Source organism: Flavobacterium sp. (assembly GCF_039916025.1).
Taxonomy (GTDB): domain Bacteria; phylum Bacteroidota; class Bacteroidia; order Flavobacteriales; family Flavobacteriaceae; genus Flavobacterium.
In genome coordinates this window covers 1-51,955 of record NZ_JBDSMB010000158.1, presented here as the reverse complement: position 1 = coordinate 51,955, position 51,955 = coordinate 1, and the positions used below count along the sequence as shown (strand labels likewise).

The following is a 51,955-nucleotide window of genomic DNA, read 5'->3' as shown; positions in this document are numbered from 1 at the left end:
AAGCCACATTACTATCTTCAAATTCACTTCTGTCATTAAAAATATAACCTAAATCAGCATCAAGTTTTGAGTTCTTGAAATAGAAATTATTATGGAGACTCAAAATGTGATTGTCAACCGCTTGTTTAGGGTAAATAGTGGAATGGCTCGTGGATTGTTTACCTATTCCATCTTCCGGAATCCCTAAATCCAGCTTGTTAAAATTGTAACGAAGTACGCTTGAAAACTTCGAATTGTTATAACCAATTCCGGCTTTTAAATCACTTTCGTTATAACGTGTGTTGGTAACTCTGTCGCCGTCCGGAATTTGATAATCTGCATGCGTGTTAAAACTTCCGCGTGCTAAGAATTTCCAATTTTCTGTTGAAGTTTTTAAACCTAGCGAAGTACTGCTTCCCAAAGTGTTCGAAAAAAAACGCTGACTAAAATCGGCTTTAAATTCTTTAGGATTCGCAAATTTCTCCGGATTGAAATACAAAACACCACCCAAAGCATCTGAGCCGTACAGCAATGATGCCGGGCCTTTTATAACTTCAACACTTTCAACACCAGCATCATTCAAACCTAAACCGTGTTCTTCACCAAATTGTTGATTTTCCAATCGAACGCCTTGTGAATAAACCAAAACCCGATTACCGCTCAAGCCTCTAATGACAGGTTTTCCAATCGAAGTTCCGGTTGAAACTTGTGATACGCCGGGAATTGTTGCCAAACCTTCAACAAGCGTAGCGGCTCCTTTTTGTTGCAATGATTTTACGCTTTCGTGTTCGACTTTCATAACGTTTTGCGATTGCAATTTGTTGAAAGCCATAGAAACAATCACTTCATCCATGTGGATAATGTTATCTTCTAAAGTTATGTTTTGAGTAATCTCTTTTTCCGAAATAGAAATAGAATGTGTTTGAGTTGCATAACCAACACAAGAAAAAGAAATTTTAAAACTACCATTTGGCAAATTGCTTAAAGTGTATTTTCCATCAACATCAGAAATAGTTTCTTTATGGATTTCCGGAATGGAAACAATAGCATTGGGTAATGGTTTGTTGTTTTTGTCGGAAACAGTTCCAACGATTTTATTCTGCGCAGTCGCGACTAATGAAAACCCTATCAATAGAGCAATATATATTGATTTCATAAAATGATTTTATCGATAATAAATAATTGACCGAAGCTTTTTCGATCTGAAAATTCAGTTATGCAATAAAACTTGGTGGTGCCCGCAGAGCGAAAAGACTTCCTCTGAAAAACTGGGTTATTTCTTTGGAATAGTGAGGAGAATATTTGGTAACAACTTCAACTTTTTGAGAAGTAAAAGTCATTTTGGAAGGCGAAATAAAGTTGCTAAAAGTAAATTCACAAGTAAAACAATGATCAGATCCTTCGTGTGTGTGATTGATTTCGGTTTTGTGATGATGATAATTATGATAGCAGTGTTTTTCTGAAAATTGTTTTTCCAAATGCCCAATAGCATCAAACGACTGAAGCAGTATTGCCAGCAATACGACCAATCCCATTATTGAATTTACTATTAGAAACCTTTTTCTCATTAACTGCAAATGTAAGTATGCCCAAAGAAAAACCGTCTGGTTTTAACAAATTTTATGATTTGCAAAACCAGACGGATTCCTAATTTGTCATTCCCGTGAAAACGGGAATCCACCTATACCAATTTATTAGCTACTAAATATTCAGCAATCTGAACCGTATTTGTAGCCGCGCCTTTTCTCAAATTATCTGACACAATCCACATGTTCAATGAGTTTGGCTGGCTTTCGTCACGACGAATTCTGCCAACAAACACATCGTCTTTTCCTTGTGCATATAAAGGCATCGGATACGTGTAAGTGTCATTATTATCCTGAACGGTAACGCCATCAGTATGATGCAAAATGTTACGCACTTCATTCACATCAAAATCATTTGAAAACTCAACATTTACGGCTTCGCTATGACCACCAACAACAGGAATTCTTATAGCTGTTGCTGTAACTGCGATAGATTTGTCGCCAATAATTTTTTGAGTTTCACGTACCAATTTCATTTCTTCTTTGGTATAACCGTTATCTTCAAAACTATCACATTGCGGAATCGCATTGCGGTGAATTTGGTATTTATACGCCATATCACCTTTTATTCCAGCATATTCATTTTCCAATTGCTGTACTGCTTTTACACCAGTTCCAGTGATAGATTGATAAGTAGAAACAATTACACGTTTGATGTTGTATTTTTTATGCAATGGTGCTAAAACCATCACCATTTGAATGGTTGAACAGTTAGGATTAGCAATGATTTTATCTTCTTTTGTTAATTCAGATGCGTTAATTTCAGGAACGACCAATTTTTTAGTTGGATCCATTCTCCATGCGGAAGAATTATCAATAACTGTTGTGCCGGCTTCAGCAAATTTTGGAGCCCATTCTAAAGAAGTTTCTCCACCAGCAGAAAACAAAGCAATATCCGCTTTCATATCAACTGCTGTTTGTAAACCAACTACTTTATATTTCTTACCCTTAAATTCGATTTCCTTACCTACTGATCTCTCAGAAGCAACAGGAATTAATTCCGTTACCGGAAAATTTCTTTCAGCTAAAACTTTAAGCATTACTTCGCCAACCATACCGGTTGCGCCTACAACAGCAACTTTCATATTTTTATTTGTTATAAATTTTGAAGTACAAAAGTAATCAGAAAACAGCTTCTGCTTTCGTTTTTGATATAAAAATTACCGAATTCTGAAAGCCGTTATTACAAAAAAGAAAAACCGCCTCAATTAAGAAGCGGTTTAGTACTAAAACGAGTTCAGCATAAATTAGAATATATAATGTAACGGTATTATTTTTTCTTCAACAAATCTCTAATTTCTGTAAGCAATTCTTCCTGAGTTGGTCCTGCTGGAGCTGGAGCTTCTACTGGTTTTTTAGTTTTATTGTATGCTTTTATAATCATAAACATTACAAAACCAATTACGACTAAACTGATTAAAGAATTAATCCAGGCACCATATCTAACAGCATTTTCTGGAGTTATTACAACGCCAGCGGCATCTTTAACTTCTGGGGATAAAACATATTTAAGTGCTGAAAAATCCACTCCACCAGTTAACATTCCCACTAAAGGCATTGCGATATCGGCAACAAACCCGTTTACTACGGCACCAACGGCACCAGCCATAATTACGGCAACTGCGAATTCAATCACGTTACCCGTCATAATGAAACTCTTAAATTCTTTAAACATAATTACTTTGATTTATTGGTTAATAGAAAACTAAGTTAACTAAAATTTTATCCGCTTTAAATTATTCTCTGAAAAAAACTCTTTTAACACGTTGTGAAATGCTGGTCAAAATTTCATAAGGAATAGTGTTTAATTGCTTGGCCATAAAATTTACAGTTGGGTTTTCACCAAAAATGATTACCGTATTTCCTTCCTTGCAATCAATGTCTGTGACGTCAACCATAAGCATGTCCATACAAACGCTCCCGACAATTTTGGCTTGCTTATTATTAATGACAACATAGCCAACTCCATTTCCCCAACTTCGGCGAATGCCATCGGCGTAACCAATAGGAATGGTCGCAATTTTTGTTTCTTTTTCTGCGATAAATCTTCGGCCATAACCTACGCTTTCGTTTGCATCAATGGTTCTGATTTGAGAAATCACCGATTTTAAAGTGCCGACATTTTCGAGTTCTTTTTGCTCTTCAGAATCATTGGAAACGCCATACAAACCAATGCCTAAACGAACCATGTCGTATTGCGCTTCAGGATAATTCGTGATACCAGAAGTGTTTAAAATATGACGGATTGGTTTTATATTTAATTCAGTTTGCAGCTGTGAAGATAATTTTTCAAATAAGGCAATTTGTGATTTCGAAAAAACATGCTGTTTTAAATCGTCGCTCGTCGCCATATGCGATAAGACACTTTTGATTTGAACCGTTTCGTTACCACGAAGAATTTGGATTAAATCTTCAAGGTTTTTTTCTTCAAAGCCCAAGCGATGCATTCCCGTATCTATTTTGATATGAATTGGAAACTGTTTTAATTTGTTTTGTTCGGCAATTTTCAGAAAAGCCTTTAACCCTTTTATCGAATAAATTTCAGGTTCTAACTGATGTTGAATGATAGCGGCGAAACTGGTCGTTTCCGGATTTAAAACCATAATCGGAACTGTTATTCCCGCATTTTTCAATGAAATTCCTTCATCGGCGAAAGCCACACCAAGATAATCGACTTTGTGATGTTCTAGTAATTGCGCAATTTCAAAACCACCATTTCCATAGCCAAACGCTTTGACCATCACCATCATTTTGGTTTTTGGCTTTAACTTCGATTTGAAAAAACTCAGGTTATGACCGATAGCATTTAGGTTGATTTCCAAAACAGTTTCGTGTGTCTTTTCTTCGAGCATCGACACAATTTTCTCAAAATTAAAATCTCGTGCACCTTTGATTAATATGGTTTCGTTTTCAAAATTCAGATTGTCAAAAGCATACGTGAATTCGGATACATTTTTAAATGTAGTAGAGTTGATGAATTTATTTTTGAATTGTGAAATGGTTTCTCCAATGCCAATCACACGGGTAATTTTATTGGAAATAATCAACTGCGAAACCTGAGAATATAACTCTTCATTACTCAAACCGCTCTGAAAAATATCCGAAAGAATAAGGGTTTTCTTTTTGTGCTGTTTTTGATTTTCCAAAAAGTCTAAAGCAATTTTCAGCGATTGAAAATCAGAACTGTAACTGTCATCTATAAGCGTGCAATTGTTGATTCCGGTTTTGACTTTCAGGCGCATTTCCACAGGATACAAATGTGCTATTCTTGTTTGAATGACTTTTTGGTTGTAACCAAAATACAACATCACCATCATACAGTGAATCGCATTTTCTACGGAAGCCTGATCCTGAAACGGAATAATAATCGGGAAAGTGTCTTCTCTATAAGTAACTTGTAATTCGGTCAGTTCGCCAATATTTTTTTTGGTGATAAAAACATCAGCACTTTTATCGTCAGAACACCAGCTAAAGATTTTTATTTTTGGATTAACAAAAGCAATAATGGTTTTGTTTTTATTCAAAATCAACACATTAACTGAAACAAAAAGCTTTAGCTTTTCTTTGATTTTTTCGGCAACACTCGAAAACCCTTCGTCATGTGCCGAACCAATATTGGATAATATGCCAATCGTTGGCTGAATGATTTTTTGCAGTTTTTCCATTTCCAGCATCATGGAAATCCCGGCTTCAAATATTCCTAAATTGTGTTTTTCGTTGATACCCAAAATAGAAAGCGGAACACCAACTTGTGAATTGTAGCTTTTTGGACTTCGGATAATGTTATAATCCGGGCTTAAAAGAAAATTCAGCCATTCTTTTATGATGGTTTTTCCGTTGCTTCCCGTAATTCCAATAACTGGAAAGTCAAACAGGCTGCGATAAAATGCTGCAAATTTTTGTAAAGCATCAAGTGTATTATCGACAATTAAAAAGTCAGCTCTTCCGGCAACGTTTTCAGGAATTTTGGTTACCACAAAATGTTGAACACCTTTCTGAATAAGCTCTTCTATATATAAATGTCCGTCATGATTTGGGCCTGAAATGGCAAAGAACAAAGTGTTTTCGTCATTTTGCAGCGAACGGCTGTCAATGGAAATGTAATCAATAATATCGGTGTCATTTTGTCCAACCCAATGGGCTTTGATGATTGGAACAATATTTCGGATGGTTAGTATCAAGAGCAGGATTTATTTTTCGTCTGATAAATGTTCAGGATCTTTTACAATCATATTCTGGCGCATCGCATTATAATATGCCGCCCGGCTTAATGGTTCATATTCTTCTGTTTCGCCAAGCATAACCAATTTATCATTGTCATTTTTTCTGAAACTGTAATGTGCTAAATTTCCGGTACGTGTACAAACTGCATGGACTTTGGTTACATATTCTGCGGTTGCCATAAGTGCCGGCATTGGTCCGAAAGGATTTCCTTTAAAATCCATATCCAATCCAGCCACAATTACACGTATTCCAGAATTGGCTAAGTCATTGCAAACAGCCACAATTTCGTCATCAAAAAACTGAGCCTCATCAATACCGACTACATCGCAGCCTTGCGCCAAAATTCTAATATTGGCTGCAGCAGGAACTGGTGTTGAGCGAATTTCGTTTTTGTTGTGAGAAACAACCATTTCTTCATCATATCGCGTATCGATAGAAGGCTTGAAAATTTCCACTTTTTGTTTGGCAAATTGGGCTCTTTTCAACCGCCGGATGAGTTCTTCAGTTTTACCCGAAAACATCGAACCGCAGATGACTTCAATCCAACCAAATTGTTCTTTATGATTTACTGTATTTTCGAGAAACATTTTGTATTTTTCTTGCGCTAAAAATGAATAGTTTTTATTACTTTGTCACGATAATAAACCGACTCAAAATTTTATTATTTTTATGTCGTTTCAAATGTAGAAAATTTTAATCAAAGGTTACTTCTTCCCTAAGCAAAATAAAATCACCGGAAGAAATTTATTAAAAAAGACGAGCGTATTCCATATAATTTCAAAACTTATGAAAAAAAGATTAGAAGCCGAATTAATCAGCATTGCACACCGAATTTTAAAGCTAAAAAACAAATCGGATGTTGATCAATTGTATAAAGAAACTCAAAAATTATACGAAACATTGTCTGTTTTAAAGTTTTATCAGGACAATTTTGAATCGGTAAAGTCAGATGTGTCACAAGAAGTTTTAGAAGAAAAATTGGAGCAATCCAATGAAGTGGAAGCAGTTTCGGAAACTGTAGCTGAAGTTGTGAAACCAATTATTGAGGTTGAACCAGAAGTCGAAGCTGAACCAGAAGTTGAGGAAGAACCAGAAGAAGAAGTAGTTGTTGTTTCGCAAGAGCCGGAAGAAACTGTTGAAGCAGAATTAGAAGAAGAACCAACTCAGGAGGAAGAGGAAGTTGTTGCCGAAGAGAAACCTTCTTTTATGTTTGAATTAGAAGCAGAAGAAATTCCGGCTGAAGTTGCTTTTGAAGTACAACCTGAAGAGAAACTCGAAGATCATATTGGAATGTATGCTGATCCTGTTTTTGTTAAACCAGATGATGTATCTTTATTTCCATCAGAAGTTCCGGCTGAAACAAGAGAAGAAGTTAAAGCTGCAATTATTCCAACCGAAGTTCCAAAAACAACTGCTATAAACGAATCAACTTCAAAATCAATCGCGATTGGGTTGAACGACCGAATTGGCTTTGTGCAGCATCTTTTTAACGATAGTAATGAAGATTTTAATCGTGTGATTTCTCAATTGAACACTTTTGATACGTTTGAAGAAGCCAAAAATTTCATCAACGAAATGGTGATTCCTGATTATAACTATTGGGTTGGCGAAGAAGATTATATCGAACGATTCATGAATATCGTTGAGAAAAAATTCCAGTAAATGTCCAAACTTTACATAGTTCCAACGCCAATAGGCAATCTTGAAGACATGACTTTCAGGGCGATTCGCGTTTTGAAAGAAGTTGATTTGATTTTGGCAGAAGACACACGAACTAGCGGCAAACTCCTAAAACATTTTGAAATTTCTACACACATGCACAGCCATCATATGCACAACGAACACAAAACCGTTGAGAATTTGATTAAGCGTTTGCAGGCTGGCGAAAATATTGCACTGATTTCTGACGCTGGAACTCCGGCCATTTCTGACCCAGGTTTTTTATTGACACGGGCTTGTGTTGAAAATAATATTGAAGTCGATTGTTTACCGGGTGCGACAGCTTTTGTACCAGCTTTGGTGAATAGCGGTTTGCCCAATGATAGATTTGTTTTTGAAGGTTTTTTACCCGAAAAGAAAGGAAGACAAACCCGATATTTGGCTTTAGCCGAAGAAAACAGAACGATGATTTTCTATGTTTCACCACATAAATTGACAAAAACGTTGGCCGAATTTGTCCAGTATTTTGGTGCTGAGAGATCAGTTTCTGTATCACGGGAATTATCCAAACTACACGAAGAAACCATACGCGGAACTGCTGAAGAAGTTTTAAAACACTTCGAAATAAAACCGCCAAAAGGTGAAATTGTCGCTGTTGTTGGAGGGAAATCTTTAAAATAAAAGATTATGAAAAAAGCGTATCTGTTGAGCATCATTTTCATTTGCTGCATCTCTTGTGCAGATGACGCTAATTATGTGCCGGTACCACAAGCGGCCGCAGTGATAGATCTTCCCGATACGCCTTATAATTATGTTAATTTAAATCTTCCGCAGCATTTTTTTACAAATGATGGGAGTGATATTCCAAGTTCCATCAACGGAATTGACAACAATCCAACTGATAATCCCGTTACTGATGCCGGAGCTACATTGGGAAGAGTGCTTTTTTATGATATTAAACTAAGTCAAAATAACACAATTGCATGCGGTTCCTGCCACCGACAAAATTTAGCTTTTACCGATTCGCCTGTTCACAGTTTAGGGTTTTTGCAGGTTCCAACACGAAGACATTCTATTTCCTTGGTTAACCAACGCTATTATTTCAGAGGGCACTTTTTTTGGGATGAAAGAGCAAATACTCTGGAAGACCAAGTGCTTATGCCAATGCTTGATGTCAATGAAATGGGTTTGACAGCTAATGAAATTACGCAAAGAGTTTCGGCTAGGCCTTTTTATGGACCTTTATTTCAGGCGGCTTTTGGAACGGGAACAATTTCCAATGAAAGAATTGCAGATGCTTTGTCGCAGTTTATCAGAAGTATTGTCAGCAGCCAAAGTAAATACGATACCGGAAGAGCGCAAGTCGCCAATAGACAAACAGCGTTTCCGAATTTTACTGCAGAAGAAAATCAAGGAAAAAATCTTTTTATGAAACCGGTAAACCAAGGCGGAGCTGGTTGTTTTCAGTGTCATGCTACTGAAGCTTTTGTAAGTGTTAATTCGGGGCCAAAAAACAACGGATTGGACTTGACATCGACAATAGATTTTGGAGCTTTTGAAACATTTCCGACGAATATTGATTTTAAAGGAGCATTCAAAATCCCGACTTTAAAAAACATAGCTTTAACTGCGCCTTATATGCACGACGGTCGTTTTTCTACTTTGCAGCAAGTAATTGAGCACTATAACAGCGGCGTTAAAAATCATCCGAATTTGTCACCGCAATTAAAAGATAGTAGTGGAAATCCACAACAACTCAATTTGACAGAAGCTCAAAAAGCAGCATTATTAGCTTTTCTGAGAACGCTTACAGACGAAAATATATTGAACAATATAAAATGGAGCGATCCGTATATCAACCAGCATCTTTAGTTTACTTCCAAATCCACAAAAGAAAACGAATTTCCGCTGAATAAGCCTTTATCAGATAATTTTAAATCGGGAATTACCAATAACGCCATAAACGAAAGTGTCATAAACGGCGCTTTCAATTTGCTTCCTAATTGTTTTGACATTGCATCGATTTCCTGATATAATTTTCCGGTTTCCCAGCCGTCTTTGTCACTCATGATTCCGGCAACAGGAAGCGCTAACGATTTAGTTTCATTACCATTCACAGCGCAAACGCCGCCTTGATTTTCTATCAGAATATTGACAGCTTTGCAGATTTCTTCATCAGAAGTTCCTACGACAACAATATTATGGCAATCGTGCGCGACAGAACTAGCAATCGCGCCTTTTTTCAAACCAAAGTTTTTTATAAAAGCAATTGCTGGTGGAGCATTTTCATAACGATTGACAACCGCCATTTTGAGGATGTCATTTTCAACATCAGAAACTATTTTTCCGTTTACTATTTTTGGTTTGTGATGAATTTCATTCGTAATCAATTGCCCTTCCAAAGCTTCGATGACTCTGATTTTTGAAGCAGAACTTCCTATTTCAAACTCGACAATTTCCTTTTTGGAAGTATTGAAATTATTTGGTTTATCAAACTCGACATGTTTTACAAATGATTTCCCATTTTCGGCAACGAGTTCACCATCAATGTAGGTTTGCAACACTTTAAAATTAGTTAAATCTTCCACCACAATAAAATCGGCAACATCGTTTTTTTGCAATAATCCAATGTTCATACTGTAATGTTTCACCGGATTGATGCATGCCATCTGCAATATTTTGAACAAGTCAAAACCTTTGGCAACAGCGCGGGCACAAAGCAAATTGATATGTCCAACAATCAAATCATCAGGATGTTTATCATCGGAACAAAACATCATATTTTCAAAATTATCAGGTAATAAATCGATTAAAGCTTCGAAATTTTTCGCCGCACTTCCTTCACGGATAAGGACTTTCATTCCCAGTGATAATTTTTCTGCACCTTCATCAAAAGTGAAACATTCGTGGTCGGTTGAAATTCCGGCAGCAATGTATTTTTCAATTGGTGCACCACGCAATCCCGGCGCATGACCGTCAACAGGTTTGTTGAAATGTTTTGCCCAGGCTATCTTTTTCAAAACTTCTTCATCATCAAACAAAACGCCAGGGTAATTCATCATTTCAGACAAATAATAAATATCAGGCGAAGCCATTAATTCCTTGATTTGTTCCGAGTCAATTACAGCTCCAGCCGTTTCAAAAAATGTTGCAGGAACGCATGATGGCGCTCCAAAATGAAACTTCAACGGCACTTTTTTACCGTTTTCAATCATATAATGAACACCGTCTTTTCCTAGTACATTTGCAATTTCGTGCGGGTCAGAAATCGTCCCAACGGTTCCATGAAGCACAGCTAATTTTGCAAATTCAGAAGGCACTAACATTGAACTTTCAATATGGATATGTGAATCGACAAAACCCGGAAGAATATAGTTTTTGATCATGTGTTCTTTTGGTGTGATAGAAGTTATTTTTCCGTTTTCAACCGTGATTTCTCCTGAATATATGTTGCGATTTTGAATGTCGACAATCTGACCTTGAATTTGCATTTTGTAATGATTTAATAGTTCAAAAGTAATAAATATTAATTTGGGTTTGCTTAATAAATTATACACAAAAACTACCTTAATCTTTAAAGCCTTTCATGTATTTTTGTTTGAAATAACTTCGTACTTCTAATTTTGTAAATCGTACTTATTACATGCGCTGGACACTCAAACCAAAACCCGATTCCCAAAGAGTAAAAGATTTGGCTTCCCAATTAAAAGTGGATGAGCTAATCGCAACGCTTTTGGTACAACGCGGCATTGAAACCTTTGAGCAGGCGCGTGAATTTTTTCGTCCGAGTTTGGATGATTTGCACAATCCGTATCTGATGAAAGATATGGACAAGGCAGTTTCCCGAATTGAAAAAGCGATTACCAACGGCGAAAATATTATGGTCTTTGGCGATTATGATGTCGATGGAACTACTGCTGTTTCTCTGGTTTCATCTTATCTGAAAAGCTATTATCCTAATATTGCGACTTATATTCCGGATCGCTATGACGAAGGTTACGGAATATCCTATAAAGGAATTGACTTTGCCGATGATAACGGAATTTCATTGATTATTGCATTGGATTGCGGAATAAAATCTATTGAGTATATTGCTTATGCAAATGAAAGAAATATCGATTTTATCATCTGTGACCATCATCGGCCAGGTAATGAATTGCCCAGTGCGGTTGCGGTTCTCGACCCGAAACGCGAAGATTGTTCGTATCCCTATGATGAATTGTGTGGTTGTGGCGTTGGCTTCAAATTAATTCAGGCTTTAGGCCAAAACAGAAATCAAACTATTGATGATTTATTGATTTATCTCGATTTGGTTGCCACGGCAATTGCAGCTGATATTGTTCCGATGACAGGTGAGAACAGGATTTTGGCCAAATTTGGATTAGAAGTTATTAATACAAATCCGCGACCCGGAATTAAAGCATTGGTACAAAACGTAAAGAAAAAAGTGTTGACGATTACTGATGTCGTTTTCATTATCGCGCCGCGAATAAACGCTGCAGGGAGAATAAAACACGGCAACGCTGCGGTTTCTTTATTGACCGAATACGATTTGGACCAAGCCGAACAATTTGCTTCTGAAATAGAAAAATATAACTCTGACAGAAAGGATTTAGACAAACAAATTACGATTGAAGCTTTAGATCAAATAGAAATTAATGAGGAAACAGATAGGTTTACTACCGTCGTTTATCATGAAAACTGGCATAAAGGTGTTATTGGAATTGTGGCTTCGCGATTGATTGAAACTTATTATCGCCCCACAATCGTCTTTACCAAAAGTGGCGACAAACTTGCAGCTTCGGCGCGTTCTGTAAAAGATTTTGATATTTATAATGCGTTGGAAGCAAGTTCCGAACATCTGGAACAATTTGGCGGACACATGTATGCTGCAGGAATGACTTTGAAAGAGGAAAATTATCAGAATTTTAAAAATGCTTTTGAAAAAGTAGTTTCGGAAACCATTCACCCCGATTTATTAACTCCGGAAATTTCCATCGATGCCGAAATTGACTTGACAGATATCAATGAAAGATTGGTGCGATTGCTAAACCAGTTTGAGCCTTTTGGACCACAGAATATGACACCGACATTTATAACCAAAAACCTAAAAGATTCGGGTTATGCCAAGCAATTAGGAAAAGATGAAGAACATTTAAAACTATTTGTAAAGCAAAATAACTCGGATGGTTTTGGTGCGATTGGTTTTGGATTGGGCAATAAATTAGAGTTGGTAAAAAATAAAAATCCTTTCGATGCAGTTTATTGCATAGATGAAAACGAATTTAATGGAAATGTGAAAGTACAGTTAAGGTTGAAGGATTTAAGATAGATTTTTAGAGTTGTCTTTGTAATCGGTTATCAGCCATGTAAGGAAAACGGCAATTGAAAATGACCAATAAAAGTATTTTGCTAAATCTCCTTCTAAATTCCCAAGAAAGAATGCTAGGCCAAACAAAGCTAAAGAGACAATTAATTCAATTATGCCGTGAATTTTAAACGGAATAATTTTAAAAAATCCCAATTCGAATTGCGTACATATCGTCAATAATAAATGAATTACTCCAAGGACATAAGTAAATTTTGAAGTTATATCCGGTAAAGCAAAAAATGTTGGTGAAATGAATAAAAATAAAACAACACCGTAATCTACAGCTCCGTGAATTCTTGAATTGAGTCTCATATCATTTAATTTAAAGCTAAAGATACAATAATTCGATAAAGAATTTAATTAAAAGAAAATCTAGAGATGACCTTAATACTCCTTCAGCTCAAAGTTCTTGCCATCAAAAACACCATAAGTAAAATAGCCAATCCAATCGCCAAGGTTGACATATTGTGAGTTTTCGCCAACAGTTAGCACCATTGGTAAATGACGATGACCAAAAATAAGGTAATTGTAATGTTTTGTTTCGAGTTTTCGTTTGGCATATTGTACCAGCCATTCATTTTCTTCACCAAGAAATTTTACATCGGCATCGCCTGAAATGAGTTTATTTTTTACCGAAAGATATTGTGCGAGTGTAACACCAATATCCGGATGAAGCCAGCGATAAAGCCATTTTGAAAACGGGCTCGTAAACACTTTTTTCATGCGTTTATAACCTTTGTCGCCTGGGCCTTTTCCGTCGCCATGACCAATCAAAAAAGTTTTTCCATTGAATTCATATTCCTGATTATCGTGATAAACCGGAATATTAAGTTCTTTTTGAAAATAATCACCCATCCACAAATCATGGTTGCCCACAAAGAAATAAATTGGAATTCCGCTATCGCGGATTTCAGCTAATTTGCCCAGAACTCTCACAAAACCTTTCGGCACAACGGTTTTATATTCAAACCAAAAATCAAATAAATCACCCAAAAGGAAAATGCATTCGGCATCTTTTTTTACTTCGTCAAGCCAGGCGACAAACTTTTGCTCACGCGGAAAACTTTCTTCAGGCGTTGGTGCGCCAAAATGCTGGTCGGAGGCAAAATATATTTTTTTGTTTGGAGAAATAGTCATCAATAGTTGAAGTTATTCGTTATCTGAGGCATACCATTCGGCAAAAGAAGTATCTGTTTCCTGTAATTTAAGCGAATGTAATTTAATGTCAGCGGGCAAACGATTTTTTATTTTTTGAGCAAAATCAGTTACCATATTTTCACTCGTAGGTTGATAATTTACTAAAATCACATGATGCCCACGTTTTTTTAATTCGGCAGCCAATTCGACATGCGGCGTATTTTTATTAAAAACAGTAGCATGGTCAAAAGCGTCAACAATCTCTTCTTTGACAATTTTTTTCAAATCAGAAAAGTCAATCACCATTCCGAATTTCACATTAGAAGTATCCGAAATAGGCTGTCCAATAACTGTTACAGACAATTTATAACTATGCCCGTGCACATTTTTACATTTGCCATCATAACCATAGAGCGCATGTCCAGTTTCGAAAGAAAATTGTTTGGTGATTCTGATGTTATTCATGCTTTTGAATTTATTTCATCCGTTCGACCAATTCTTGATCTCGGGTGCTGCAAAGGTAATTACTTTTTTAGTTCAAGTAAATTTATAATAATTATTAAAAAGATGGGTTTTGAATTGCTATTTGTTTCTATAAAATATATATTTGCCCAACACTTTGGGGGATTAGCTCATTTGGCTAGAGCGCTTGCCTGGCAGGCAAGAGGTAACCGGTTCGACTCCGGTATTCTCCACAAAAAAGCCTAAATCAATTGATTTAGGCTTTTTTTATTTCTCTTTTTTTAAATCTTCGGCTACTTTTTCTAATTCGGCATACCAATCTTCACCAAATTTTCGAATCAAAGCTTCTTTTACAAATTTATATACAGGAACTTCAAGTTCTTTTCCTAATAAACACGCAGGATTGCAAATATCCCAACGGTCATAATTGACTGCGGCGAATTCGGTAAAATCCTTTACACGAATCGGATACAAATGACATGAAACTGGTTTTTTCCAATCGATTATTCCTTGATTATACGCTTGTTCTATTCCACAAAGCGCTGTCTTTCCATCAAAAATCACATACGCACAATCTTTGTTATCAATCAGTGGTGTTTCCAAATCCTGATCAGTTCCCACAACCCAAGTTCCCAGTCTTTCGATAGCTTCTATACCTTCTTTTCGTAGAAAAGGTTTTACTTTTGGATAGATTTCTTCCAGAATTTTGGTTTCTTCTTTTGTCAAAGGTGCACCAGCATCGCCATCTACACAACACGCGCCATGACAAGCCGAAAGATTACAAACAAAATCTTTTTCGAGGATGTCTTCAGAAACGATGGTTTTGCCTAATTGAAACATAAATGAATTTGGGATTAATGATTGAATTCCTTGCAAAAATAGCCAATTTAGATTTGGGATTTGGAATTTCCATTTTGGAATTTAGTACTTTTGGGAAAAGTAATTTATGAACTTCGATTTTAGAGAAATAGCCACAGCCACAATGGTGCTTTTTGCCGTGATTGATATCGTCGGAAGTATTCCTGTGATTATTGGTTTACGTGCGAAATTTGGTCATATACAATCAGAAAAAGCATCTTTGGTTTCAGCCGGAATTATGATCGCGTTTCTTTTTGTAGGTGAAGAAATCCTGAAATTGATTGGTATTGATGCCAATTCATTTGCTGTTGCAGGTTCGTTTGTATTGTTCTTTTTAGCGTTAGAAATGATACTCGGAATCAGATTATACAAAGACGAAAAAGCAACTTCGGCTTCAATAGTTCCGATTGCATTCCCCTTGGTTGCCGGCGCCGGAACAATGACAACATTGCTTTCACTGCGAGCTGAATTTCAATCTATAAATATAATTGTAGCCATACTTCTGAATATTATTTTGGTGTATTTAGTTCTGAAATCTTCGGGCAAAATTGAAAAAATGCTTGGAGAAAACGGACTGAGCATTATCAGAAAAGTTTTTGGCATTGTGCTTTTAGCGATTGCTGTTAAATTATTCGCTGCTAATGTTAAAGGTCTCTTTGCGTAATGCCAAAATTTAGTATTTTTGTCCTCTAAATGTAGTTCATGAAAATTTTCACAAACATTCTTCTTTTTATTGCTATTGCGTTGATAATAGTAAATATCTTTCTTCTTGATTTTAAAAATCCTTTTGAAGGTAACAGCATGGTAGCTTTGATTGGCATCGTAGCTTCTTTTTGTGCCGTTTTTATTCTTATGATTTTCAGAATGTCAAAAAAAATCGAAGAAAAGCTTAAACACTAAAGATTTAAAATCACAAATTTCAAGCACCAAATTCCAACTTTTTGAAGCATTGGGATTTGGAATTTCAATATAATAAAGTTTAACTTATGTATGATGTATTGATTATTGGTGGAGGCGTTTCAGGTCTGTCATGCGCTTTGGTTTTGGGTTCGGCTCACAAAAAAGCATTTGTACAGGATAAAAAAATTGGAATTATCACGCATCAAAAAATATCTTCACTTCAGGAAGCTATATTTTACAATGCTTATGGCGTTCCATCAGGAAAATTAGGTTCAGAATTATTGACTGAAAGTACTGAACATCTGCAACAATTATATCCGCATGTAACTCAAATTGAAGGCGAAAAAGTATTGAAAGTATCAGGCGAATTTCCAAACTTTACGGTTACAACCAATAAGAATTCGCATCAAACTAAAAGCATTGTTGTTGCAATTGGCTATTCTAACACTTTTGATATTGAAGGTTTGATGAACTTTGTTGAGCCACACAAAAAAGCAATAGCAGAAAAGCAACGAATTCAACTCAAAAATGAAGATCATAAAGTTGCTGAAGGAATTTATGTAGTAGGAACGCTTGCAGGTTGGCGCAGTCAGTTAGCCATTGCAGCAGGAAGTGGCGCTGCCGTTGCTACTGATATCCTGACTTTGTGGAATAACGGAATTTCTTCACAAAGCCACGATTCGATAAAAAAATAGTTTATTTCAAGACTGCTTTCAGCATCGTATCATCCTTAAGAATGACATTGTAGTATTGGCTTTCGCCAAATAATTGTCGGGCTAATTCAGCGGTAATGTATTTTTTGACCACAGTTTTATTATTCTCCAATTTCATGTCCAATCCAACGCCTTTTAGATACCCTTCAAATTTTGAAGTGTAACTATCATCATTTTGCATTTGAGCTAAGAATTGTTGAAACTTCAATCCTTTGAATAAGTTTCTGTTTTTGTCGAGTTGTTCAAAAACGAAATGGCCTACAATACCGGAATTAAGAATATAAGCCAAATTCTCTTCTCCTTTTTTTACTTCAAGCGGCACAAAAATATCGGGTACAATTCCACCGCCGCCATAAACTGTTCTGCCTTTCTTGGTTTTGAATTTAAGCGAATCTGCGACTTTTATTTTATCTTTTTCATAGAGTTCGCCACTTTCAAAACGCGTTTCAAAATCATGGCTGTATTTTTCGCCTTCGCCTTTTATATATGGTTTTTGAATCGAACGCCCACTTGGAGTGTAATATCTGGAAATCGTTAACCGAACGGCCGAGCCGTCATCAAAATCCATTTCGCGCTGCACCAATCCTTTTCCGAAAGAACGTCTGCCTACAATAGTTCCTCTATCATTATCCTGAATAGCACCAGCCAGAATCTCACTTGCCGAAGCAGAGTTTTCGTCAACTAAGACATAAAGTTTTCCGGTTTCAAAAATGCCTTCTGTTGTTGCATAAGTTTTATCGACTGTTCCTTTTCTATTTTTGGTAAAAACAATAAGCTCTTTATCTTTTAGGAATTCGTCAGCAATTGACACAGCTCTTTCAAGATAACCGCCGCCATTATCACGAAGGTCAATGATTAAAGTGGTCATTCCCTGTTTTTTCAATTTCTCTAAACCAGCTCTGAATTCATCATAGGTGTTTTCTGCAAAACGATTTATTTTAATATAGCCCGAAGTTTTGTTGAGCATCAAATAAGTGTCAACGCTTTTTATCGGAACGACTTCGCGTACAACATTCAGTTTTAGTTTTTTGTTGGTACTTTTTCTAAAGACCGTCAACAAAACATTAGAACCTTCTTCGCCTTTTAGTTTGTTGAATAAACTATCTGTTGGCAATTTTCGGCCAAAAAGTTTGGTTTTATCTGCGTATAAAATTCTGTCTCCTGAAAGGATTCCTGCTTTTTGCGCTGGTCCATTTTCTAAAGGTTTAACCACAGTAACGGTGTCATTATACATATAAAAATTCACACCAATACCCACAAAATCACCTTTCATGATTTCGGCTTCCGAAGTTTGTTCACTTGCAGGTAGATATACCGAATGTGGATCGAGGTTTGCCAAAATGCTGTTTACGGTCATGTCAACAATTGAATCAGAATTGACATCATCAACATATTCTTCGTTAATAAAATCGATTAGTCGTTCAATTTTGACTTTTCGGGCGTTTTGTTTTGATAAGGTTCGCTTCGGAAAATTAACCATGCCACCAATGACAACTCCCATGGCAACGCATGCAAATAATAGTATTGGTAAGTATTTTTCCTTTGATTTCATATATGCTGTCCCGAAGATTCGGGATTATTTTTTATTGATTTAAATCTTCAATTTGAGTAACAGCAACTCCTGCTTTTTCTAAAAATTCCAGACCAGTATTATCACGATACCCGTTTTGAAAAACAACTCGTTTGATTCCCGATTGATGGATTAGTTTGCTGCATTCTTTGCAAGGAGAAAGCGTAATGTATAAAGTCGCATTTTCACAAGTTTGTGTAGAACGAGCTACTTTTGAAATAGCATTTGCTTCGGCATGAAGCACAAACCATTGTGTTAATCCTTCTTCATCTTCGCAGCAGTTTTCAAAACCAGACGGTGTTCCGTTATAACCATCAGAAATAATCATTCGGTCACGAACAATAATGGCTCCAACCTGTTTGCGTTTGCAATAGGAAAGTTTGCTCCATTCGGCAGCAATTCTTAGATAAGCAATATCGTATTTGAGTTGTTTTGTTTCTTTCATTTATTCTGAACTTGTTTCAGAATCTTTTGCAGGATTCTTTAAAATCAAAAGGTTTTTCATCTAGCCTCTCGTCATGCAGACGAGACAGAAATATGGACAGCAAATATACCGAAACCTTTCGCTTCAATTCTAATTATTTAACCCAAATTTCACTTCTGATAATCATCGGGATTACTACGCCGACTACAAAGGCAGAAACAATTAAAATCCAGTCGCGTTTTGAGAATTTGAGTAAGGTTTGAACAACATAAGCGAGTAGTAAAGCCAAAAGAACCACAATGATTTGTGATACGCCAAACCCAAGTGAAGATTCAAAAAGAGGCAACAACTTATCGGTTGGTTTTCCGGAAAGATGCGCATTCAAATAATTAGCAAAACCCAATCCGTGAATGATTCCGAATAACGAAGTGACAATCGCGATAAAGGTAATACCGTCTTTTTTGCTTGATTTTCCTGAAGAAAGAATGTTGTATAAAGCGGTTATAAGAATAATTATCGGAATGATAAAAGCTACAATATTGACCTTAATCGCTATAACATTAAAAACGGAAAGCATCAGCGCCAAAGTATGCCCAGCGGTGAATAATGAAACAAGAATCAGAATTCTTTTCCATGATTTGAATTCATAAGGAACGGTGAGCGCTAAAAGAAACAAAACATCATTGTAGGCAAGAATATTCCACATGTGTTTTAATCCAATAGTGAAGTAAATCAAGAAATCTGACATAGTATTTGGGTTGTTTGGCTTTGTAAACTTACAATTTATTTTGTTTTGCCATAAAAAATAAACCCTAAAATCGATGAAAAACATTTTTTGATTTCCATTTCCAAAAAAGGGGATTTTGAATTATATTTGCATCTTAAAACCAATAAGATTATGTCATTTTCAGATTTATTTGATAGCGAATTTAAAAGTAGAAATAAAGGTCATTTTTCAGCAATTGTGCGTGTTGCAATTGCCGATGGCGATTTGAGCAGAGAAGAAAAAGATTTCCTTGATAAACTGGCAGTTCGTTTAGAAATTTCGGCAGCAGAATATGAAGAGATTTTGGAAAATCCTTTGAAATACCCAATCAATGCACCTTATTTGCATATACAACGTTTGGAGCGTTTGTATGATTTGTCAAGAATGGTTTATGCAGATCATATTCTTGGACCAAAACAAAAAGAAATCCTGACTAAATTTGCTTTAGCACTTGGATTTACACCGGGAAACGTTTCTTTTATTGTTGATAAGGCAATGTCCTTATTGATGCTGAATGTAGATTTAGATTCTTTCATTTACGAAATGACTCATATGAATAAATAGTAGCAAAGTTGCAAAGCAGCTGAGTTACAGAGTCAAAAAAGCCGATATCATTTGATGTCGGCTTTTTTGTATCAAATAGTTAAAAACTTTGAAACTTTGGGACTTTGAAACTCTGCAACCACAATTAGCTATACTTCGCCATATAAGATTCAGCCTTTTCGACCATATTGTAGCTTCCGCAGAAAAACGGAACGCGTTCATGTAATTCGGTTGGTTCAAGTTCCATAATCCTTCCAAAACCATTAGAAGCTTTTCCGCCGGCTTGTTCAGCAATAAATGCCATCGGATTGCATTCGTATAACAAACGGAGTTTCCCGTTTGGTGCTTTTGAACTCGTTGGATAAATATAAATTCCGCCTTTAATCATGTTTCTGTGAATATCGGAAACCAAACTTCCAATATAGCGTGAAGTATAAGGTCTGTCGCCTTCTTCCAGCTGACAATATTTCAAATAATCTTTTACACCTTGCGGAAAATGAACATAGTTTCCTTCGTTGATGGAATAAATATTCCCGTCTTTTGAAAACTGCATGTTTGGGTGTGATAAGTAAAAAGTTCCAATCGCGGGATTTAAAGTAAACCCATTCACGCCATGACCGGTTGTGTAAACCAACATCGTAGAAGTTCCATAAATCACATAACCAGCGGCAACTTGTTGCGTGCCTGGTTGTAGAAAATCTTTTGTACAGACCGGAGTTCCAACGGGTGTAACACGTCTGTAAACAGAAAAAATAGTTCCCACAGAAACGTTTACATCAATATTTGACGAACCATCAAGCGGATCCATTAAAACAACATATTTATTGCTATGGCTTTTGTCAGAACCAGCTACGGTTATAAAATCGTCGTTTTCTTCCGATGCAATTCCGCAGACAATTTCTCTGTTGATTAAGGTTTGGATAAAAATATTATTCGCATAAACATCCAGTTTTTGCTGGTCTTCACCTTGAACGTTTTGCTCTCCGGCAGCGCCAACAATGTCAACCAAACCGGCTTTGTTTACTTTGTAACTTACTACTTTAGCTGCTAATCTGATGGAATTGATAATTCTGGATAATTCTCCCGAAGAATATTTGAATTCTTCTTGTTTTTCGATGATAAATTCACCTAAGGTTTTGTTGCGTTCTTCCATTCCGAAATCGTTGTAGTTGTTTGTGCAAATATCGATAAATTTGCCAAAGAAAAAATCTATTTCGCGAAGAAATTAATAATTGTATTTTTGCGTAAAATTTGACACAAATGAATATCCGAAAAGGAGAAAAAAAAGATATGAAAGCCGTTCTTGATTTAATTCAGGAATTAGCCACTTTCGAAAAAGAACCCGATGCGGTTGTGCTAACTGTTGCCGATTTAGAACGAGACGGATTTGAAGATTATCCATTGTTTCACACTTTCGTAGCTGAGGTTAATAATGAGATTGTTGGCATAGCGTTATATTATTATCGCTATTCAACATGGAAAGGCAAAACCATTCATTTGGAAGATTTGATTGTCAAAGAAAAAATGCGCGGCTCAGGTTTGGGATTTGCGTTGTATTCTAAAATTATCGAGCAAGGCCAACTGGATAAAGTGCGCCGAATAGAATGGAATGTGCTCGATTGGAACACACCGGCAATCGATTTTTATATCAAATCGGGAGCAAGAATTCTAGACGACTGGCGAGTAGCGCAAATGGATGAAACAGGCATTTCAAATTTTTTAGAAAATTTGAAAGCCAAATAATAAAAATCAAATTCCAAATTCCAATTATTGGAATTTGGAGTTTTAATTATTGGAATTTTAAAATTAGAAGAATGAGAATTTTTAAATTTGGTGGCGCATCGGTAAAAGATGCTGAAGGAATAAAAAATGTATTTAGCGTATTGGAAAAAGTAGGTCACGAAGACACACTTTTGGTGATTTCAGCAATGGGAAAAACCACAAATGCACTGGAAATTGTAATCAAGAATTATTTTGAAAAATCAGGTGAACTGAATTCTTCTTTACAGGATGTTCGAAAGTACCACAACCAAATTTTGTTGGATTTATTTGACGATGAAGACCACGACGTTTTTTATGCGGTAAACAGTCATTTTGCCGATTTAGAATATTTTATCCGAAGCAATAAATCGCCAAATTATAACTTTGTGTATGACCAGGTTGTGAGCTTTGGAGAAATTGTTTCGACTACAATCGTAAGCCATTATTTCAATTACGCGGGTTTAAAAAACAACTGGATTGACGTTAGGAATTTTATTAAAACTGATGCAACTTATCGCGATGCAGAAGTTAATTGGGAAAAAACACAACAAATCATTTCAAAAGGAATTAAGAAAAAAGCGCTTAACATCACTCAGGGATTTTTAGGTTCGGACGAAAATAATTTCACTACAACTTTGGGTCGCGAAGGTTCCGATTACACCGCTGCAATTTTTGCCTATTGCTTAAATGCCGAAAGTGTTACGATTTGGAAAGACGTTCCCGGAGTTTTGAATGCCGATCCGCGTTATTTTGAAAATGCAGTGCTGTTGAATCAGATATCATATCGCGAAGCAATCGAGCTGGCGTTTTACGGAGCTTCGGTAATTCACCCAAAAACATTACAGCCGTTACAAAAAAAGGAAATTCCGTTGTTTGTAAAGTCTTTTGTGAATCCACTTTTGCCTGGAACAAGCGTCTCAAAAGGTCAAGATTTAGAGCCAAAAACACCTTGTTTTATTGTAAAAAGAGATCAATTGCTGATTTCATTATCGTCTATCGATTTCTCATTCATCATGGAAGAAAACATCAGCGAGATTTTTGCAATGTTCCACCAATACAAAATCAAAGTTAGCCTGATTCAGAATTCTGCGATTAGCTTTTCGGTTTGTATCGAAGATAAATTTGGTAATTTCAATGAGGCAAAAAACATTTTGTCCAAAAAATTCAAAGTTTCATACAATGAAAATGTATCGCTTTTTACCATCAGGCATTTTACAAAAGAAGCAGCAGAAATGGTCGAAAAAGACAAAACCGTTTTGCTAAAGCAAATTTCAAGAGAAACGATGCAGATTGTGACGAAAGAGTAATTTTTATACTCAAAACAGCTTTTTTACGTTTATAATATGTATGCTAAAAAAACTTTTTTTATTGTTGGTCTTCATAAGTTTTTCCCAGCTTTCGGCTCAGGAAATCAAGACCTTATATAACAGTAAAAAAGTTGCCGTTTCCAATGATACAATCGAGATTGAAAAGGTCAGCATCAGTCCAAGTTTCTTCAAATTACAAAACTCCGAAGGCAAGGAAATTGATACAAGTTTCTATAAAATTGATTTCAAAAAAGGAAAACTGGTTTTTAAAAACGGATTTACTTCTCAGGATAGTTTGACGGTTCGTTATTTCAAATTTCCGGAGCAGTTAACCAAAACCTATAGCATTTATGACCAGGACAGAGTTGTTGCCAATGACGGCAGCAATTTGTATAAAGTCAATCGCTCTATCAAAAAATTTGTGCCGTTTGACGGTTTGAATACTTCGGGAAGCATCACGCGTGGCGTTACGATTGGAAACAACCAAAATGCTTCGGTAAGTTCCAATCTCGATTTGCAAATCACAGGAAAAATATCTGATAAAGTCTCGCTTCGCGCTTCGATTCAGGATTCCAATATTCCGCTTCAGGATAATGGATATTCCCAAAAACTCGATGAATTCGACCAGATTTTCATCGAATTGTTTACAGATAAATGGAATATTCGTGCCGGCGATTTATTTCTTGAAAACCGACAGTCAAAATTTCTGAATTTCAATAAAAAAGTACAGGGACTTTCGACGCATTTCACTTTTGGCGGCGAAGAAAACAAGACTGATATTTTTGCTTCGGCAGCTTTGGTACGCGGACAATATGCGAAAAGTGCGTTCACTGGTCAGGAAGGAAATCAAGGCCCATATAAATTACGGGGCAATAATGGGGAACTATATGTCTTGGTCATTTCGGGTTCGGAACGGGTTTACGTCAATGGAATTCTGCGCAAGCGAGGCGAAAGCAATGATTATATTATCGATTATAATGCTGGAGAAATAACATTTACATCGCTGTTTCCAATAACTTCTGAAATGCGGATTGTCATTGAATACCAATATTCAGATAGGAATTATACTCGATTTGTGACTTATGCCGGAACTAATCATCAGGCAAAAAATTGGAGTTTGGGCGGTTATTTATATTCTGAAAATGATGTGAAAAACCAACCGCTGCAACAAAATTTAAACGCAGAACAAGTTGCGATTTTGAGTAACGCCGGAGATAATATCAATTTGATGAATGCACCATCAGCGTATCCGGATTCGTATTCAGAAAATAAAATTCTGTACAAAAAAATCATAGTTACCGGCGGAGAAGCTTTTGAATATTCAAATGTTTCTACAGATGAATTATACAACGTGAGATTTACTTTGGTTGGGAATAATCTTGGGAATTATATTTTGACAAATTCTTCCGCAATTGGTAAAATTTACCAATATGTAGAGCCTATAGCCGGGATTTCGCAAGGAAATTATGAACCGATAACACGTTTGGTAGCGCCTACAAAAATCCAAATTGCAACTGTTTTAGGGAAATACAATCCGGGCGAAAAAACTTCGATTGATTTTGAGGTCGGTGTAAGCAATAATGATTTGAATTTGTATTCTGCTATTGATGATAACAATAATAAAGGTGTTGCCGGGAAACTGAATTTCAAGCAACGCTTATTTACCAAAAAATGGGAAATTGACGCTTTTGGAAATTATCAGTATTTGCAGGAAAATTTCAAAACCATTGAACGTTTGTTCAATATCGAGTTTAATCGCGACTGGAATTTGACCACTTTTGAAGGCAATCAAAGTTTACTGATTAACGGTTTGGATTTCGTTCTGCCCAAAAAAGGAAAGCTAACCTATCAGTTCGAAAAACTGGATTTCTCCAAAAGTTTTTCGGGAAACCGTCATATCATTAATGGCTTGTTCAACCTTAACAATTGGAATATTCTTCAAAACAGCAGTTACCTAAAAAGTGACGGAACATACTCCAATTCAACGTTTATCCGAAACCAATCACAGGTTCGTTATAACTTTAAAAAGAATTGGATTGGCAGTAGTCTGCGTTTCGAGAACAATAAAGAGAAATTAGTTGCAGCACAGCAATTATCATCTTTGAGCCAGCGTTTTACCGAATATGGCGCTTTTGTTGGACGCGGCGACAGTACCAAAGTTTTTGTGGAATTAGGTTATTTACAACGTCTTAATGATAGTTTGCAAAATGGTTTTTTGCAAAGAGTAAATACGTCGCAATCTTATTATTTGAAATCGAAATTATTGCAAAACAAGAAAAGCGATTTGTCTTTGTTTGTCAATTACAGAAATCTGAAATACGTTGATAACACAAGAAAAAACGAGCCTTCATTGAATTCGAGATTGTTGTATAACGACAAATATTTTAACCAACTGATGCTGGTTACAACAGCTTATGAAACTACTTCGGGAACAATCGCGCAACAGGAATTCACGTATTTAGAAGTCGAGCCAGGACAAGGAGTTTACACTTGGATTGATTACAACGGCAACGGCATTCAGGAATTGGAAGAGTTTGAAGTTGCTGCTTTTCCGGATCAGGCAAAATATGTTCGTGTGTTTTTACCGAATCAGACATTTGTAAAAACGCATCAGAATAAATTTTCACAAGCGGTGACTTTAAATCCGAGTCAATGGCAAAATGCAGCAGGATTCAAACAGGTTTTGTCCCATTTTTATAACCAGACATCTTTTTTAATCGAGCGAAAAATAAAGAGAAACGGCGACAATTTTGACTTAAATCCGTTTTCAACTTCAGATGAAAATCTTTTGGGCTTGAATACGAGTTTTAGAAATAGTCTGTTTTACAATAGAGGAAAGCAGAAACATTCTGTAACCTATACATTCATCACAAACCGAATTAAGAACTTGCTCTCTGTTGGTTCGCAGGAAAATGAAAACAGCACGCATCAGTTGCAATATTCGCATTTAGTTCAAAAAACATGGCTTTTTACTTTGGGAACCGAAACTTCGAAATCTGATTTGACTTCTGAAAATTACAGCAGCAAAAATTATAAAGTCGAGGGCTATCAAATTGGCCCAAAGATTTCTTATTTATTCAATAAAAATGCGAGTTGGGATGTTTTTTATGAATACCAAAACAAAGAAAATCAAATTGGGAATTCTGAAAAATTATTGCAGAACCGATTTGGGACTTCTTTTTCTTATGCCAATGATAAGAAAGTTACGATGAATGGAGAGTTTTCTTTGTATCAGAATAAATTCGAGGGCAATGCCCAATCTGCTGTGGCATTTCAAATGTTGGAAGGATTACAGCCTGGGAAAAATATGACCTGGCGATTGTTGCTTCAAAAAAATCTAACGCAGTTTTTGGATATCAACATTATCTATCAAGGCAGAAAAACTGAAACCAGCCAAACTATTCACACAGGAAATATACAATTAAGAGCATATTTTTAACATTATTGAATGGTATTGCATTTATTTTTTTCTTAATTTTATCCATATAATCCAATAAATAAAATATCATGAAAAAATTATTTTTATTGTGCTTCCTTTTTGTTTTTATAGCAGCAACAAATGCTCAGGAAACAAAAGTAGTTAAGGCTAAAACGAAAGCTAAAACTGAAGTTAAAGTAACAACACCTAAGCTTAAAAAAGATGGAACCCCGGACAAGCGTTATAAAGATGACGCAAAAGATGTTAAGCTTAAAAAAGACGGAACAGTTGACAAACGCTATAAAGCCAAAGAAAACAGTGCTTCGGCAACTGGAGTTGCAAAATCAACTTCCGGAAAAACTGGAGCTGCTGTTAATAAAGTAGAAGCAAAGACAAAAAAAGTAATCAAAGAAAGAGTATCCAACGAAAAAGCGCCAAGAACTCCGGATAAAGTGACTGGAAAATATAATGGTAAAAAAGTGTACACTGGGCCAAGAGGAGGAAGATATTACATCAACTCTAATGGTAATAAAACCTATATTTCGGATGATAAATAAGAAATAAAGTAAACACTTTTCGAAGAGCGGTTTTTCTACTGGAAAACCGCTCTTTTTTTGAGTCAAAAAATTACATTTTCAGAAGATAAAAAATGTTAAAATTTTACTATCAGAAAATTCGTAATTCTCTTTGTTTTAGGGCTTTTAGAAAAATTTATAAATTTTAAATAATTGAAAATCAATACGATACAAAAAACACATTACGAACAGTAATTTGTTAAAAATGTTAAAAACTAGAGCGTATTGTGAATAAGTTTAACTTCCATTTTACGTTTCATTTAGTAATCTTTGTAACATACAGATTTCAATAAGAAATCATCCAAATATTAAAAAGACAAATTCAAAATGGCCAGCATAGAACCAATTTTACAAGAAAACAAAAACCGCTTCGTGATTTTCCCAATAAAACATCACGATATATGGGATTGGTACAAAAAAATGGAAGCCAGTTTCTGGACTGCAGAAGAAATTGATTTGCACCAGGATTTGTCTGATTGGAACAACAAACTGAATGATGATGAGAAATATTTTATCAAGCACATTTTAGCTTTTTTCGCGGCTTCTGACGGAATTGTAAATGAGAATTTGGCTGAGAATTTTGTAAACGAAGTGCAATATCCGGAAGCTAAGTTTTTCTACGGTTTCCAAATCATGATGGAAAATATCCACAGCGAAACCTATTCGCTTTTGATTGATACTTACGTGAAAGACGAAGCCGAAAAAGCGCAGCTTTTCAACGCATTGGAAGTTTTTCCGGCGATTAAGAAAAAAGCAGATTGGGCTTTAAAATGGATTAGTTCTGATTCGTTTGCCGAAAGATTGATTGCTTTTGCAGCTGTTGAAGGAATATTTTTCTCAGGAGCATTCTGTTCAATTTACTGGTTGAAAAAGCGTGGATTAATGCCAGGCTTAACATTTTCAAATGAATTAATTTCACGTGACGAAGGTGTTCACTGCGATTTCGCCGTGCATTTACACAACCACCATTTGATTCACAAAGTTTCAAAAGCCAGAATTGCAGAAATTATTACCGATGCTTTAGACATCGAGCGTGAGTTTGTTACCGAATCGCTTCCTGTTAGTTTGATTGGGATGAACGCTGGTTTAATGACACAATATTTAGAATTCGTTGCCGATAGATTATTGGTAGAATTAGGTTGCAAAAGAGTATACAACTCAAGCAATCCATTCGATTTTATGGACATGATTTCGTTACAGGGAAAAACCAATTTCTTCGAAAAACGCGTTGCAGAATACCAAAAAGCAGGCGTAATGAACACCGATTCAGAATCTGGAAAAATCAGTTTCGACGCTGATTTTTAATTAGCACCAAGCTTTTAGCAGTTAGCTATCAGCTAAAATCATTATCAAGAATACCACCTCAGGCTAAAAAAAAGCTAAAAGCTGATGCCTGACAGCTAAAAGCTAAATTACAAATAACCAAAAGCAGCGAAGGGATTTTCTGTTTTTAAAAACGACAAGCTTATGTATGTAGTAAAAAGAGACGGCCACAAAGAGCCAGTAATGTTCGACAAGATCACGGACAGAATTAAAAAATTATGTTACGGATTGAACGATTTGGTCGACGCAGTAAAAGTCACCATGCGTGTAATCGAAGGCTTGTATGACGGAGTTACTACTTCAGAACTTGACAACTTAGCTGCAGAAACTGCCGCTTCCATGACAATTGCACACCCGGATTATGCACAATTAGCAGCGCGTATCGCGATTTCTAACTTGCATAAAAACACCAATAAATCATTCTCGGAAACCATGAAAGAAATGTACTTTTATGTAAATCCAAGAAATGGTCAAAAAGCACCATTATTATCTGATGAAGTGCACGAAGCTATTCAAGCTAATGCAGAATATTTAAATTCACATATCATTTACAACCGTGATTTCAATTACGATTACTTTGGTTTCAAAACTTTAGAGCGTTCGTATTTGTTAAAAATCAACGGAAAAATCGTTGAACGTCCACAACATATGTTGATGCGTGTTGCGGTTGGAATTCACTTAAACGACTTAGAATCCGTAATCGAAACTTACGATTTGATGTCGAAAAAGTTTTTTACGCATGCAACGCCAACCTTGTTTAACGCAGGAACGCCAAAGCCACAAATGTCTTCTTGTTTCTTATTGACAATGAAAGACGACAGCATCGACGGAATTTACGATACACTAAAACAAACAGCAAAAATTTCACAATCAGCAGGAGGAATTGGATTGTCAATTCACAATGTTCGTGCGACAGGATCCTATATTCGTGGTACAAACGGAACTTCAAACGGAATCGTTCCGATGTTGAGAGTTTTCAATGATACAGCTCGTTATGTAGATCAAGGTGGCGGAAAACGTAAAGGAAGTTTCGCGATTTATTTGGAAACCTGGCATGCTGATATTTTCGAATTTTTGGATTTGAAAAAGAATACCGGAAAAGAAGAAATGCGTGCACGTGATTTATTCTTCGCGATGTGGACATCGGATTTATTCATGAAACGCGTTCAGGAAGATACTACATGGACACTGATGTGCCCGAACGAATGCCCAGGATTATGTGATGTTTATGGAGACGAATTCGAAGCATTATACACCTCATATGAAGCACAAAACAAAGGAAGAAAAACGGTTAAAGCGCGTGAGCTTTGGGAGAAAATCCTCGAATCACAAATCGAAACCGGAACGCCATATATGTTGTATAAAGATGCAGCAAACAGAAAATCGAACCAAAAGAATTTGGGAACAATCCGTTCGTCAAACCTTTGTACCGAAATCATGGAGTACACTTCTGAAGACGAAATTGCAGTTTGTAATTTGGCTTCGCTTTCGTTACCAATGTTTGTTGAAAACGGTGAATTCAATCACGAATTGTTATACAACGTAACAAAACGCGTAACCAGAAACTTAAACAGAGTAATCGACAGAAATTACTATCCGGTAAAAGAAGCCGAAAACTCTAACCTTCGTCACCGTCCGGTTGGATTGGGTGTACAAGGTCTGGCTGATGCTTTCATTTTGTTGAGAATGCCTTTCACAAGCGACGAAGCTAAAAAACTGAATCAGGAAATTTTCGAAACTTTATACTTCGCAGCAGTAACCGCTTCGATGGAAGAAGCAAAAGTTGAGGGGCCATATTCTACTTTTAAAGGTTCGCCAATTTCAGAAGGAGAATTCCAACACAATCTTTGGAACATCAAAGACGAGGAACTTTCCGGTCGTTGGGATTGGGCAGCTTTGAGAAAAGAGGTTATGAAACATGGAGTTAGAAACTCACTATTGGTTGCGCCGATGCCGACAGCTTCTACATCACAAATTTTAGGAAACAACGAAGCATTCGAACCTTATACTTCAAACATTTATACACGTCGTGTTTTGTCTGGAGAATTCATCGTGGTAAACAAACATTTACTTGAAGATTTGGTAAAACGTGGACTTTGGACCGAAGATTTGAAACAACAATTAATGCGTAACAATGGTTCGGTTCAGAACCTTGATATTCCGGAAGATTTGAAAGAATTGTACAAAACTGTTTGGGAAATGTCTATGAAAGACATCATCGATATGTCGCGTCACAGAGGTTATTTCATTGACCAATCGCAATCGTTGAACTTATTTATGCAGGATGCCAACTATGCGAAACTGACGTCAATGCATTTCTATGCATGGCAAAGCGGATTGAAAACTGGAATGTACTATTTGAGAACTAAAGCTGCAGTTGATGCTATCAAGTTCACATTGAACAACGATAAAAAAGCAGAACCAACCGCACAGGTTGCAGAACCGGTAGCAGTTGAAGTTGTAGCGCCAAACGAAACAGGCGAAATGACAGCCGAAGATTTCAAAGCAATGGTAGAACAAGCGAGAAACGCTGGTCCGGACGATTGCGAAATGTGCGGTTCATAATAAAGGAAGTATTAAAAATTGAATTAATAATTGAGAAGCAGCTGTCGAAAGATGGCTGTTTTTTTTATGTTTGATTCTTTTCATTTAATTTATTAGCCCAAAAAACACTCTGATTCCATTCCTTTTTAAATTTGATTGTGTATTTAAAAGGATTTTTGACGGATTGCCTTTTATAATATTTAAAAAACAAAACCGTTTTGTAACCTCTGATTTCTTCAATGTTTTGGTGGAGTAATTTATAAAGCATCACGGTCGGAGACGGCTTAGGTTGAACCTTTTCACCATGCCAGTCAAATTTGAATTTAGTTCGGAATCCACCCATCGGAGCTTTGAGGTGGAATATTTTTGGCTTAGAGAAAAATAACACGTCGGTACCTGATGCCCGTATTTGTTTTCCATATTCATAGTCCTCACCATAACCTAATTCAATTCCCAGGTTAAAACGGATATCCTGTAGAATCTCGGATAGCACAAAACTACTGCAGGTGCCAAAACTTCCCCATTGAAAGGGTAAAGAATCTATGAATTTTTCATCTTTCTGCAAACAGGAAAGGGTGATGGCTTTCTTGCCATAATTTTTACAATTCAATATACATTCAGACAAAAACGAGTTTTCAATGCGGATATCGTCATCAGCGAAGAAAACCCATTTGCTTTCCAATTGCTTCAGGGCAATATTTCGCGCATTAACAGCACCTATTCTATGGGTAAATGTATGTTTTATGATAAAAGGCCAGGTTTCATGAGTAAGATAATCTAATTCAGAACCCATATTCGGATCTGCATTTTGTTCAACAATGATAACATTAACAGGAGGATGATCCTGATTTTTTAAATCCTGAAGCGTATCATACAGGTATTTTTTTCTGCCAATAGTTGGAATCAAAACATCTACAGTGTCTTCAGGGCCAATTCCGGAATGGGGTAAAAACGGGACATCAGAGATGTCATATTTACCTGGATTTACCCGTTTATAAACAAAAGAAAAAAGAAAAGGCAGCAAAGGCAACTTTCTTTCATACACCATATAATTAAAAAGTAACAGGAAAATCCATCGAATCCGGTAATGCTGCTTAACAAACCTGAAGAGCGTAAACCGTGATGCTTTTTGTGTCGGAGCATTATTAACGGCAATTCCATTATGGAGCAAAGCTGGCTCAGAATAACAAAACAAGCCCAACGTAAAATAGGTTTTGGCCAAAGAATTTAAGAAATAATCAAAATTTGCATCTGGTTTGATGGCATCTTTAATTTTTAAAAACACAGAAGCATGCGCAAATCCCACAGTACTGGACATGAGCCACGTAGGATAGGTTTTTATTTTGGGAATATTGATAAAAGGGCAATTCTCAACATAACCAATGGCGTCAGTCAGATAATTGCCTGCCGCCTGCCGGAACGAAAACAAAGCATTTTTATAGGCATCATATTTTTTGATAAAATCCGTGTTTAATTGATTTTCCATCGATTGATGGCACCACGCTATTTTTTTTTCGGGAAATGCCGTTGCAAGTTTTAAAATTACCAAAGCTATGGTATCATTTTTAGAATATTCAACTATATCATGTTCCGCAGAAAGAACACGACAAACCCTTTTGTTGTTGTGAAATATAATAATCATATTTTCAAAGATATAAAAAGTGATAGAGCTTCTACAAAATAACTCCAAAAAGTTAAAGACTTAGTTGATGTCCATTTGGTTTTTAACTACCTTTGAATTCAAATTAAAATCCCATGTCAAAAGATAAAAAAGGAGTTTATACAGGAATTATAGAAAAAGACAAAGACGGCAATTATTTTTGCGGTGAATACCTGTTGGATTATAAATATACCGAAGCCAGCTTTAAGCTTGGTGACGAAATCAATATCAAAACGGTGATTGCTAATCCGAGTGATAAAAGTTATAATTTGTACCCTAAGAAGTCACGAAACTTCTTTTTAGCAAACCAGAAAGAATAGATATGGAAGATAATTACCAACCACCATTTGAAGTAACCGATGATATTTTAGCATCGAACGGACAACGATTTCTTAATGTTGTCATTGATTATGTTATGCGACTAATCATTTTTGGAATAATCGGCTTTATCGCCGGACTTCTAAGCGTCTTATTTGATGCGCCCGGAATTGTGACTTTCTTTGCAGAAATGGGGAAACTACAGGAATTTACTTTAGGTATTTTTTTAATATTGATTTATTACAATGTATTTGAAGCATTCTTTTCAACTACAGTTGGAAAATTAATTACCAAAACCATAGTGGTGGATGAGAACGGAGATAAACCAACAAGTCATGCTATTTTGTTGCGGACAATTTGCCGATTAATTCCATTTGATGCACTTTCCTTTTTTGGATCTCCCTGCAGAGGTTGGCATGACAGTCTTGCCAAAACTTATGTGGTTAAAAAAGAAGAACTGGCAATCAAAAAAGAGTTGTTTTATTCTTTCAAAGAAATCGGGAAAACAGAAGAGTTGTGATAACATTGGTAAGAACCACATCAGACAATGAAGATTTTGGCAATTTAGTTATTGAACTGGATGCTTATTTGCGAATTCTGGATGGTGAAGACCACGCTTTTTATGCGCAGTTTAATAAAACCAGCTTACTTAAGAATGCCATAATTTGCTATGAAAATGGCAAAGTTGTTGGCATTGGTGCCTATAAAGAATTTGAACCCAACGTTGCCGAAATTAAACGAATGTACACGTTACCGGAATCTCGAGGAAAAGGAATTGCCAAAGCCATTTTAACCGAATTAGAAACCTGGGCAAAAGAAGAAAACTACACCACTTTCATACTCGAAACCGGATTCATGCAGGTTGATGCGATTGGCTTGTATCAAAAACTGGGTTATCAAATCACAGAAAACTTTGGGCAATATATTGGCGTTGCCAACAGCGTTTGCATGAAGAAAATCATAAAATAAGTTATATTTGTTCAAATCCTAATTCCAAAAATCCTTAATCCTAAATTAAAATGAACTGGGAACAACTTTTATCTTTAAAACGTCAGGGCGATACGAGCAAGCGTTTACGTGTGGAGCAAGACGACACGCGCTTGGGCTTTGAAGTTGATTATGACCGAATTATTTTCTCGGCCGCATTCAGGAGTTTACAGGATAAAACCCAGGTTATTCCACTTTCCAAAACCGATTTTGTGCACACACGTTTGACACACAGTTTGGAAGTTTCCGTAGTTGGGCGTTCGATAGGAAGATTGGTTGGTAAAAAAATTCTTGAAAAATATCCGCATTTAAAAGAAGTCCACGGTTATCATATGAACGATTTTGGAGCCATCGTTGCTGCGGCTTCGTTAGCACACGATATTGGAAATCCACCATTCGGGCATTCAGGTGAAAAAGCAATTGGCGAATATTTTTCTATCGGAAAAGGGCAACAATACAAAGACCAACTAACGGATAAACAATGGCAGGATTTAATTGATTTTGAAGGAAATGCTAATGGTTTTTCGGTGCTTTCAAGTTCACGTCCGGGAATTGAAGGAAGTTTGCGTTTGACGTATGCTGTTTTGGGTGCGTTTATGAAATATCCAAAAGAAAGCCTGCCAAAAAAACCAACAAAAAACATCTCTGACAAAAAATACGGTTTCTTTCAATCTGACAAAGATTTCTTTAAAGAAGTCGCTGAAGAATTGGGAATGATTCCTAATAAAACCGGAAATGATATTGGTTTTGAGCGTCATCCTTTAGCTTTTTTAGTCGAAGCTGCCGATGATATCTGCTACACTATTATCGATTTTGAAGACGGAATAAATTTGGGATTGGTTTCTGAAGATTTTGCTTTAGAATATTTAATCAAATTAGTAAAAGACACGATTGACACAGCCAAATATCAAACGCTGACAACCAAAGAAGACCGCATTAGTTATTTGCGCGCATTGGCAATTGGAAACTTAATCAACGATGCAGTAAAAGTTTTTATCGAAAATGAAGAAGCAATTCTAAAAGGCGAATTCCATTTTGCATTGACCGATAAAAGCAAGTACAAAGCGCAAATGGACGATATCATCAAGTTGAGTGTAAAGAACATTTACCAAAGCCGCGAAGTAATTGAAAAAGAATTGTCTGGTTACCAAATCATCAATAATTTATTAGATAAATTCATCACGGCGTACAATAACAATCACGAAGGAAAAGCTACGAATTACGATAAATTGCTTTTGAAAATCCTTCCGGAAAAGCACCATTTAGAAAAGGAAACGTTATACGATAGATTGCTACACATTTGTCATTTCATTTCGATGCTGACGGACGGGAATGCTTTGCTGTATAACAAAATTGTGACGGCTTAATCTTCGTCTTCCTCTTCTTCTTCAAGCAAACCAGAAAAAAGCGAACGCAAACCATCGATATCAATGTTACAGAATTGTTGCAGCTCGTCAACAGTTCCATGTTCGATAAAATAATCGGGAACACCGTTAAGGAAGATTTCGTTTACGTAATCATTTTTAGCAGAAAATTCTAAAACAGCACTTCCAAAACCACCTGTTGTAACGCCATCTTCGACAGTAATTATTGTCGAGAATTTATCACAGATTTTGTGCAGTTTCTTTTCATCTAAAGGTTTTACGAAACCAAAATGATAATGCGCAAAATGATGTTCCGGATCTTCAATACCGCTTAATGCTGCAGTAACATTGTCGGCAATGGTTCCTGTAGAAAGAATAGCAACTTTTTTTCCTTTTTTAAGCTTTTTGGATTTTCCGATTTCAATTTTCTGAAAGTCTGTTGGAAATTTCCAATCAGCATTTTTGCCTCTTCCTCGCGGATAACGAATCGCAATAGGATTTTTTAATCCAAGTGAAGCAGTATAGAGAATGTTTTGTAATTCGATTTCATCTTTCGGAGCATAAATAATCATATTTGGAATGCAACGCAAATAGGCCAAATCAAAAACACCGTGGTGTGTGGCGCCATCTTCTCCAACCAAACCTGCTCTGTCTAAACAGAAAATTACCGGAAGATTTTGTAAAGCGACATCATGAATAACCTGATCATAGGCACGTTGCAAAAAAGTTGAATAAATGTTGCAAAAAACAACCATTCCCTGTGTTGCCATTCCGGCCGAAAGTGTCACTGCATGCTGCTCGGCAATACCAACATCAATAGCTCTTTTTGGGAAGGCATCCATCATAAACTTCATCGAACTCCCGCTTGGCATTGCAGGCGTGATTCCGATAATCTTTGGATTATTTTTTGCCAATTCGACCAATGTCAAACCAAAAACATCCTGGAATTTTGGTGGCAAGTTTTCTGTCGATGATTTGATTAGTTCTCCAGTTGCGGCATCGAATTTTCCCGGCGCATGATATTTTACCTGATCATCTTCGGCTTGTTGTAAGCCTTTGCCTTTGGTTGTAACGATGTGTAAAAACTTAGGTCCTTTTACTTTTTTCAAACGTTCTAATTCGGTGATTAAACCATCAATATCATGACCATCAATTGGCCCTGAATAATCAATATTCAGTGACTTAATTATATTGTTTTGTTTTGGATTTTTTCCGTCTTTGACTGCAGTCAGATAGTTTTTCAAAGCACCAACACTTGGGTCAATTCCGATAGCATTATCATTCAGGATTATTAAGAGATTAGCATCAGTAACGCCTGCATGATTCAAGCCCTCAAAGGCAATCCCGCTCGCAATTGAAGCATCACCAATCACCGCAATATGATGTTTATTTTCGCCTTTAAGCTGAGAAGCAATCGCCATTCCTAAAGCTGCCGAAATAGATGTTGAAGAATGTCCAACGCCAAAAGTATCATACATACTTTCGCTGCGTCTTGGGAAACCTGAAATTCCGCCAAGCTGACGATTGGTATCAAATTTCTTTCTTCTTTCGGTTAAGATTTTGTGTCCGTATGCCTGATGTCCAACATCCCAAACGAGTAAATCATTTGGCGTGTCAAAAACATAATGCAGAGCAATAGTCAACTCAACAACACCAAGCGATGCGCCAAGATGACCTTCTTTTACCGAAACAATATCAATGATAAAATCGCGCAATTCTTTTGCCAATAATGGCAATTGAGAAACGTCTAATTTTCGCAAATCGATTGGATTGACTATATGTTCGAGCAATTTTTTTGACATGAGACAAATGTACGAATTGAAATCGTATTTTTGTTTTATGGAAAGCCCTTTCACCGACGAATATTTTATGAAGAAAGCTTTGCAGGAAGCCGAACTCGCTTTTGAAAAAGGTGAAATACCGGTTGGAGCCGTAATTGTAATCGATAATAAAATCATTGCAAGAACTCACAATCTGACCGAAATACTCAATGATGTTACGGCTCATGCCGAAATGCAGGCCATAACTTCGGCTGCGAATTTCATTGGCGGGAAATATTTAAAAGGGTGCACACTTTATGTAACTATCGAACCTTGTCAAATGTGTGCTGGCGCTTTGTATTGGAGCCAAATTTCAAAAATTGTTTTTGGAGCTTCAGATGAACAACGGGGCTACCAAAATTTAGGGACAACAATCCACCCAAAAACCCAAGTAATTCAAGGAGTTTTATCAAAGGAATGTTCGGATTTAATGCTGCGCTTTTTTGCTTCCAAAAGAAAATAAATTTACAGGAAAAATATTCCCAAAAAATAGTTGATATTTCAGATAATATTTTGATACTTTTAACGTTATATAGCTAATTGAGGAAAATCACTCAAGGCATAAGTTCTAACAAATAATTCATTTACATCCATGAAAACCAACAAGATTTTCGGCTTGTTTGTTGCAATTCTTTTATTGCAATCCTGTTCTAAAAAATCGGCTTCCGATTTTGATTCAGACCCTTCTCTTTTTAAAGATTACATTACAGGATTTTCATCTGGTTTCGTCTCGGTCAACTCCGATTTTAGGGTTCAATTGGCCTTTAACAAAAATGATTGGAAACCCAATCAGGAATTAGACGAAGATTTATTTGATATTTCGCCAAGCGTAAGTGGAAAAGTAGTAGCACTTTCCAGCAATACAATTGCATTTATTCCAAAAGAAAAATTGGATCAAAATACGTTGTACCAAATCACCTTACATCTTTCTGATATCACCAATAAAGTTCCAAAGGAACTTAAGGATTTTAATTTTTCTGTTAAAACAATCAAGCAGGATTTTATTGTGAATACACAGGATTTGCAATCATACAGCAAAGATTGGTACTATTTGAACGGAACGCTAAAAACTGCCGACAATCTTAGTTTTGAAGAAGCTCAGAAAATTATTAAGGCCACACAAAGTGACAAAGATTTAAAAATAAAATTTGACAAAGCGACCAGTACAAAAACGGAGTTCAAGTTCATGATTGACAGTATTCAGCGTTTTGAAAGTGAAAGCAAAGTAAAAATTATCTGGGATGGTGATGATGTAGATATTGACCAAAAAGGAAAGACAGAATTTCCGATTCCGGGTAAAGACCAGTTTAAAGTATTGACAATCCAGGTTGGCGATGCCAATAACCAATCAGTGTTAATTAACTTTTCGGATCCATTAAAAAAAGATCAGGATTTCAAAGGATTAGTGTCAATTGAAAACACAAATAACCTGAAGTTTTCCACTATGGGAAATGTTTTAAAAGTGTTTTATGACAAAGAACCTGCAGGTTCAGTTGATAAAGGAAATTCTAATTCCACTGTTGAAGTTGGAGCAGCTGAGGCTGTTGACACAACAGTGGTAGTTATGGATTCTACAGTGACTGTAGCTTCAGCGGTTACAGAAGTTACAGTTGCTATCGAGCAATCTTTTTCGGGAAGCAAACTGGTTGAGGTTTTTCAGGGAATTGAAAGCATTGATGGCTATAAAATGAAAAATAACTATTCTGAAAAATTGATGTTTGATCAGATAAAACCCGGAGTAAAATTATTAAAAAGCGGAACTATTTTGCCAAGTTCCAATAATTTAAAAATCAACTTTGAGGCAGCTAATCTGAATGCGGTTGATGTAAAAATCTATAAAATTTACAAGAATAATATCATGCAGTTCTTGCAGGATAATGAAATTAATGGCACACGAAACCTAAGACGCGTAAGTCAGGCTGTAGCCAAATCCACTATCGAATTAAAGCAGAATAACATATTGGATTATACCAAATGGAATACTTACGCTTTGGATATTTCAAAGATTATAAAACCGGAACCGGGAGCAATTTATCGTGTTGAGTTCTCTTATAAAAAGAAATATTCATTGTATAAATGCGAGACATCGACAGCAACTTCAGAAAATAACGGCGACAACGAAGAACAGGAAGAAGATAACGAAGATGACATTAATTATAGTGGCGATAACTATGATTATTATTACGAAAGAGATTATGAATGGAGAGAAAGCGAAGATCCATGCACCAGTTACTATTATTATAACACCAGAATTGGAACCAATGTTCTCGCTACGGATTTAGGAGTTATTGCCAAAAGAGGAACGGATAAATCTGTTGTGATTGCGGTGAGCGATATCGTTTCTACCGATCCGGTTAGAGGCGCTTGTGTTGATTTATACAATTACCAACAGCAAAAAATCGCTTCTTCATCAACAGATGGAGACGGAATGGTTTCGTTCCAATTGGAGAAATTTGCCTATTTCGCCATTGTGACTAAAGGCGACCAAAGCACTTATGTTAAATTAGATGATGAACTTTCATTATCGGTCAGTAATTTTGATGTTTCAGGCGAGACTTTACAAAAAGGACTGAAAGGCTATTTGTATGGCGAACGAGGTGTTTGGCGTCCGGGCGATACTATGTATTTGTCTTTTATTCTGAATGACAATGCTAACAAATTACCGGCATCGCATCCTGTAAAATTGAAACTGAATGATCCACACGGAAAAACAGTTTATCAGTCGGTTCAAAAACTGAATGAACTCAACCATTACAAATTTGTAGTGCCAACACAAGACAGCGCACCAACAGGGAATTGGGAAGCCGTTGTAAGCATTGGCGGCGCCCGTTTTTACAAAAGCATAAAGGTTGAAACCATCAAGCCAAACCGTTTGAAAATCAAGAATAGTTTCAACGACCCTATTCTTTCTGCGAGCAAAAACAATGTCAACAACATTCAGGTTTTATGGCTTCATGGCGCCGTTGGTAAAGATTTAAAAACCGAAGTTCAGGCCAAATTCTTCCAGCAGTCCACCACTTTTAAAGGATATGACAAATATACTTTTGATGATCCGACAAGAACTTTCTCTACAGAAGAAGTTAATATTTTCTCCGGGAAAGTCGATGGAAACGGTCGCGCTTCTATTCCGATAAAACCAAGCATTCAAGGGCAAGCACCTGGAATGTTGCGCGCAGCTTTTATCACAAAAGTGTATGAAAGCGGCGGCGATGTTAGTACTGATGTAGCATCTACAACGTATTCTCCATACAAAACTTATGTTGGTGTAAAATCTCCAGAGCCAAACAAATATGGAATGATTGAAACGGGAAGAGACAATCGTTTTGATATCGTAACTGTTGGCGAAGACGGAAAACCAAAATCGGTTAAAAATTTAGAAGTCCGGGTTTACAAATTAGAATCACGTTGGTGGTGGGATGCTTCTAATGATAATTTGTCAAATTACAATACGACAAATTCAACAATTGCCTATAAAAACTATGTTGTTAGTACTGATTATTCAGGAAAAGCCAGTATTTCTTTCTCTGTACGAAATGAAGAATGGGGAAATTATTTAATCCGTGTTTCCGACCCAACTGATGGTCATGCGACTGGAACAAAAGTATATATAGATGAACCTTATTGGTCAGCAGAATCACGAGCCGGTAATGGTGAATCGGCTACTATGTTGCGTTTTTCTACCGATAAAACCAACTATGCCGTTGGAGATGTAGCCAAAATATTCTTCCCGTCCAGCGAAGGCGGAAGAGCTTTGATTTCTATTGAAAATGGAACAAAAGTGGTAAAAACACTTTGGGCAAAAACCAAAAAAGGAGAAACTTTAGTTGAGCTGCCAATTACTGGCGAAATGGCTCCGAATGTCTATATCAATATTTCACTTTTACAACCACATGCTTCGACCAAAAATGATTCGCCAATCAGAATGTATGGTATTGTCCCAATCGAAGTTGTAGATAAAAATACCGTTTTGGAACCACAGCTTACGATGCCGGATGTGCTTCGTCCGGAGCAAACGGTGAATGTAAAAGTTTCGGAAAAACACGGCAAGAAAATGACGTATACCATCGCGGTGGTTGATGAAGGTTTGCTTGATTTGACTCGTTTCAAAACACCAAATGCCTGGGATAGCTTCTACACACGTGAAGCTTTGGGTGTCAGAACCTGGGATATTTATGATCAGGTGATTGGTGCTTATGGCGGAAAAGTAAATCAGGTTTTCAGTATTGGTGGTGATGCTGATTCCGGTGGAGGAAAAGCCAAAAAAGCGAATCGTTTTAAACCGGTTGTACTTTATTATGGTCCGTTTGAACTGAAGAAAGGCGAATCAAAAAACACTAAAATCACGCTGCCAAAATATATTGGTTCTGTTCGGACTATGGTTGTGGCTGCAGATGCACAAACCAGCGCTTACGGAATGGCAGAAAAAGCTACGCAAGTTAGGAGTCCGTTGATGGTTTTGGCTTCGTTGCCAAGAAAAATTTCGCCTTCAGAAAAAGTAACTATTCCGGTAACCTTGTTTGCGACTGAAAAGCAAATCAAAAACGTAACACTTCAAATCAAGGCAAATAGTGCAGTTAAAGTAATTGGAAGTACAACACAAAAAGTAACTTTCACAGAGCCTGATGAAAAAATGGCATACTTCAATTTAGAAGTTGGAAGTATTACAGGAATTGGTAAAATAGATATTATTGCGACTTCAGGAAAAGAAAAATCAACCTATTCTGTAGAGATTGATGTGACCAATCCGAACCTGGTAACGAATGCTTATTCTGATATTGTGATTGAACCAAATAGTTCCAAAACGATTACCTGGAAAACTTTTGGCGTAACCGGAAGCAATAAAGCAGGAGTAGAAGTTTCATCAGTGCCAACGGTAGATTTTGGACGAAGATTGAACTATTTAATTCAATATCCTCATGGTTGTGTAGAGCAAACGACTTCTTCGGTTTTTCCTCAATTGTATCTTACTGATATAATGGATTTGGACGCTGTCCGCAAACAGGATATTCAACGAAATGTAACAGCAGCAATCCAAAAACTGGGTAATTTCCAAGTGGCAAATGGCGGCTTCTCTTATTGGCCGGGTGAAGGTTCCGCTGATGATTGGGGAAGTTCTTATGCCGGACATTTCCTGATTGAAGCTGAGAAAAAAGGCTATGTTCTGCCAATAAACTTCAAATCAAAATGGATTGCTTACCAAGGGAAAATGGCCAAGCAATGGCGTTACGAAAATCAATATTACAACGATATGGCGCAGGCTTACCGATTGTATACACTAGCGCTCGCAGGTTCACCAGATTTGGCTTCAATGAACAGACTGCGTGAAACTATCGGAATTTCTAACGAAAGCAAACTCCGATTGGCAGCGACTTATGCATTGGTAAAACAAAATGCGGCCGGGTTAGCATTGTTGAGCAAATCGTTTATAGATGAACAGGATCATACTGACTATTATTACTATTATTATGGTTCAGCCGATAGAAACAGAGCAATGGCATTGGAAACATTGATTTTATTGGGGCAAAAACAAAAAGCATTTGCTATGGCGACCAAGCTGGCAAAAAACCTTTCAAGTGACAGATGGATGAGCACGCAAACAACAGCTTATGGTTTGTATGCGATGTCAAAATTTGCCAAATCAAATGGTAGCAAAGGCGTTTCGGTTCAATATTCAAATGGCGGAAAAGCAGTAATTATCAATACAAACAAAACGGTAGCACAAAGAAATTTGATTGTGAAAAATGGAGGAAATGCCATTACAATCAAAAACAACAAAAACAATACGCTATTTGTTCGTGTATTGAATAGTGGGATATTGCCTGTTGGAAGTGAAAAAGTAATGCAGAATAATTTATCTGCCAGCGTTGTTTTCAAAGACAGAAAAGGGAAAGCGATTTCGGTTACAAAAATTGCGCAGGGAACCGAATTCTATGCCGAAGTTACTTTGACAAACCGTAAAAATGAATGGGTTGAAAACATTGCGTTGTCACAAATTCTGCCTTCCGGGTTTGAAATTGTAAATACACGTTATACCGATTTTGGAGATGCAACCAGTAATGTCGCCGATTATATTGATATCCGTGACGACCGGGCCAATTACTATTTTGGTCTGAAAGCCAGTGAAACACGCAAATTCAAAATCCTGCTGAACGCCTCTTATCTGGGCAAATATTATTTGCCGGGATTACAATGCGAAGCTATGTATGACAACGATTTCCTTGCAAGAACAAAAGGGCAATGGGTTGAAGTAGTTAAATAAAAATAAGGAGCGGGTGGCTCGGGAATTATCAGGAATGGCAATTCCCGCTATTCGCTTCAATTTTTTTGTAAACAAAAAAGATTTACTCTCCTATCGGGGCTATTCAGTAATCCATTTGAATTTTTGTAATCGTGAAAACAAAACTAAAAGCGTTAGGACAGCGCTTCATTAACTATATAAAACGCAACCCAAAGAAGTCAGCCGCAGTATTCATACTGTTGGTGGTTTACTACTTTTCGTTGCCACGCACACTTTTCGAAGAACCGTATTCCACCGTTATCGAAAGCAATGATGGCGAATTATTGGCTGCCAAAATCGCCCGTGATGGACAATGGCGTTTTCCTGCAAAAGACAGTGTTCCCGATAAGTTCAAGAAATGCATTGTCTATTTTGAAGACGAACATTTTTACTATCATCCCGGTTTCAATCCAATCGCGATGTTCAAAGCATTTCAGCAAAACAGAAACGCTGGGAAAGTGGTTCGTGGCGGAAGTACATTAACACAACAGGTTATTCGTTTGTCGCGCAAAAACAAAAAGCGAACGTATTTCGAAAAAGGAATTGAAATGATTCTGGCGACACGTTTAGAATTGCGTTATTCCAAAGATAAAATCATCGAATTATACGCTGCACATGCACCTTATGGCGGAAATGTGGTTGGTTTGGAAATGGCTTCGTGGCGTTATTTCGGAGTGCAGTCACATCAATTGTCGTGGGCAGAAAGTGCTACTTTGGCGGTTTTACCAAATGCACCAAGCCTGATTTATCCGGGAAAAAATCAAATCAAGTTACTGAAAAAACGCAACGGATTGCTGTTGAAATTATACAATGAAAAAATCATTGATAAGCTTACATACCAATTGTCGATTACCGAACCGTTGCCACAAAAACCATATTTGGTTCCACAGATAGCACCACATTTATTACAGCGTGTAGCCAAAACGGATGAAGGGAAACGCATCAAAACCACGATTGATATTTCGTTGCAAAACAGAGTAAATCAAATCGCAACTCAGTATTACAATCAGTACAAACAAAACGAAGTGCATAATTTGGCTGTGATTGTTATCGATATTCAAAACCGAAACATCATCAGTTATGTTGGAAATTCGCCAACGGATAAATTCCATGGCAAAGATGTGGATGTTATTTCGGCGCCACGAAGTACGGGAAGCATTTTGAAACCGCTGTTGTTTGCTTCGATGCTTGATGAAGGAGAAATTTTGCCTAATACTTTAGTGGCTGATATTCCAACGCAGATTTCGGGATATACGCCTGAGAATTTCAATCACTCTTTTGACGGCGCAGTTCCGGCGCAGCGTGCTTTGTCTCGTTCGTTGAATATTCCGGCGGTCTTAATGCTGCAGGAACATGGAGTAAATAATTTTTATGAATTGCTGCAGAAATTTAAGCTGAAAAACATTAACAAACATCCGGATCATTATGGATTGTCGCTGATTCTTGGCGGTGCCGAAAGCAATCTTTGGGATTTGTGCAGAACCTATGCTAATTTGTCTTCAACGGTGAATTATTTCAACGCTTCTGATGGAAAGTACAGAACAAAGGAATTTGCTGAACTGAATTATGTTCATGGTTTTGAGCAGGATTATGGCGAAACAAATTATCAAAAAACGATATTGGGCGCTGGTTCAATTTATCTGACCTATAATGCAATGAAAGAAGTCAATCGTCCCGAAGGCGATGAAGCCTGGAAGTTTTATGATTCGTCGTTGGAATTGGCATGGAAAACCGGAACAAGTTTCGGAAACCGCGATGCCTGGGCAATTGGAACCAACTCTCGTTATGTAGTTGGTGTTTGGGTTGGAAATGCAAATGGCGAAGGCAGACCGGAATTGACTGGTGTTGGAAGTGCGGCGCCGATTTTATTTGATGTTTTTAATTTGCTGCCAAGAAAAAAATGGTTTCAAACGCCGCTAAACGATTTGCAATATGCTGATGTTTGTGCGTTAAGCGGACATTTAGCACAGGATGATTGTCCAAAAATCAAACAATTGATTACCAGAAAAGGGATGAAGACTTCGGTTTGTGCCTATCATAAATTAGTGCATTTGGATGCTACGGAACAATATAGAGTAAACAGCAGTTGTGAAGATGTAGACAATATTGTGACCAAAAAATGGTTTGTTCTGCCACCGGTTATGGAATGGTATTATAAAAGCCTGCATATAGATTACAAGCCATTGCCGCCTTTTAGAGATGATTGCCAGCAAACGCAACAAGCATCTATGGATTTTATTTACCCGAAAACAAACAGTAAGATTTATTTGGCCAAAGATTTCAATAGTAAAATTCAGCCTGTGATTCTAAAAGTGGCGCATTCCAACAAGGAAGCCAAACTCTATTGGTATGTTGATAATGCCTATAAAGGAACGACGCAAACCTTTCACGAAATGCAGATTGAAGCCGAAACAGGTATTCATTATATCACTGTGGAAGATGAATTTGGGAATGATATAAGAAGGAAGATAGAAATCATCAAAGATTAAATCTTTGATTGTCATCCTGAGCCCAGTCGAAGGGAAAGACTAAACCCTAGCCCGGATTACCTCATCTTTCATCTATTTTTAATAGATATAGCGTATAGCCGGAAACAGCTACAAAAAAAATCTGAGGAAAGATTAGAAACTTATGGGAATTATTGAAATCAGGAGCTGAATCTTATAACTATTTTAAACGTCATCTGCCTAATTTTGAGTTTTTAAAATATAAAAAGATGACTGAATTATTGAAATGTGGACCTGGAATATTAGTTTTTTTTGGAATGGCAATTATAGGTGTTGTATTCATAGCAATTAGCTTGTTTACTGGTCAAATGATAAACAAAAAGACAATTATCTAATTTGTTTTTCGGGTTTATTAAAGCCTGTTTTTCAGTTGACTAATATCACGGCTCATTTGCAAAAGCAAATTATCCATTGAAGCAGTTTCGGTAAACGGTTTATTATCGTCTTGTCCAATATGGGCTACATATTCCCAAATTTCCAACACATCGGAAAGCTTGATATCATAAGGGCTGTAAATAATATTGTCCGGTTCAACAGTTATCGAATCGTCATTTTTACTGTTTAATCGCTTATACGTAATTCCCTCGCTTTGCGTAATTATGATATAGGTTTTATCTTTTTTTATTTCGCCAAGGTTTTCAATATATCTTCCCACAATAAAACTCTTATCTGTGTGTGGCGGCATCGAATCTCCACCAATTGGGAACGCCCTCATTTTACCAGCGCCTAAAAATGGCAATGCTATTTGCTGCAGGTTTTCAATAAATTCGGGATCGGCATAACCACTTAGATAACCCGCTCTTGCTTTATGAGGGACAATCTCTATAAAGTTGTTTCCGCTTTTGTCGACAATTATGGGCAATAAAATCCGGTTATCTCCCAGTTTAAGCAAATCATCCACAGGGATTTTCCTCAAATCCACAGACAATAATATATCAATACTGATGTGAAAATACCTTGACACTCCCAACAGAAACTCTGGAGGCGGAAGATTTATCCCACCTTCGTATTTTACATAGCGATCTCTTGGCACACTGCAACCATCTGCGACGACCTGCTGTGTAACGCCTTTCTTGTTTCTAAGGACTTTTATATTATCTGAAAATAATGACATGATAGATTGATGTGAGGATTTATCACTTCAAATATAAAAATTAAAGTGATAAATTAGCATAATTCTGTAGAATATATTTAAAACCACAAGGTTAAGATAATGTCGAGCTCAAACTATTACTCTTCAACTTCAATTATTTTAACATTAGTGCACACTTTTTTTCTAAAAAAAAATTGCCACATTTTTTGCACATAATTTTAAAACCAAAAAATTTTGTGCAGTAAATGTTAAAATTTTTTAGTCGGTTGACGATATTTTAGCAAAATTGATCTTGCCAACTTTTGATTTAATAAAATCTAATTGATTTAAAGTTAACTTTTCCTTGTCTATGAAGTTTCCCATTTTTTTGGTATGATAAAGAATTATGAATTTCCCAATTTCCTTTTGTTTAATAATATGTGCCCATAAATATTCTGCTTTGAAAGTAGTTCCTTCTACAAGTAAACCATTTTCTCCAAACGTATATTTTATATCATTTCTAAAACTTGGATTTGAATTAAATTGGTTAACCGAAATCAAGACAATCAATAAAGGAGCAAAAACAATAAATGCACCTATTAAAAATTCATAATATGGAATTTCATAATTTTCTACCGGATGCAAATACTCATAAGTCAATGCTGTAAGATAATAAAGCCCGAAAAGAGTAGTAAGTATGAATCCAGGCTTTTTATAGAGTCCAATAAGCATCACTTTTGCATATTTTTTGGATGTCATTCTTGTTGTTATAGTAAAGTTTTCCATTAGGATAAGGGTTTTTAATTTTACCGCTAATGTTACGCGGCTTGGCGTCAGTGCGATCTTAGGAACGAATTATTTTCTGTTAAAGATAAAAATTCTTGCGAAACGTGAACGTGAACTTACCACAAAATTCGCAATTGCGAGAAACAGCTGTTAGTGGCAGTTATTATTCTACTCGCTTTAAAATTATAGTTCGTTTGTCTTTTTTTGATGAAAATCTTTTTGGATATTTTTTTTCGCCTGTTCTCATTTCTATTGTGTTTTTATCTAAAAACCTAACTATCGATTTAAAATGTTTTTCTTCTTTCTCGATACCTTTTACATATACAATGAAATCAAGAAGTATTGGTGAATTGCTATAATCAATTATATATTTATAAATATAATTTTTGTCACCATATTGATAATTCTCTCCTCCAAAAGTTCTGTCTTTTGAAGTAAAAGTAACAAAACCTTTATCGTCAAGTATAGTGCATCCTGAATGTTCACTATAATCAGTGCCACACCATTTTCCAATAAGGCTATTTTCTACGCTATTCTTATTGTCAATTTGACTAAAACAATTACATGTAATTAAAGAAATAACAATCCAAAATATTTTTTTCATTTAGTAAAATTTGCAGTTATGTGTGGTAATTGCCACTAACTTATATATATGCGTAACATCACATTCATATCACCTGCTAATATAAGAAAATATACACGACGAATGTTAATGTGAGGATTTGTCACTACACTTATAATTATCAAAGTGATATTTCCGCATAATTTTGTGTTCTAGTATTTTACCACAATAAAATGAAGAAACAGGAATTCGCGATAGTCGATATCGAGACCACAGGTGGTAACGCCAGTGGCAGCCGTATCACTGAAATCGCTATTATAATCCATGACGGTACAACCATTATTGATCGCTGGGAATCTTTAGTAAATCCGCAAAAGGATATTCCGCTTGCTATTTTTGCGTTAACCGGAATCAACAATGAAACCGTTCGTGATGCTCCGATATTTGATGACATTGCAGAAAAAGTATTGGAGATGCTTTCCGATCGTATTTTCGTCGCGCATAATGTCAACTTTGATTATTCTTTTGTCCGCCACGAACTCGAAAGGTCAGGATTCAAATGGACCGCAAGAAAATTGTGTACTGTTCGCGCCACAAGAAAAATTAAGCCGGGACTTGGTTCTTATAGTTTGGGAAATCTTTGCAATTCATTAAACATAAATATCGAAAACAGACACCGAGCTGGTGGCGATGCAGATGCTACCACCATTTTGTTTTCCAGATTATTGGAATGGGATATCGACGGTGAAATGGAAAAAATGATTAAGAAGACTTCACAAGACCAGCGATTGCCACCCAATTTGCCTCCGGCTGATTTTGAACAATTACCTGAAAAACCGGGCGTCTATTATTTTTATGACCAGGCAAAAAAGGTAGTCTATGTTGGAAAAGCAGTCAATATAAAAAAGCGCGTAGCTTCTCATTTTACCGGACATAACATCAACCCGCAACGGCAAAATTTCTTAAAAGATATATACAGCATCTCGTTTGAGGTTTGTGCTACCGAACTGATGGCGTTGTTGCTGGAATGTAATGAAATCAAGAAATTATGGCCCACGCATAACAGAGCTTTAAAACGCTTTGAACCCAAATACGGACTTTATCAGTATGAAGCCCGCAGCGGCTACAAGTATCTTGTGCTGGGAAAGCTTAGTAAAAACCAGATGTGCATAGAAGTTTTCAATAGCGAATACGACGGGATAAGATTATTACGAAGCCTTATCGAACAATTTGAAATTGATTATCGGTTTTGCAAATATGGAAGCCTAGGTGAAGGAGAAGTTTTAACGCAACCTGATCTCACTAATTTACCGGAAGTTGAACATCACAATCAGCAACTCGAAAATGCCATCCATTTTTTTCTGCAGAACAGACCAAGCTTTGCCATTATGGATAAAGGCAGGAGTGCTGACGAACGCAGTTGTATCTGGGTTGAAAAAGGACACTTTTATGGCATGGGTTATTTTGCTTCAGACCTTGCGTTTGTTGAAGCATCGGAAGTAAAAGATTATGTCACACCTTATCGAAGCAATCAATATATCATGCAATTGATTTATAGTTATGCAGAAAAATATCCGGGAAAAGTAAAGAAATAAGATGATTCTGTTTGATGACACCGAAATGTTCACTTCAGGAGTGCGAGGCAAAAAGGTTTATGACCAGCCTGATTGCGACCTGTTGTTGATTGACAACTTCTTCGTTAAGGAAGAAGCGGATGAGTATTATAACACACTGCTTAACGAAACAACCTGGCGCGAGTATGAGATGCCGATGTATGATAAAATTCTAACTGCTCCGCGTATGGTTTCGTGGTATGGCGATACAAATCGTCCTGAACGGAAATCCAACCCGAATTGGCCTCCGGAATTACTGACAATAAGAAAAAGAGTTGAAATGGAAACACATATAAAATTCAATGCGGTTTTGCTGAATTTATACAGAAATGGGAATGATGGAGTAGGATGGCACAGCGATAAGACAACCAGCACGAATAAGGATATGAATATAGCTTCGGTAACCTTTGGCGAAACGCGGATGTTTCGTCTGCGGCATAAGTTTTTGAAGCATATACCCAATATAGAAATCCCATTATATCATGGTTCTTTCTTATTAATGGCCGGTCCAACCAATAGTTATTGGGAGCATCAGGTTCCAAAAACGGCAAGGGATGTTTTGCCGAGAATCAATCTTACTTTTAGGCAGGTAAAAATTGATAAGCAATAAAAAAAGTCCTCTCGTTAAGAAACGAGAGGACTTTTAATTTTTTCTATCGAACCGCCGTGTTGCTGATTGGTTTCCACTTAAAGTGCCAACGTTAGGTTATTACATGCACGAAGGGACGGAAAGTACATGCCCTGTTACAGCCTCCTCGACGAACTGTCATCCCTCGTCTTCGTACCGACAGAAAAATTTATTTATCTCCGACCCAAAGTAAGGCTACATCAAGTTCATCTTTTTTGAAGCCTTTGTATTCGCCGGGAGCTATATAGCTGAAAGCATTTGTAAAGCTTATTATTTTATCTGAATCACTTACAATTGCGGCTTTGTGCCATTTCCCAAAATTTTTGAGACCAATCATGGCATCTTCAAACCATGCACCCATGGTATAATTTCCAAGATCTGTATCGAGTTCGAGCAGGAAATTGAGCTCATCAGTTTTTGCAACCAATGCTTCCACGGCAGGAACTACTACGTCTTCGTAATCTTTTTTGGTAACTTCTCCTAATGCTCTGAATGCCGCTACATTATCGGGAGATTTGATTAGCTGTATCATAACTTTTTTCTTTTTTAGTAATTGTTATAGTACAAAGTTATTTCATATATAATAGACTTAATTATATGATTTCTTTTTAAAGTTATAGGATATTGGGTTGATAAGCAGATTTCTTTTAGCCCGGATGGTAGCCAGCTACCGTGCAGCGCGGACAGCCGGAAACAGCTACAAAAACTGAACTGAATTACTGCGTCAGTTCGCTACGCTCGTGTCAGCTTAAACAAAAAAACCGTCTCGTTATAGTAACGAGACGGTTTCTTTTATTTTTCTGAAATCTCTTTTCCTTTTTCATCAAAGAAATGATATTCCAAATACGTGTAAGCGTCACGAGGTATGATTTTCACCCACTTTTTATGTTCAAAAAACCATTTTGAACGTAATGATGGAAAACCTTTTTTAAGGTATGCTGCCACAAAAGGATGCACATTTAGTGTTACTTTTTTCTGGCCATTGATAATTTTTTCAAGAGAAAAACCAATTTTATCTATAATCTGAATTGGAGCGTCAATGTCGCTGGTCAAATTATTTGGATTTTCTTCCCTTGTTTCTATATTGACTTCTGGTCTTACCCGTTGTCTGGTAATTTGGACTAATCCAAATTTACTTGGCGGTAAGATTTTGTGTTTGGCTTTATCGTCGCTCATTTCTTCTCTAAGGAAGTTGAACAACACTTGGCGATTGTCTGGATCTTTCATATCGATAAAATCGA

At 36.6% G+C, this 51,955-nt stretch carries 45 protein-coding genes and 1 tRNA gene; 24 read left to right on the top strand and 22 right to left on the bottom strand.

What is annotated here, in order from left to right; genetic code table 11:
• The 6 genes from ABIQ27_RS12385 to ABIQ27_RS12360 all read right to left on the bottom strand — a co-directional run.
• Positions 1-1,135 (bottom strand): carboxypeptidase-like regulatory domain-containing protein (locus ABIQ27_RS12385; protein WP_348034211.1); only part of this gene is annotated, 1,135 nt, incomplete at its 3' end.
• A gap of 58 nt (positions 1,136-1,193) precedes the next feature.
• Positions 1,194-1,547, bottom strand: coding sequence for a hypothetical protein (locus ABIQ27_RS12380; protein WP_348034210.1), 354 nt, complete (start codon positions 1,545-1,547; stop codon positions 1,194-1,196).
• 113 nt (positions 1,548-1,660) lie between these two features.
• A complete protein-coding gene (locus ABIQ27_RS12375; protein ID WP_348034209.1) occupies positions 1,661-2,650 on the bottom strand; it encodes an aspartate-semialdehyde dehydrogenase in 990 nt (329 codons plus the stop codon).
• Positions 2,651-2,835: 185 nt separating this feature from the next.
• Positions 2,836-3,240, bottom strand: a complete 405-nt coding sequence (gene mscL / locus ABIQ27_RS12370; protein WP_348034208.1) for a large conductance mechanosensitive channel protein MscL — start codon at positions 3,238-3,240, stop codon at positions 2,836-2,838.
• Between the two features lie 61 nt (positions 3,241-3,301).
• On the bottom strand, positions 3,302-5,746 hold the full coding sequence (locus ABIQ27_RS12365) for a bifunctional UDP-N-acetylmuramoyl-tripeptide:D-alanyl-D-alanine ligase/alanine racemase (RefSeq protein WP_348034207.1): 2,445 nt from the start codon (positions 5,744-5,746) through the stop codon (positions 3,302-3,304).
• Positions 5,747-5,755: 9 nt separating this feature from the next.
• Positions 5,756-6,376, bottom strand: coding sequence for a thymidine kinase (locus ABIQ27_RS12360; protein WP_348034206.1), 621 nt, complete (start codon positions 6,374-6,376; stop codon positions 5,756-5,758).
• Between the two features lie 199 nt (positions 6,377-6,575).
• Here ABIQ27_RS12360 and ABIQ27_RS12355 point away from each other — a divergent pair, with 199 nt between their 5' ends.
• From ABIQ27_RS12355 to ABIQ27_RS12345, 3 genes are read left to right on the top strand one after another with little or no spacing between them, the layout of a single operon-like run.
• A complete protein-coding gene (locus ABIQ27_RS12355) occupies positions 6,576-7,451 on the top strand; it encodes a hypothetical protein (RefSeq protein ID WP_348034205.1) in 876 nt (291 codons plus the stop codon).
• Complete coding sequence (gene rsmI / locus ABIQ27_RS12350; protein ID WP_348034204.1) at positions 7,452-8,129, top strand: 16S rRNA (cytidine(1402)-2'-O)-methyltransferase; 678 nt, start codon at positions 7,452-7,454, stop codon at positions 8,127-8,129.
• Positions 8,130-8,135: 6 nt separating this feature from the next.
• A complete protein-coding gene (locus ABIQ27_RS12345) occupies positions 8,136-9,320 on the top strand; it encodes a cytochrome c peroxidase (RefSeq protein ID WP_348034203.1) in 1,185 nt (394 codons plus the stop codon).
• Here the strand turns inward: ABIQ27_RS12345 and ade are convergent.
• The gene (gene ade, locus ABIQ27_RS12340) at positions 9,317-10,939 is read right to left on the bottom strand and encodes an adenine deaminase (protein WP_348034202.1); all 1,623 of its coding nucleotides are present in this window, start codon (positions 10,937-10,939) and stop codon (positions 9,317-9,319) included. The two genes, ABIQ27_RS12345 and ade, sit on opposite strands and share 4 nt — an antisense overlap.
• A gap of 152 nt (positions 10,940-11,091) precedes the next feature.
• Here ade and recJ point away from each other — a divergent pair, with 152 nt between their 5' ends.
• Positions 11,092-12,780: a single-stranded-DNA-specific exonuclease RecJ gene (recJ, locus tag ABIQ27_RS12335; protein WP_348034201.1), complete on the top strand. Its 1,689-nt coding sequence runs from the start codon at positions 11,092-11,094 to the stop codon at positions 12,778-12,780.
• Here recJ and ABIQ27_RS12330 read toward each other — a convergent pair.
• The 3 genes from ABIQ27_RS12330 to ABIQ27_RS12320 all read right to left on the bottom strand — a co-directional run bounded on the left by ABIQ27_RS12330 (position 12,772) and on the right by ABIQ27_RS12320 (position 14,421).
• Positions 12,772-13,131, bottom strand: a complete 360-nt coding sequence (locus ABIQ27_RS12330; protein WP_348034200.1) for a hypothetical protein — start codon at positions 13,129-13,131, stop codon at positions 12,772-12,774. The genes recJ and ABIQ27_RS12330 overlap by 9 nt on opposite strands.
• 72 nt (positions 13,132-13,203) lie before the next feature.
• A complete protein-coding gene (locus tag ABIQ27_RS12325) occupies positions 13,204-13,956 on the bottom strand; it encodes a UDP-2,3-diacylglucosamine diphosphatase (protein ID WP_348034199.1) in 753 nt (250 codons plus the stop codon).
• A gap of 12 nt (positions 13,957-13,968) precedes the next feature.
• Positions 13,969-14,421 carry a 6-carboxytetrahydropterin synthase gene (locus tag ABIQ27_RS12320; protein ID WP_348034198.1) on the bottom strand — a complete coding sequence of 151 codons (453 nt, stop codon included), beginning with the start codon at positions 14,419-14,421 and terminating at the stop codon, positions 13,969-13,971.
• Between the two features lie 156 nt (positions 14,422-14,577).
• On the opposite strand from ABIQ27_RS12320, the gene ABIQ27_RS12315 reads away from it, so the two are divergent.
• Positions 14,578-14,651: transfer RNA gene (locus tag ABIQ27_RS12315), tRNA-Ala, on the top strand.
• Positions 14,652-14,685: 34 nt separating this feature from the next.
• Here ABIQ27_RS12315 and ABIQ27_RS12310 read toward each other — a convergent pair.
• On the bottom strand, positions 14,686-15,258 hold the full coding sequence (locus tag ABIQ27_RS12310; protein WP_309614682.1) for a DUF3109 family protein: 573 nt from the start codon (positions 15,256-15,258) through the stop codon (positions 14,686-14,688).
• Positions 15,259-15,364: 106 nt separating this feature from the next.
• On the opposite strand from ABIQ27_RS12310, the gene ABIQ27_RS12305 reads away from it, so the two are divergent.
• The 3 genes from ABIQ27_RS12305 to ABIQ27_RS12295 all read left to right on the top strand — a co-directional run bounded on the left by ABIQ27_RS12305 (position 15,365) and on the right by ABIQ27_RS12295 (position 16,871).
• Complete coding sequence (locus ABIQ27_RS12305) at positions 15,365-15,940, top strand: MarC family protein (RefSeq protein ID WP_348034197.1); 576 nt, start codon at positions 15,365-15,367, stop codon at positions 15,938-15,940.
• A gap of 38 nt (positions 15,941-15,978) precedes the next feature.
• Entirely contained in the window at positions 15,979-16,176 is a 198-nt protein-coding gene (locus ABIQ27_RS12300; RefSeq protein WP_348034196.1) for a hypothetical protein, read from the top strand.
• A gap of 86 nt (positions 16,177-16,262) precedes the next feature.
• Positions 16,263-16,871: an FAD-dependent oxidoreductase gene (locus ABIQ27_RS12295; protein ID WP_348034195.1), complete on the top strand. Its 609-nt coding sequence runs from the start codon at positions 16,263-16,265 to the stop codon at positions 16,869-16,871.
• A 1-nt stretch (position 16,872) separates the two neighbouring features.
• Here ABIQ27_RS12295 and ABIQ27_RS12290 read toward each other — a convergent pair whose 3' ends face one another.
• The 3 genes from ABIQ27_RS12290 to ABIQ27_RS12280 all read right to left on the bottom strand — a co-directional run bounded on the left by ABIQ27_RS12290 (position 16,873) and on the right by ABIQ27_RS12280 (position 19,631).
• Entirely contained in the window at positions 16,873-18,441 is a 1,569-nt protein-coding gene (locus tag ABIQ27_RS12290) for a S41 family peptidase (protein WP_348034194.1), read from the bottom strand.
• A gap of 31 nt (positions 18,442-18,472) precedes the next feature.
• Positions 18,473-18,904 (bottom strand): dCMP deaminase family protein, encoded by a 432-nt coding sequence (locus tag ABIQ27_RS12285; RefSeq protein WP_348034193.1) that lies wholly within the window; start codon positions 18,902-18,904, stop codon positions 18,473-18,475.
• Between the two features lie 133 nt (positions 18,905-19,037).
• A complete protein-coding gene (locus tag ABIQ27_RS12280) occupies positions 19,038-19,631 on the bottom strand; it encodes a HupE/UreJ family protein (protein WP_348034192.1) in 594 nt (197 codons plus the stop codon).
• Positions 19,632-19,781: 150 nt separating this feature from the next.
• On the opposite strand from ABIQ27_RS12280, the gene ABIQ27_RS12275 reads away from it, so the two are divergent.
• On the top strand, positions 19,782-20,213 hold the full coding sequence (locus ABIQ27_RS12275; protein ID WP_348034191.1) for a TerB family tellurite resistance protein: 432 nt from the start codon (positions 19,782-19,784) through the stop codon (positions 20,211-20,213).
• Between the two features lie 124 nt (positions 20,214-20,337).
• Here the strand turns inward: ABIQ27_RS12275 and fbp are convergent, their stop codons facing one another.
• Positions 20,338-21,345, bottom strand: a complete 1,008-nt coding sequence (gene fbp / locus ABIQ27_RS12270) for a class 1 fructose-bisphosphatase (protein ID WP_348034190.1) — start codon at positions 21,343-21,345, stop codon at positions 20,338-20,340.
• 107 nt (positions 21,346-21,452) lie between these two features.
• On the opposite strand from fbp, the gene ABIQ27_RS12265 reads away from it, so the two are divergent.
• The 6 genes from ABIQ27_RS12265 to ABIQ27_RS12240 all read left to right on the top strand — a co-directional run bounded on the left by ABIQ27_RS12265 (position 21,453) and on the right by ABIQ27_RS12240 (position 31,141).
• A complete protein-coding gene (locus ABIQ27_RS12265) occupies positions 21,453-21,935 on the top strand; it encodes a GNAT family N-acetyltransferase (protein WP_348034189.1) in 483 nt (160 codons plus the stop codon).
• A 71-nt stretch (positions 21,936-22,006) separates the two neighbouring features.
• A complete protein-coding gene (locus tag ABIQ27_RS12260; protein ID WP_348034188.1) occupies positions 22,007-23,260 on the top strand; it encodes an aspartate kinase in 1,254 nt (417 codons plus the stop codon).
• 40 nt (positions 23,261-23,300) lie between these two features.
• Positions 23,301-26,699, top strand: coding sequence for a hypothetical protein (locus ABIQ27_RS12255; RefSeq protein WP_348034187.1), 3,399 nt, complete (start codon positions 23,301-23,303; stop codon positions 26,697-26,699).
• Between the two features lie 68 nt (positions 26,700-26,767).
• A complete protein-coding gene (locus tag ABIQ27_RS12250) occupies positions 26,768-27,235 on the top strand; it encodes a hypothetical protein (RefSeq protein ID WP_348034186.1) in 468 nt (155 codons plus the stop codon).
• A gap of 345 nt (positions 27,236-27,580) precedes the next feature.
• Entirely contained in the window at positions 27,581-28,558 is a 978-nt protein-coding gene (locus tag ABIQ27_RS12245; protein WP_348034185.1) for a ribonucleotide-diphosphate reductase subunit beta, read from the top strand.
• A gap of 162 nt (positions 28,559-28,720) precedes the next feature.
• Complete coding sequence (locus tag ABIQ27_RS12240) at positions 28,721-31,141, top strand: ribonucleoside-diphosphate reductase subunit alpha (RefSeq protein ID WP_348034184.1); 2,421 nt, start codon at positions 28,721-28,723, stop codon at positions 31,139-31,141.
• Positions 31,142-31,205: 64 nt separating this feature from the next.
• Here the strand turns inward: ABIQ27_RS12240 and ABIQ27_RS12235 are convergent, their stop codons facing one another.
• Entirely contained in the window at positions 31,206-32,762 is a 1,557-nt protein-coding gene (locus ABIQ27_RS12235) for a glycosyltransferase family A protein (RefSeq protein WP_348034183.1), read from the bottom strand.
• A gap of 113 nt (positions 32,763-32,875) precedes the next feature.
• Here ABIQ27_RS12235 and ABIQ27_RS12230 point away from each other — a divergent pair, with 113 nt between their 5' ends.
• Genes ABIQ27_RS12230 through ABIQ27_RS12215 form a run of 4 tightly spaced genes read left to right on the top strand, consistent with a single transcriptional unit; the run spans position 32,876 to position 35,452 of the window.
• Entirely contained in the window at positions 32,876-33,100 is a 225-nt protein-coding gene (locus ABIQ27_RS12230; RefSeq protein WP_348034182.1) for a hypothetical protein, read from the top strand.
• A 2-nt stretch (positions 33,101-33,102) separates the two neighbouring features.
• The gene (locus tag ABIQ27_RS12225; RefSeq protein ID WP_348034181.1) at positions 33,103-33,618 is read left to right on the top strand and encodes an RDD family protein; all 516 of its coding nucleotides are present in this window, start codon (positions 33,103-33,105) and stop codon (positions 33,616-33,618) included.
• Positions 33,615-34,067 (top strand): GNAT family N-acetyltransferase, encoded by a 453-nt coding sequence (locus ABIQ27_RS12220; RefSeq protein ID WP_348034180.1) that lies wholly within the window; start codon positions 33,615-33,617, stop codon positions 34,065-34,067. Before ABIQ27_RS12225 ends, ABIQ27_RS12220 begins: the two co-directional genes overlap by 4 nt.
• A gap of 50 nt (positions 34,068-34,117) precedes the next feature.
• Entirely contained in the window at positions 34,118-35,452 is a 1,335-nt protein-coding gene (locus tag ABIQ27_RS12215; protein ID WP_348034179.1) for a deoxyguanosinetriphosphate triphosphohydrolase, read from the top strand.
• Here the strand turns inward: ABIQ27_RS12215 and ABIQ27_RS12210 are convergent.
• Positions 35,449-37,251 (bottom strand): 1-deoxy-D-xylulose-5-phosphate synthase, encoded by a 1,803-nt coding sequence (locus tag ABIQ27_RS12210; protein ID WP_348034178.1) that lies wholly within the window; start codon positions 37,249-37,251, stop codon positions 35,449-35,451. The two genes, ABIQ27_RS12215 and ABIQ27_RS12210, sit on opposite strands and share 4 nt — an antisense overlap.
• 37 nt (positions 37,252-37,288) lie before the next feature.
• Between ABIQ27_RS12210 and ABIQ27_RS12205 the strand changes: the two genes are divergently transcribed.
• From ABIQ27_RS12205 to pbpC, 3 genes are all read left to right on the top strand, one after another.
• The gene (locus tag ABIQ27_RS12205) at positions 37,289-37,732 is read left to right on the top strand and encodes a nucleoside deaminase (protein ID WP_348034212.1); all 444 of its coding nucleotides are present in this window, start codon (positions 37,289-37,291) and stop codon (positions 37,730-37,732) included.
• Positions 37,733-37,861: 129 nt separating this feature from the next.
• Positions 37,862-43,528: an MG2 domain-containing protein gene (locus ABIQ27_RS12200; protein ID WP_348034177.1), complete on the top strand. Its 5,667-nt coding sequence runs from the start codon at positions 37,862-37,864 to the stop codon at positions 43,526-43,528.
• 131 nt (positions 43,529-43,659) lie between these two features.
• Positions 43,660-46,035: a penicillin-binding protein 1C gene (gene pbpC, locus ABIQ27_RS12195; protein ID WP_348034176.1), complete on the top strand. Its 2,376-nt coding sequence runs from the start codon at positions 43,660-43,662 to the stop codon at positions 46,033-46,035.
• 370 nt (positions 46,036-46,405) lie between these two features.
• On the opposite strand, the gene ABIQ27_RS12190 is transcribed toward pbpC, so the two are convergent.
• The 3 genes from ABIQ27_RS12190 to ABIQ27_RS12180 all read right to left on the bottom strand — a co-directional run bounded on the left by ABIQ27_RS12190 (position 46,406) and on the right by ABIQ27_RS12180 (position 48,515).
• On the bottom strand, positions 46,406-47,167 hold the full coding sequence (locus ABIQ27_RS12190; RefSeq protein ID WP_348034175.1) for an XRE family transcriptional regulator: 762 nt from the start codon (positions 47,165-47,167) through the stop codon (positions 46,406-46,408).
• 237 nt (positions 47,168-47,404) lie between these two features.
• Positions 47,405-47,911, bottom strand: coding sequence for a YcxB family protein (locus ABIQ27_RS12185; RefSeq protein ID WP_348034174.1), 507 nt, complete (start codon positions 47,909-47,911; stop codon positions 47,405-47,407).
• Between the two features lie 163 nt (positions 47,912-48,074).
• The gene (locus ABIQ27_RS12180) at positions 48,075-48,515 is read right to left on the bottom strand and encodes a hypothetical protein (protein ID WP_348034173.1); all 441 of its coding nucleotides are present in this window, start codon (positions 48,513-48,515) and stop codon (positions 48,075-48,077) included.
• Positions 48,516-48,706: 191 nt separating this feature from the next.
• On the opposite strand from ABIQ27_RS12180, the gene ABIQ27_RS12175 reads away from it, so the two are divergent.
• Positions 48,707-50,068 carry an exonuclease domain-containing protein gene (locus ABIQ27_RS12175; protein ID WP_348034172.1) on the top strand — a complete coding sequence of 454 codons (1,362 nt, stop codon included), beginning with the start codon at positions 48,707-48,709 and terminating at the stop codon, positions 50,066-50,068.
• 1 nt (position 50,069) lies between these two features.
• On the top strand, positions 50,070-50,696 hold the full coding sequence (locus ABIQ27_RS12170; RefSeq protein WP_348034171.1) for an alpha-ketoglutarate-dependent dioxygenase AlkB: 627 nt from the start codon (positions 50,070-50,072) through the stop codon (positions 50,694-50,696).
• A gap of 187 nt (positions 50,697-50,883) precedes the next feature.
• Here ABIQ27_RS12170 and ABIQ27_RS12165 read toward each other — a convergent pair whose 3' ends face one another.
• Positions 50,884-51,246, bottom strand: coding sequence for an STAS/SEC14 domain-containing protein (locus tag ABIQ27_RS12165; protein WP_348034170.1), 363 nt, complete (start codon positions 51,244-51,246; stop codon positions 50,884-50,886).
• 260 nt (positions 51,247-51,506) lie between these two features.
• On the bottom strand, positions 51,507-51,955 hold a 449-nt coding region (locus ABIQ27_RS12160), incomplete at its 5' end, for a ribonuclease E/G (RefSeq protein WP_348034169.1).

What these genes read in the sequence shown, in the direction of transcription:
- ABIQ27_RS12235 (WP_348034183.1), bottom strand. Translation starts at nt 32,762, where the DNA reads ATGATTATTATATTTCACAACAACAAAAGGGTTTGTCGTGTTCTTTCT.
- ABIQ27_RS12265 (WP_348034189.1), top strand. Translation starts at nt 21,453, where the DNA reads ATGAATATCCGAAAAGGAGAAAAAAAAGATATGAAAGCCGTTCTTGAT.
- ABIQ27_RS12165 (WP_348034170.1), bottom strand. Translation starts at nt 51,246, where the DNA reads ATGATACAGCTAATCAAATCTCCCGATAATGTAGCGGCATTCAGAGCA.
- ABIQ27_RS12190 (WP_348034175.1), bottom strand. Translation starts at nt 47,167, where the DNA reads ATGTCATTATTTTCAGATAATATAAAAGTCCTTAGAAACAAGAAAGGC.
- ABIQ27_RS12330 (WP_348034200.1), bottom strand. Translation starts at nt 13,131, where the DNA reads ATGAGACTCAATTCAAGAATTCACGGAGCTGTAGATTACGGTGTTGTT.
- ABIQ27_RS12205 (WP_348034212.1), top strand. Translation starts at nt 37,289, where the DNA reads ATGGAAAGCCCTTTCACCGACGAATATTTTATGAAGAAAGCTTTGCAG.
- ABIQ27_RS12285 (WP_348034193.1), bottom strand. Translation starts at nt 18,904, where the DNA reads ATGAAAGAAACAAAACAACTCAAATACGATATTGCTTATCTAAGAATT.
- ABIQ27_RS12225 (WP_348034181.1), top strand. Translation starts at nt 33,103, where the DNA reads ATGGAAGATAATTACCAACCACCATTTGAAGTAACCGATGATATTTTA.
- ABIQ27_RS12280 (WP_348034192.1), bottom strand. Translation starts at nt 19,631, where the DNA reads ATGTCAGATTTCTTGATTTACTTCACTATTGGATTAAAACACATGTGG.
- ABIQ27_RS12290 (WP_348034194.1), bottom strand. Translation starts at nt 18,441, where the DNA reads ATGAAATCAAAGGAAAAATACTTACCAATACTATTATTTGCATGCGTT.
- ade (WP_348034202.1), bottom strand. Translation starts at nt 10,939, where the DNA reads ATGCAAATTCAAGGTCAGATTGTCGACATTCAAAATCGCAACATATAT.
- ABIQ27_RS12180 (WP_348034173.1), bottom strand. Translation starts at nt 48,515, where the DNA reads ATGAAAAAAATATTTTGGATTGTTATTTCTTTAATTACATGTAATTGT.
- rsmI (WP_348034204.1), top strand. Translation starts at nt 7,452, where the DNA reads ATGTCCAAACTTTACATAGTTCCAACGCCAATAGGCAATCTTGAAGAC.
- ABIQ27_RS12175 (WP_348034172.1), top strand. Translation starts at nt 48,707, where the DNA reads ATGAAGAAACAGGAATTCGCGATAGTCGATATCGAGACCACAGGTGGT.
- ABIQ27_RS12210 (WP_348034178.1), bottom strand. Translation starts at nt 37,251, where the DNA reads ATGTCAAAAAAATTGCTCGAACATATAGTCAATCCAATCGATTTGCGA.
- ABIQ27_RS12275 (WP_348034191.1), top strand. Translation starts at nt 19,782, where the DNA reads ATGTCATTTTCAGATTTATTTGATAGCGAATTTAAAAGTAGAAATAAA.
- ABIQ27_RS12250 (WP_348034186.1), top strand. Translation starts at nt 26,768, where the DNA reads ATGAAAAAATTATTTTTATTGTGCTTCCTTTTTGTTTTTATAGCAGCA.
- ABIQ27_RS12305 (WP_348034197.1), top strand. Translation starts at nt 15,365, where the DNA reads ATGAACTTCGATTTTAGAGAAATAGCCACAGCCACAATGGTGCTTTTT.
- ABIQ27_RS12245 (WP_348034185.1), top strand. Translation starts at nt 27,581, where the DNA reads ATGGCCAGCATAGAACCAATTTTACAAGAAAACAAAAACCGCTTCGTG.
- ABIQ27_RS12310 (WP_309614682.1), bottom strand. Translation starts at nt 15,258, where the DNA reads ATGTTTCAATTAGGCAAAACCATCGTTTCTGAAGACATCCTCGAAAAA.
- ABIQ27_RS12200 (WP_348034177.1), top strand. Translation starts at nt 37,862, where the DNA reads ATGAAAACCAACAAGATTTTCGGCTTGTTTGTTGCAATTCTTTTATTG.
- ABIQ27_RS12230 (WP_348034182.1), top strand. Translation starts at nt 32,876, where the DNA reads ATGTCAAAAGATAAAAAAGGAGTTTATACAGGAATTATAGAAAAAGAC.
- ABIQ27_RS12355 (WP_348034205.1), top strand. Translation starts at nt 6,576, where the DNA reads ATGAAAAAAAGATTAGAAGCCGAATTAATCAGCATTGCACACCGAATT.
- ABIQ27_RS12295 (WP_348034195.1), top strand. Translation starts at nt 16,263, where the DNA reads ATGTATGATGTATTGATTATTGGTGGAGGCGTTTCAGGTCTGTCATGC.
- ABIQ27_RS12240 (WP_348034184.1), top strand. Translation starts at nt 28,721, where the DNA reads ATGTATGTAGTAAAAAGAGACGGCCACAAAGAGCCAGTAATGTTCGAC.
- ABIQ27_RS12255 (WP_348034187.1), top strand. Translation starts at nt 23,301, where the DNA reads ATGCTAAAAAAACTTTTTTTATTGTTGGTCTTCATAAGTTTTTCCCAG.
- fbp (WP_348034190.1), bottom strand. Translation starts at nt 21,345, where the DNA reads ATGGAAGAACGCAACAAAACCTTAGGTGAATTTATCATCGAAAAACAA.
- ABIQ27_RS12325 (WP_348034199.1), bottom strand. Translation starts at nt 13,956, where the DNA reads ATGACTATTTCTCCAAACAAAAAAATATATTTTGCCTCCGACCAGCAT.
- recJ (WP_348034201.1), top strand. Translation starts at nt 11,092, where the DNA reads ATGCGCTGGACACTCAAACCAAAACCCGATTCCCAAAGAGTAAAAGAT.
- ABIQ27_RS12360 (WP_348034206.1), bottom strand. Translation starts at nt 6,376, where the DNA reads ATGTTTCTCGAAAATACAGTAAATCATAAAGAACAATTTGGTTGGATT.
- ABIQ27_RS12380 (WP_348034210.1), bottom strand. Translation starts at nt 1,547, where the DNA reads ATGAGAAAAAGGTTTCTAATAGTAAATTCAATAATGGGATTGGTCGTA.
- ABIQ27_RS12170 (WP_348034171.1), top strand. Translation starts at nt 50,070, where the DNA reads ATGATTCTGTTTGATGACACCGAAATGTTCACTTCAGGAGTGCGAGGC.
- ABIQ27_RS12185 (WP_348034174.1), bottom strand. Translation starts at nt 47,911, where the DNA reads ATGGAAAACTTTACTATAACAACAAGAATGACATCCAAAAAATATGCA.
- ABIQ27_RS12260 (WP_348034188.1), top strand. Translation starts at nt 22,007, where the DNA reads ATGAGAATTTTTAAATTTGGTGGCGCATCGGTAAAAGATGCTGAAGGA.
- ABIQ27_RS12215 (WP_348034179.1), top strand. Translation starts at nt 34,118, where the DNA reads ATGAACTGGGAACAACTTTTATCTTTAAAACGTCAGGGCGATACGAGC.
- ABIQ27_RS12300 (WP_348034196.1), top strand. Translation starts at nt 15,979, where the DNA reads ATGAAAATTTTCACAAACATTCTTCTTTTTATTGCTATTGCGTTGATA.
- ABIQ27_RS12375 (WP_348034209.1), bottom strand. Translation starts at nt 2,650, where the DNA reads ATGAAAGTTGCTGTTGTAGGCGCAACCGGTATGGTTGGCGAAGTAATG.
- mscL (WP_348034208.1), bottom strand. Translation starts at nt 3,240, where the DNA reads ATGTTTAAAGAATTTAAGAGTTTCATTATGACGGGTAACGTGATTGAA.
- ABIQ27_RS12345 (WP_348034203.1), top strand. Translation starts at nt 8,136, where the DNA reads ATGAAAAAAGCGTATCTGTTGAGCATCATTTTCATTTGCTGCATCTCT.
- ABIQ27_RS12320 (WP_348034198.1), bottom strand. Translation starts at nt 14,421, where the DNA reads ATGAATAACATCAGAATCACCAAACAATTTTCTTTCGAAACTGGACAT.